Origin of the sequence: Vibrio sp. HDW18, assembly GCF_011306175.1 — a bacterium.
Taxonomy (GTDB): domain Bacteria; phylum Pseudomonadota; class Gammaproteobacteria; order Enterobacterales; family Vibrionaceae; genus Vibrio; species Vibrio chanodichtyis.
Genome location: NZ_CP049913.1, coordinates 807,402 through 865,072, shown reverse-complemented (window position 1 = coordinate 865,072; position 57,671 = coordinate 807,402). Strand labels below are relative to the sequence as shown.

The 57,671-nt window shown below is 44.5% G+C and carries 52 protein-coding genes, 1 tRNA gene and 1 pseudogene (2 of these 54 cut by a window edge); 32 read left to right on the top strand and 22 right to left on the bottom strand.

Going from position 1 to position 57,671, the window contains the following annotated elements; translation table 11 throughout:
* From fbaA to G7083_RS04020, 3 genes are all read left to right on the top strand, one after another.
* Window positions 1-580, top strand: partial view of a class II fructose-bisphosphate aldolase gene (gene fbaA / locus G7083_RS04030; RefSeq protein WP_166013694.1) — the 3' portion only. 497 nt of this gene lie to the left of the window's left edge; only the last 580 of its 1,077 coding nucleotides appear in the window; the start codon falls outside the window, past its left edge; the stop codon is at window positions 578-580.
* 291 nt (window positions 581-871) lie between these two features.
* On the top strand, window positions 872-1,735 hold the full coding sequence (gene mscS, locus G7083_RS04025; protein WP_166013693.1) for a small-conductance mechanosensitive channel MscS: 864 nt from the start codon (window positions 872-874) through the stop codon (window positions 1,733-1,735).
* Window positions 1,736-1,988: 253 nt separating this feature from the next.
* Complete coding sequence (locus G7083_RS04020; RefSeq protein WP_166013692.1) at window positions 1,989-2,684, top strand: oxidative stress defense protein; 696 nt, start codon at window positions 1,989-1,991, stop codon at window positions 2,682-2,684.
* A gap of 128 nt (window positions 2,685-2,812) precedes the next feature.
* On the opposite strand, the gene pykF is transcribed toward G7083_RS04020, so the two are convergent.
* The gene (pykF, locus tag G7083_RS04015) at window positions 2,813-4,225 is read right to left on the bottom strand and encodes a pyruvate kinase PykF (protein WP_166013691.1); all 1,413 of its coding nucleotides are present in this window, start codon (window positions 4,223-4,225) and stop codon (window positions 2,813-2,815) included.
* A 428-nt stretch (window positions 4,226-4,653) separates the two neighbouring features.
* Here pykF and G7083_RS04010 point away from each other — a divergent pair, with 428 nt between their 5' ends.
* On the top strand, window positions 4,654-5,424 hold the full coding sequence (locus G7083_RS04010; protein ID WP_166013690.1) for a DeoR/GlpR family DNA-binding transcription regulator: 771 nt from the start codon (window positions 4,654-4,656) through the stop codon (window positions 5,422-5,424).
* 62 nt (window positions 5,425-5,486) lie between these two features.
* Window positions 5,487-7,319, top strand: a complete 1,833-nt coding sequence (glmS, locus tag G7083_RS04005; RefSeq protein WP_166013689.1) for a glutamine--fructose-6-phosphate transaminase (isomerizing) — start codon at window positions 5,487-5,489, stop codon at window positions 7,317-7,319.
* Between the two features lie 84 nt (window positions 7,320-7,403).
* Here glmS and G7083_RS04000 read toward each other — a convergent pair whose 3' ends face one another.
* Window positions 7,404-9,164 (bottom strand): GNAT family N-acyltransferase, encoded by a 1,761-nt coding sequence (locus tag G7083_RS04000; protein WP_166013688.1) that lies wholly within the window; start codon window positions 9,162-9,164, stop codon window positions 7,404-7,406.
* A 677-nt stretch (window positions 9,165-9,841) separates the two neighbouring features.
* On the opposite strand from G7083_RS04000, the gene G7083_RS03995 reads away from it, so the two are divergent.
* Window positions 9,842-11,209 (top strand): site-specific integrase, encoded by a 1,368-nt coding sequence (locus G7083_RS03995; RefSeq protein ID WP_005480579.1) that lies wholly within the window; start codon window positions 9,842-9,844, stop codon window positions 11,207-11,209.
* 8 nt (window positions 11,210-11,217) lie between these two features.
* Here the strand turns inward: G7083_RS03995 and G7083_RS03990 are convergent.
* The 3 genes and pseudogenes from G7083_RS03990 to G7083_RS03980 all read right to left on the bottom strand — a co-directional run.
* Window positions 11,218-11,382: pseudogene (locus G7083_RS03990) on the bottom strand (AAA family ATPase); the annotation flags it as partial.
* Window positions 11,383-11,663: 281 nt separating this feature from the next.
* On the bottom strand, window positions 11,664-12,455 hold the full coding sequence (locus tag G7083_RS03985) for a metallophosphoesterase (protein ID WP_005480532.1): 792 nt from the start codon (window positions 12,453-12,455) through the stop codon (window positions 11,664-11,666).
* A gap of 295 nt (window positions 12,456-12,750) precedes the next feature.
* A complete protein-coding gene (locus G7083_RS03980) occupies window positions 12,751-13,290 on the bottom strand; it encodes a hypothetical protein (RefSeq protein ID WP_206212108.1) in 540 nt (179 codons plus the stop codon).
* Window positions 13,291-13,961: 671 nt separating this feature from the next.
* Between G7083_RS03980 and G7083_RS03975 the strand changes: the two genes are divergently transcribed.
* Window positions 13,962-14,249, top strand: coding sequence for a hypothetical protein (locus G7083_RS03975; protein ID WP_005480519.1), 288 nt, complete (start codon window positions 13,962-13,964; stop codon window positions 14,247-14,249).
* A gap of 897 nt (window positions 14,250-15,146) precedes the next feature.
* Here the strand turns inward: G7083_RS03975 and G7083_RS03970 are convergent.
* The 3 genes from G7083_RS03970 to G7083_RS03960 are packed head-to-tail and all read right to left on the bottom strand — an operon-like array spanning window position 15,147 to window position 19,404.
* Entirely contained in the window at window positions 15,147-16,142 is a 996-nt protein-coding gene (locus tag G7083_RS03970; RefSeq protein WP_166013686.1) for a hypothetical protein, read from the bottom strand.
* A 2-nt stretch (window positions 16,143-16,144) separates the two neighbouring features.
* Complete coding sequence (locus G7083_RS03965) at window positions 16,145-17,914, bottom strand: restriction endonuclease subunit S (RefSeq protein WP_166013685.1); 1,770 nt, start codon at window positions 17,912-17,914, stop codon at window positions 16,145-16,147.
* Window positions 17,914-19,404, bottom strand: coding sequence for an N-6 DNA methylase (locus G7083_RS03960; protein WP_166013684.1), 1,491 nt, complete (start codon window positions 19,402-19,404; stop codon window positions 17,914-17,916). The genes G7083_RS03965 and G7083_RS03960 overlap by 1 nt, the downstream gene beginning before the upstream one ends.
* A gap of 163 nt (window positions 19,405-19,567) precedes the next feature.
* On the opposite strand from G7083_RS03960, the gene G7083_RS03955 reads away from it, so the two are divergent.
* On the top strand, window positions 19,568-19,966 hold the full coding sequence (locus G7083_RS03955) for a hypothetical protein (RefSeq protein ID WP_011079925.1): 399 nt from the start codon (window positions 19,568-19,570) through the stop codon (window positions 19,964-19,966).
* Window positions 19,967-20,133: 167 nt separating this feature from the next.
* Here the strand turns inward: G7083_RS03955 and G7083_RS03950 are convergent, their stop codons facing one another.
* A complete protein-coding gene (locus G7083_RS03950) occupies window positions 20,134-20,283 on the bottom strand; it encodes a hypothetical protein (protein ID WP_017790133.1) in 150 nt (49 codons plus the stop codon).
* 75 nt (window positions 20,284-20,358) lie between these two features.
* Between G7083_RS03950 and G7083_RS03945 the strand changes: the two genes are divergently transcribed.
* Together G7083_RS03945 and G7083_RS03940 are read left to right on the top strand one after the other, a co-directional pair.
* Window positions 20,359-20,733, top strand: coding sequence for an elongation factor Ts (locus G7083_RS03945; RefSeq protein WP_166013683.1), 375 nt, complete (start codon window positions 20,359-20,361; stop codon window positions 20,731-20,733).
* A 658-nt stretch (window positions 20,734-21,391) separates the two neighbouring features.
* Window positions 21,392-22,048, top strand: a complete 657-nt coding sequence (locus tag G7083_RS03940; protein ID WP_166013682.1) for a site-specific DNA-methyltransferase — start codon at window positions 21,392-21,394, stop codon at window positions 22,046-22,048.
* 66 nt (window positions 22,049-22,114) lie between these two features.
* Here G7083_RS03940 and G7083_RS03935 read toward each other — a convergent pair whose 3' ends face one another.
* Both G7083_RS03935 and G7083_RS03930 read right to left on the bottom strand, forming a co-directional pair.
* Complete coding sequence (locus tag G7083_RS03935) at window positions 22,115-24,559, bottom strand: DEAD/DEAH box helicase family protein (RefSeq protein ID WP_166013681.1); 2,445 nt, start codon at window positions 24,557-24,559, stop codon at window positions 22,115-22,117.
* Between the two features lie 790 nt (window positions 24,560-25,349).
* Window positions 25,350-26,507: a MarR family transcriptional regulator gene (locus G7083_RS03930; protein ID WP_166013680.1), complete on the bottom strand. Its 1,158-nt coding sequence runs from the start codon at window positions 26,505-26,507 to the stop codon at window positions 25,350-25,352.
* 100 nt (window positions 26,508-26,607) lie between these two features.
* Here G7083_RS03930 and G7083_RS03925 point away from each other — a divergent pair, with 100 nt between their 5' ends.
* The 4 genes from G7083_RS03925 (at window position 26,608) to G7083_RS03910 (ending at window position 31,720) form a co-directional block, all read left to right on the top strand.
* Complete coding sequence (locus G7083_RS03925) at window positions 26,608-26,772, top strand: helix-turn-helix domain-containing protein (protein ID WP_005480576.1); 165 nt, start codon at window positions 26,608-26,610, stop codon at window positions 26,770-26,772.
* Between the two features lie 453 nt (window positions 26,773-27,225).
* Window positions 27,226-28,041, top strand: a complete 816-nt coding sequence (locus G7083_RS03920) for a restriction endonuclease (protein WP_166013679.1) — start codon at window positions 27,226-27,228, stop codon at window positions 28,039-28,041.
* Between the two features lie 399 nt (window positions 28,042-28,440).
* Window positions 28,441-29,250 carry a Hachiman antiphage defense system protein HamA gene (locus tag G7083_RS03915; protein ID WP_206212107.1) on the top strand — a complete coding sequence of 270 codons (810 nt, stop codon included), beginning with the start codon at window positions 28,441-28,443 and terminating at the stop codon, window positions 29,248-29,250.
* Entirely contained in the window at window positions 29,243-31,720 is a 2,478-nt protein-coding gene (locus G7083_RS03910) for a DEAD/DEAH box helicase (RefSeq protein ID WP_166013677.1), read from the top strand. The genes G7083_RS03915 and G7083_RS03910 overlap by 8 nt, the downstream gene beginning before the upstream one ends.
* A gap of 80 nt (window positions 31,721-31,800) precedes the next feature.
* Here G7083_RS03910 and G7083_RS03905 read toward each other — a convergent pair whose 3' ends face one another.
* The 8 genes from G7083_RS03905 to G7083_RS03870 form a co-directional block, all read right to left on the bottom strand.
* A complete protein-coding gene (locus G7083_RS03905; protein WP_166013676.1) occupies window positions 31,801-33,207 on the bottom strand; it encodes a HipA domain-containing protein in 1,407 nt (468 codons plus the stop codon).
* Window positions 33,200-33,535, bottom strand: a complete 336-nt coding sequence (locus G7083_RS03900; protein ID WP_166013675.1) for a helix-turn-helix domain-containing protein — start codon at window positions 33,533-33,535, stop codon at window positions 33,200-33,202. Before G7083_RS03900 ends, G7083_RS03905 begins: the two co-directional genes overlap by 8 nt.
* 335 nt (window positions 33,536-33,870) lie before the next feature.
* Window positions 33,871-33,946, bottom strand: a tRNA-Ile gene (locus G7083_RS03895).
* A 145-nt stretch (window positions 33,947-34,091) separates the two neighbouring features.
* Window positions 34,092-35,969 carry an RNA polymerase sigma factor RpoD gene (gene rpoD, locus G7083_RS03890; protein WP_166013674.1) on the bottom strand — a complete coding sequence of 626 codons (1,878 nt, stop codon included), beginning with the start codon at window positions 35,967-35,969 and terminating at the stop codon, window positions 34,092-34,094.
* Window positions 35,970-36,067: 98 nt separating this feature from the next.
* Complete coding sequence (dnaG, locus tag G7083_RS03885) at window positions 36,068-37,831, bottom strand: DNA primase (RefSeq protein ID WP_166013673.1); 1,764 nt, start codon at window positions 37,829-37,831, stop codon at window positions 36,068-36,070.
* Window positions 37,832-37,922: 91 nt separating this feature from the next.
* A complete protein-coding gene (locus G7083_RS03880) occupies window positions 37,923-38,366 on the bottom strand; it encodes a GatB/YqeY domain-containing protein (RefSeq protein WP_166013672.1) in 444 nt (147 codons plus the stop codon).
* 29 nt (window positions 38,367-38,395) lie between these two features.
* Window positions 38,396-38,611, bottom strand: coding sequence for a 30S ribosomal protein S21 (gene rpsU / locus G7083_RS03875; RefSeq protein ID WP_166013671.1), 216 nt, complete (start codon window positions 38,609-38,611; stop codon window positions 38,396-38,398).
* Window positions 38,602-38,808, bottom strand: a complete 207-nt coding sequence (locus G7083_RS03870; RefSeq protein ID WP_166013670.1) for a hypothetical protein — start codon at window positions 38,806-38,808, stop codon at window positions 38,602-38,604. The genes rpsU and G7083_RS03870 overlap by 10 nt, the downstream gene beginning before the upstream one ends.
* Before the next feature lie 42 nt (window positions 38,809-38,850).
* On the opposite strand from G7083_RS03870, the gene tsaD reads away from it, so the two are divergent.
* A complete protein-coding gene (gene tsaD / locus G7083_RS03865; protein WP_166013669.1) occupies window positions 38,851-39,870 on the top strand; it encodes a tRNA (adenosine(37)-N6)-threonylcarbamoyltransferase complex transferase subunit TsaD in 1,020 nt (339 codons plus the stop codon).
* Between the two features lie 153 nt (window positions 39,871-40,023).
* Entirely contained in the window at window positions 40,024-40,836 is an 813-nt protein-coding gene (locus tag G7083_RS03860; RefSeq protein WP_166013668.1) for an alpha/beta fold hydrolase, read from the top strand.
* 48 nt (window positions 40,837-40,884) lie between these two features.
* Here the strand turns inward: G7083_RS03860 and plsY are convergent, their stop codons facing one another.
* Entirely contained in the window at window positions 40,885-41,508 is a 624-nt protein-coding gene (gene plsY, locus G7083_RS03855) for a glycerol-3-phosphate 1-O-acyltransferase PlsY (RefSeq protein ID WP_166013667.1), read from the bottom strand.
* A gap of 186 nt (window positions 41,509-41,694) precedes the next feature.
* On the opposite strand from plsY, the gene folB reads away from it, so the two are divergent.
* From folB to rpoS, 11 genes are all read left to right on the top strand, one after another.
* Window positions 41,695-42,048, top strand: a complete 354-nt coding sequence (gene folB, locus G7083_RS03850) for a bifunctional dihydroneopterin aldolase/7,8-dihydroneopterin epimerase (RefSeq protein ID WP_166013666.1) — start codon at window positions 41,695-41,697, stop codon at window positions 42,046-42,048.
* The gene (gene folK, locus G7083_RS03845; protein WP_166013665.1) at window positions 42,045-42,551 is read left to right on the top strand and encodes a 2-amino-4-hydroxy-6-hydroxymethyldihydropteridine diphosphokinase; all 507 of its coding nucleotides are present in this window, start codon (window positions 42,045-42,047) and stop codon (window positions 42,549-42,551) included. Before folB ends, folK begins: the two co-directional genes overlap by 4 nt.
* Window positions 42,548-43,351 carry an undecaprenyl-diphosphate phosphatase gene (locus tag G7083_RS03840; protein WP_166013664.1) on the top strand — a complete coding sequence of 268 codons (804 nt, stop codon included), beginning with the start codon at window positions 42,548-42,550 and terminating at the stop codon, window positions 43,349-43,351. The genes folK and G7083_RS03840 overlap by 4 nt, the downstream gene beginning before the upstream one ends.
* Window positions 43,352-43,453: 102 nt before the next feature.
* On the top strand, window positions 43,454-43,738 hold the full coding sequence (gene ftsB, locus G7083_RS03835) for a cell division protein FtsB (RefSeq protein ID WP_166013663.1): 285 nt from the start codon (window positions 43,454-43,456) through the stop codon (window positions 43,736-43,738).
* Window positions 43,735-44,433, top strand: a complete 699-nt coding sequence (gene ispD / locus G7083_RS03830; protein WP_166013662.1) for a 2-C-methyl-D-erythritol 4-phosphate cytidylyltransferase — start codon at window positions 43,735-43,737, stop codon at window positions 44,431-44,433. Before ftsB ends, ispD begins: the two co-directional genes overlap by 4 nt.
* Entirely contained in the window at window positions 44,430-44,906 is a 477-nt protein-coding gene (gene ispF, locus G7083_RS03825; RefSeq protein ID WP_166013661.1) for a 2-C-methyl-D-erythritol 2,4-cyclodiphosphate synthase, read from the top strand. Before ispD ends, ispF begins: the two co-directional genes overlap by 4 nt.
* A 59-nt stretch (window positions 44,907-44,965) precedes the next feature.
* Window positions 44,966-46,051 carry a tRNA pseudouridine(13) synthase TruD gene (gene truD, locus G7083_RS03820; RefSeq protein WP_166013660.1) on the top strand — a complete coding sequence of 362 codons (1,086 nt, stop codon included), beginning with the start codon at window positions 44,966-44,968 and terminating at the stop codon, window positions 46,049-46,051.
* A gap of 1 nt (window position 46,052) precedes the next feature.
* On the top strand, window positions 46,053-46,805 hold the full coding sequence (surE, locus tag G7083_RS03815) for a 5'/3'-nucleotidase SurE (RefSeq protein WP_166013659.1): 753 nt from the start codon (window positions 46,053-46,055) through the stop codon (window positions 46,803-46,805).
* Complete coding sequence (locus G7083_RS03810) at window positions 46,798-47,424, top strand: protein-L-isoaspartate(D-aspartate) O-methyltransferase (protein ID WP_166013658.1); 627 nt, start codon at window positions 46,798-46,800, stop codon at window positions 47,422-47,424. Before surE ends, G7083_RS03810 begins: the two co-directional genes overlap by 8 nt.
* Complete coding sequence (nlpD, locus tag G7083_RS03805) at window positions 47,424-48,362, top strand: murein hydrolase activator NlpD (RefSeq protein ID WP_166013657.1); 939 nt, start codon at window positions 47,424-47,426, stop codon at window positions 48,360-48,362. Before G7083_RS03810 ends, nlpD begins: the two co-directional genes overlap by 1 nt.
* Before the next feature lie 72 nt (window positions 48,363-48,434).
* Window positions 48,435-49,442, top strand: coding sequence for an RNA polymerase sigma factor RpoS (gene rpoS, locus G7083_RS03800; protein WP_166013656.1), 1,008 nt, complete (start codon window positions 48,435-48,437; stop codon window positions 49,440-49,442).
* A gap of 92 nt (window positions 49,443-49,534) precedes the next feature.
* Here rpoS and mutS read toward each other — a convergent pair whose 3' ends face one another.
* Both mutS and cysM read right to left on the bottom strand, forming a co-directional pair.
* The gene (mutS, locus tag G7083_RS03795) at window positions 49,535-52,120 is read right to left on the bottom strand and encodes a DNA mismatch repair protein MutS (protein WP_166013655.1); all 2,586 of its coding nucleotides are present in this window, start codon (window positions 52,118-52,120) and stop codon (window positions 49,535-49,537) included.
* A 151-nt stretch (window positions 52,121-52,271) separates the two neighbouring features.
* Entirely contained in the window at window positions 52,272-53,162 is an 891-nt protein-coding gene (gene cysM, locus G7083_RS03790) for a cysteine synthase CysM (protein ID WP_166013654.1), read from the bottom strand.
* A 204-nt stretch (window positions 53,163-53,366) separates the two neighbouring features.
* On the opposite strand from cysM, the gene cysP reads away from it, so the two are divergent.
* From cysP to G7083_RS03765, 5 genes are all read left to right on the top strand, one after another.
* Complete coding sequence (gene cysP / locus G7083_RS03785) at window positions 53,367-54,368, top strand: thiosulfate ABC transporter substrate-binding protein CysP (protein WP_166013653.1); 1,002 nt, start codon at window positions 53,367-53,369, stop codon at window positions 54,366-54,368.
* A gap of 67 nt (window positions 54,369-54,435) precedes the next feature.
* Window positions 54,436-55,284 carry a sulfate/thiosulfate ABC transporter permease CysT gene (gene cysT, locus G7083_RS03780; protein WP_166013652.1) on the top strand — a complete coding sequence of 283 codons (849 nt, stop codon included), beginning with the start codon at window positions 54,436-54,438 and terminating at the stop codon, window positions 55,282-55,284.
* A gap of 11 nt (window positions 55,285-55,295) precedes the next feature.
* Window positions 55,296-56,159, top strand: a complete 864-nt coding sequence (gene cysW / locus G7083_RS03775) for a sulfate ABC transporter permease subunit CysW (protein WP_166013651.1) — start codon at window positions 55,296-55,298, stop codon at window positions 56,157-56,159.
* Window positions 56,156-57,286, top strand: coding sequence for a sulfate/molybdate ABC transporter ATP-binding protein (locus G7083_RS03770; RefSeq protein WP_166013650.1), 1,131 nt, complete (start codon window positions 56,156-56,158; stop codon window positions 57,284-57,286). The genes cysW and G7083_RS03770 overlap by 4 nt, the downstream gene beginning before the upstream one ends.
* A gap of 114 nt (window positions 57,287-57,400) precedes the next feature.
* Window positions 57,401-57,671, top strand: the 5' portion of a protein-coding gene (locus G7083_RS03765) for a nicotinamide-nucleotide amidohydrolase family protein (RefSeq protein ID WP_166013649.1). It continues 236 nt past the right edge of the window; the window shows 271 of its 507 coding nt (coding positions 1-271); the start codon lies at window positions 57,401-57,403; its stop codon lies off the right edge, out of view.

Here is a 57,671-nt window from a genome sequence, read left to right as displayed (position 1 = left end):
AATGGGTATGACTCTAGAGTTTGAACTCGGTTGTACTGGTGGTGAAGAAGACGGCGTAGACAACTCTCACATGGATCAGTCGGAGCTATACACTTCTCCAGAAGACGTTGCTTACGCTTACGAGAAACTGATCGCAATCAGCCATCGTTTCACTATCGCGGCTTCTTTCGGTAACGTGCACGGTGTTTACCAAGCGGGTAACGTTGTTCTAACTCCAACTATCCTACGTGATTCTCAAGTTTACTGCTCTGAGAAATTTGGTATCGCTCCAAACGCACTGAACTTCGTATTCCACGGTGGTTCTGGTTCTTCTGAAGCAGAAATCAAAGAGTCTATCAGCTACGGTGTGATCAAAATGAACATCGATACTGATACTCAGTGGGCAACTTGGGATGGTATTCGTAAATATGAAGCGAAGAACCACGATTACCTACAAGGTCAAATCGGTAACCCAACTGGCGAATCTGCACCGAACAAAAAGTTCTACGATCCACGCGTATGGCTGCGTGCCGGTCAAGCGGAAATGGTTGCACGCTTAGAAAAAGCGTTTGCTGACCTCAACGCGATTGACGTGCTGTAATTATTATTCAGCTCGTTAAGTAACATGAAGAAGCCCGCCTTGTGCGGGTTTCTTTTTTTATGCTCTGATGGTGATCAGTGGCAGAGTGATAAAATATTGTTTAACCTGTAACAGAAACACAGCAAGCTCGACATAAGCGATGGTTTGGTCATTTTTAGCCAATTTTGACTTTATCAGCATCCGCATTTGCTTTATCGTGCCGGCGATCTGACATTTAGTGGTGGTATACGAACTCACGTTGAGCTCTGAGCATTGCCACTAAATTTTCATTCATTATGAGAGGAAAACACTATGGCTGTTGAATCGATTGGTGTCGAAGCACCTATCGTTGAGAGTTTTAATCAGGTAAATACTTGGTTAACCAATAATTCAGACCTTTTAATTCAGTATGGCGTGAACATTATTTCTGCGATTCTGATCCTGTTTATCGGTAACCTAGTGGTTAAAGCGGTGGCAGGCAGTGTAGCTGGCGTATTGAAAAAGAAAGAAATGGACAAGGCGGTGGTCGATTTCATCCACGGCTTGGTGCGTTACACGCTGTTTGTGATTGTGTTAATTGCTGCTTTAAGTCGTATCGGCGTACAAACCGCGTCTGTGGTCGCTGTGATTGGTGCGGCAGGCTTAGCGATTGGTCTTGCCTTGCAAGGTTCGCTATCTAACTTTGCCGCTGGGGTGTTGATTGTGGCATTCCGTCCATTTAAATCGGGTGATTATGTCGAAATCGCTGGCGTGGCTGGCTCGGTCGAATCGATTTTAATTTTCCAAACTGTATTAAAAACCCCTGATAATAAAGTAGTTATTGTGCCAAATGCATCTGTAATTGGTGGTGCGATCACTAACTATTCACGCAATCCAACTCGCCGGGTGGATATGGTGATTGGCGTCTCTTACAAGTCTGATCTGCAAAAAACCAAGCGGGTTTTGCGTGAAACCTTGGAAAAAGATGCACGGATCCTTAAAGATCCCGACATCACTATTGGCGTGCTGACTTTAGCCGATTCGTCGATCAATTTTGTGGTGCGTCCATGGTGTAAAACCGAAGATTATTGGAAGGTTTACTACGATTCGATGCAAGCGATCAAAGAAGCGCTGGATGCCAATGGTATCGAAATTCCATTCCCACAAATGGATGTGCATCTTAATAAGATCAACTAATTGTTAGTTGAGTATCAAAGCGAGCGCTACTATTGGATTGTGGCGTGATCAGCAAAAGCGGAGTGAATACTCCGCTTTTTTATCGCTGATAGTTTGAGTTACTCAGCCCAATCGGTGAAATAACCATGATGCTAAGAGCCTATTACCGCAATCATTGAACGAGTCAAATTTGTGTGATTTTTACCCATCACAACAGACGTTGTCTGCTGCTTGGCTTATGATGTTGCTAGGTAATCACATAAGGATCGAGACAATGAAATTATTCGCACCAGTGGTTTTACTGCTTTCGCTACTCTCACACCCACTGTTGGCTCAAGAATGGGATTTTCCACATATCTCAACCACTGGATACGGTGAAGTGAGTGTGAGCCCGGATATGGCTGAATTTTCAGTCAAGGTAGTGGAATCAACCATGAATGCTGAGCAAGCTAAAGCGGCAGTTGATAAAGCGGTGAGTGAGTTTACGGCTAAACTGCTTAAATCTGGTGTTACGCAGCAGAATATTTCGAGCTCTAATTTGTATATTAATCCGCAATACCACTATCCAACCAATGGCAAACCAGAGTTGGTCGGCTATCAGGCTTCTCGCTCAATGACGGTAAGAGTAGAGGATTTGAGCAAGCTGAATCAATATCTCGATATCGCCTTAGAGTCAGGCATCAACCAAGTTAATCGGATTCAATTGAAGGTGCGTGATCAAGATAAGTATCAACAACAAGCACGTATGGCTGCGATTGAAGATGCAAAACAAAAAGCCCAATCTCTGGCTAAAGGTTTTGAACGGCGTTTAGAAGGCGTTTGGCGAGTTGAATATAATACGCCGAGCGTTGAACCGATCATGATGCGAGCGGCGAATGTGAGTGAAAAAGTCGATGTATCCGATACTTATCAGGATTCCAGTTTGCTGATCCGTGATCGAGTGGACGTGGTATATAAATTGGCCCATTAATGTTGGGTAAACATCAGCAATAAAAAATATCAGTAATAAAAAACATCAGTAATAAAAAAGGAGCCGAGAGGCTCCTTTTCAACGATATCATTCACCACTTCCGCGCCGAGTAGGCGTGGGGGAATGAATTACAGTACGTGTACTGAAGTGGTGTTAGTGGTGCCAGAGGCAACCAGTGCACCAGAAACCATTACCACGATGTCGCCTTTCTTACCTAGGCCAGATTGCAGTGCAATATCTTTACCTAAGTGGTAGAACGCGTCAGTGTTATCAATGGCATCCACAACCACTGGAGTCACACCTTTACACAGTACTAGCTGCGCTGCAGTTTTCTTGTTGGTGGTTACCGCGATGATATTCGCTGTTGGGAAGTATTTACGGATAGAACGCGCAGATTTACCTGCATCAGTCGCCACGATGATCAGTGGTGCCGCTAGTTTCTCAGCGGTGTCTACTGCACTTTTACATACTGCTTCAGTGATACGCAGACGTGGGCTATCCAGACGTGAACCCAGCTCAGCTTTCAGTACTGAATCAGTACGGTTAGCGATTTGCGCCATGATCTTCACCGCTTCCACTGGGTACTTACCTTTCGCGGTTTCGCCAGACAGCATTACTGCATCAGTACCGTCCATGATCGCGTTAGCGACGTCACCCGCTTCAGCACGAGTTGGACGTGGGTTCTTGATCATTGAATCGAGCATTTGAGTTGCAGTGATAACCATTTTACGTGCACGGTTACATTTTTCGATCATCATCTTCTGGGCGAAGATAACTTCTTCCGCAGGGATTTCAACACCTAGGTCACCACGAGCAACCATGATGCCGTCAGACAGCTCAAGGATCTCATCGAAGTTGTCCAAGCCTTCTTGGTTTTCGATTTTAGAGATGATTTGGATGTTTTGGCCGCCGTGTGCTGCCAGAACTTCACGGATTTCTTTAACGTCTGAACCTTTACGAATGAAAGAAGCAGCAACGAAATCAACGCCTTGCTCACAACCGAATTTCAGGTCATTTTTGTCTTTTTCAGACAGAGCTGGCAGATTTACAGAAACACCTGGTAGGTTAACGCCTTTGTTCTCACCCAACGCACCGTTGTTTAGAACTTTACATTTAACTTCAGTCTCTGTGGTCGCCAGAACTTCCATTTCGATTAGACCGTCGTCAACCAGGATATGGTTACCTACGTTCAGATCTTTAGCAAAGCCAGTGTAAGTCACAGCTACGCGATCTTTGTTACCAATAACGGCAGTGTCAGTGGTGAACGTGAACTCTTGGCCAGCCACTAAATCGACATCGTCACCGTTTTCCAGTTTGATAGTACGGATTTCTGGGCCTTTAGTATCCAGTAGGATTGCCAGTTGTTTACCGGTTACTTCCATTACTTTACGGAAGTTAGCGATACGAGCACCGTGCTCAACGTAGTCGCCGTGAGAGAAGTTCAGGCGCATTACGTTCATACCTGAGTTAACCAGTTCGGTTAGTTTCTCTACTGACTCAGTTTTTGGGCCAATCGTACATACGATTTTGGTCTTTTTCATGGAAGAGTTTCTCCGATAAACAAAATGATTTTGAAGTTGGTTGTGGATTCTGAAGTGTTCGCGGCGCGGGCAACTTTGCTTCATTCATTGCCAAGTCTAGCTCACCAGTTTACGGCACTCCAAAACTGAAAGTCTTTCAACAGATTTAGTCATTTTATGACTGACTGTTTGATCAAAAATGGCAGAAAAATCGCCACTTAACCCGAATATAGCGCGGATTGATGACGTATTTTTTACTCAATTCTGTAATTTTGTTTCTTTTCGAGCGCGAATTCTACCATTGAATGGCGTCAATATCACTGTTTAAGAATTGTCTTAGGACAAGGTTTTAGCGTGAAATATTAATTTTTTGGATCGAAATAAATAGACTTGTTTGTTTCGTTTTAATTATACTTTGTTTCGATTCGTAACTTTAATTGTGTTTTATAATGTCAAAACGAAATACACAGCTGAGAAGGCACACGATAGTCAAACTGGTTAACGAGCAAGGAGAGGTGAGTGTTGAGGCGCTCTCAGCTCAATTTGAAACCTCTGAGGTGACGATTCGTAAAGACCTAGCGTCACTAGAGAAAAATGGTCAACTATTGCGCCGCTATGGCGGGGCGATCGCATTACCGAAAGACGTGATGCACGATGCGCTAAATGAAAAAGTTTCAACTCGAAAGTTATCGTTGGCCAAAGCAGCGGCCAAATTGATCCGTGACCATAATCGAATTGTGATTGATAGCGGTAGTACCACGGCGGCGTTAATTCAGCAATTGAATGAGAAACGTGGCTTAGTAGTGATGACCAATTCGTTGTATGTTGCTAATGCACTCAATGAATTAGAAAGCGAGCCAACCCTGCTGATGACAGGGGGGACTTGGGATACCCATTCTGAGTCTTTCCAAGGCAAAGTGGCAGAATCGGTACTGCGCTCTTACGATTTTGATCAACTGTTTATTGGCGCAGACGGCATCGATCTTGAGCGTGGCACGACCACCTTTAATGAGTTGGTCGGGTTAAGCAATGTGATGGCAGAAGTTTCCCGTGAAGTGATTGTAATGATTGAATCGGACAAGGTTGGGCGCAAAATTCCCAACTTAGAACTCAGTTGGGACAATATTGACGTGCTAGTGACCGATCATGAATTGAGTGATGAATTCGCCAAACAGATTGAATCTCACCAAGTGCGAGTGATTCGTGCCAGTGTGAAATAAGGTATCCCTGAGCGCGATCCCTTGGGTAACCGCGCGATGACATAATAATATGGAGTAAAAACATGTGTGGAATTGTTGGTGCGGTTGCACAACGCGATGTTGCTGAAATTTTAGTACAAGGATTACGTCGTCTGGAATACCGTGGTTATGACTCAGCCGGTATTGCGGTGGTAGATAGTGATAACCAGCTCACTCGTTTGCGCCGTTTAGGTAAAGTGCAAGAGTTGGCCGATGCGGTAGAGGCGGCACCAGTGGCTGGTGGCACAGGTATTGCGCACACTCGTTGGGCAACGCATGGTGAGCCTTCAGAAATCAATGCTCATCCACACATCTCTGGCGATATTACTGTGGTGCATAATGGCATCATTGAAAATCATGAAATGCTGCGCTCGATGTTACAACAGCGTGGCTATATATTTGTTTCACAAACCGACACTGAAGTGATTGCCCACTTGGTTGAATGGGAATTGCGTAGTGCCAGCAGTTTATTAGCTGCAGTACAAGCAACAGTAAAGCAGCTGAGCGGCGCTTATGGCACAGTCGTGATGGATCGCAAAGAACCGTCTCGTTTAGTCGTGGCTCGTTCTGGTAGCCCAATAGTGATTGGTTTGGGGATTGGTGAAAACTTCCTTGCTTCCGATCAGTTGGCATTACTGAATGTGACGCGTCGCTTTATGTATCTTGAAGAGGGCGATATCGCTGAGCTAACCCGACGTGAGGTCCGAGTGTTTAATGCACAAGGTCAGCAAGTTGAGCGTGAAATCAGTGAATCGCATTTAGAGCATGATGCTGCTGACAAAGGCCGCTATCGACATTACATGCAAAAAGAGATTTTTGAGCAGCCTAACGCGCTGATCAATACTATGGAAGGGCGGATTACTCACGATAGCGTGGTAGTGGAAAGTATTGGCGTGCATGCCGCGGAGATCTTAGCCAAAGTTGAGCATGTGCAAATTGTGGCTTGTGGTACGTCCTATAATGCTGGGATGACGGCACGTTATTGGTTTGAATCCCTTGCTGGGGTGAGCTGCGATGTGGAAATTGCTTCTGAGTTTCGTTATCGCAAATTTGTCACCCGCCCAAACAGCTTACTGATCACCCTGTCTCAATCGGGGGAAACCGCCGATACACTGGCGGCGCTACGCTTAGCGAAAGAAAAAGGTTACATGGCGGCCATGACCATTTGTAACGTTGCGGGCTCTTCTTTGGTGCGTGAATCGGATTTCGCCTTTATGACTCGCGCCGGAACTGAAATTGGTGTGGCTTCGACCAAAGCGTTTACTACCCAGTTGGTGACCCTGCTGATGTTAGTCACGGCCTTAGGTAAGCAGCAACAGCATATTGGACGTGAGTTAGAAAGCGAGATTGTGCGCGCGCTACATCAATTGCCGAAGCAGATTGAAAGCGCCTTGTCGTTTGAAAAGCAAATTGAAACTTTAGCGCAAGATTTTGCGGATAAACACCATACGTTATTCTTAGGGCGTGGTGAATATTACCCCATCGCACTGGAAGCTTCGCTGAAACTCAAGGAGATCTCCTATATTCACGCGGAAGCCTATGCTGCAGGTGAGCTGAAACACGGCCCATTGGCTCTGATTGATGCTGATATGCCAGTGGTCGTGGTGGCACCAAGCAATGATTTGCTTGAAAAACTCAAATCGAATATTGAAGAAGTGCGCGCGCGTGGCGGATTACTGTATGTATTTGCTGATGAGGAAGCGGATTTTAGCGCCGATGAGACCATGAAAATTATCGCCATGCCACATGTCAGCGAAATCGTGGCACCGATTTATTACACCATTCCAATGCAGTTGCTCTCTTACCACGTTGCTTTAATCAAAGGTACTGACGTTGATCAGCCGCGCAATCTTGCCAAGGCAGTCACGGTAGAATAAAACATTAATTCTAAATTACAGGTATTGTGGTTCTGTATTGCAATCATACATGAGGCCAAGATCGGTTGATCTTGGCCTCATTGTTTAAATTTCACTGAAATATTGATGATTTATCAGGTAATCCTGTGCTTGCTGTTGCCCCATATAGCGCGCGAGTGTTTTGCTGGTGACGTTACGTAGGTCGACCACAATCAAGCCATCAAGTGCATTATTGAACGCCGGATCAACGTTAAAACTGACCAATTTACCGTTCAGGCCTAAATATTGGCGCAGTAAGACGGGAACGCCTTTACCTTCATCAATCCGCGCAATCACCCGTGACAGTAATTGTAAGTCGGCAAGTGAGGTTAATAAGCTGGCATTCCACTGTGTTGGCTCGCTGGGAGGCGGATTGCTGGCGATGACTAATTGTGCTTGTTCGCGGTCATAATAGTGCAGTGTCATGGTGTCAGCGAGTAAACGTCGCGCCTGCTCACTGTAGTCATTACTGATGCTGACCGGACCAAAGAGATGGGTATAGTGTGGATTTCGGCTAATATAGGTTCCAATCCCTTTCCAGAGCAGCAACAGTGCGGTCATACTCTTTTGGTATTGACTATCTATCACTGAGCGGCCCATCTCAATCGCATTACCCATATTATTGAGAAAACGCTGATCGTAGTGAAAAAGAGTACTGGAATAGAGGCCATTAATTCCATTATGTTGCAAAAGCTGATCAACCAAGCCTAATCGATAGGCTCCAACCAATTGCTGTTGCTCGCGATCCCAAATGAATAGATGCAGGTAATCGCGATCAAACCGATCAATATCTAATGCGTGACCGGTACCTTCTCCAACCGCTCGAAAATTCAACTCACGTACTCGGCCAATTTCATGCATCAGAGCCGGAATATTTTCGGCTTTGCTGCAATACACATCGAACTGATTATGCCGCAGCATATGGTCTGCATAAGGTAGCTGAGCAATATTTTCCAGCAAATCGCTAACGGGTAGACGCTCGGCGACCGGTAATAAGGAGTGATCACTGGCAGTTTTATTACGCTCGGGAGAGGGCTGGAGCAGATAGGTATTGAGGCGTAAGTAATTGACCAACTGTTGATCGCAAAGATGCTGTACCTCACGATGTGAAATTGCTTCACCAAGTGCGATTCCTATCGAAGTTTGTTGCTTATTGAGTAATTCACGGCCAAGCATGAGCGTACGCAGCATCGGGTGAATTTTCCCTGCTAAATAAAATCGGCTTGAGTTATGGCCATCAATATAAACCGGCACTGTCTGCGCTTGGTGTTTTTTCACTAACCGACTAACCGATTGACTCCACTCTTTATCCTCTAAGCGGCCTGGCTGGTTGTTTACCGATTGCGAAACTTCACCAGCCGGAAACATCAGCAGCACGCCACCTTGTGCAAGATGTTTGTGTGCTTGACGTAGTGCCGCTAAGTTGGCCTTCGCTGCATCATTACCTGCAAATACATCAACCCCAATAAATAATGAAGCCAGCTCAGGTACGAGTTTTAAATATTGGTTGGCTAAAATTTTCACATCAGAACGAACCGAGAGCAGCAATTTGGCTAAAATCACCCCCTCGACACAGCCTAGAGGATGGTTAGCCACCACGACGGTTGCCCCATGTTGTGGAATATTGGCGAGCTGACCGCGCACCAGTTGGTACTCAATGCCAAGCACGTCTAAAGTAAAGCGCAGAAATGCTTGCGTATCACCACCAACTGGGCGCTGGGCATAGAACTGATTAAGACGCTTTAATCCGGTAGCCCATTCTGTTAAGTGTTCACCTAAACCAAATGGCGTTTTGCGTGGTAAAACGAATGGTGAGGTAGCAAGCATAGCAATCCCTAATTTGCTGGTTTGCTAATAGGCTAGTGCTGAGATATTGCAAAATGGCGACATTCTGATGAGTTTTTTATTGCGCCGAATGGGGGACGCATAAGCTGTAATGGTTTAGATATTTTCAGAAATGAGTTTATGCGCTCACGGTTTGTACAAAAATGTGCTGAATAAAAACGTTTAATGCTATTTTATTTAAGCGGATAAAACGCAGACAATAACAACGACATTACACCTTTGTTTGGCTGTACTGGAATAAACGGGAGCGCAGGCTCCCGTTGCTTTTTGTCAGGCTTTTCGACGGCTTACCTGATCCATTGTCTGACCCAAAATCGTCAGGTACAAAAAAGGTTAGTAAACACTACGCTTACTAACCTTCTAGAATTTGGTGGCCCCTCCCAGGCTTGAACTGGGGACCAAGCGATTATGAGTCCTACCAGGTTCATTTTTATGAGTATGCAATGCTTGGTAATTTCTATTAAATTCAAATGTTTATCTGTTTGTCTTTGTTGCGTTAGTTTGCATTGATTTTCATGTCACTTTTCTCTTGTCTGACCCATTACCTGACCTAGCTTTGCTTAGGTAGGAAGTTTGTCAATATCATTTTTGGCTGCTTTTAGGTTATGCCTGTTGACCTAGAAAGTTAACTTCGCCAAAAAAGACAAGAGAAAATCAGAATGTTAACTGTTACTAAAATTCAATCCGCGACCAGTCGTAAAAATTCCTATTATCTCTGGGATCAGTCAGGTCAACGAGGTATAGGGCGTTTGGGTGTAAAAATTTTCACTAGTGGGAAAAAGCAGTTCGTGTTTCGCTACTACCAGCAACAGAAAGAAAAATTTATCTCAATCGGTTTATTCAGTACACGTGCTGGCAGTATGGCTCTTACAGAAGCTCGCGAGAAAGCCCAGGTCTTCTCACAACTGTTGCTCGGCGGAAAAGATCCTAAATTGCATCTTGAACAACAAGAGAGCGAGCAGAAAAAAATTGATGCAGAGAGTAAAAGCTTAGGAACCATTGATGAGCTATTTCATAGCTATACGGAGCGCATGAAAATAGATGGAAAGAGAACGTATGAAGACGTGCGAAATGCGCTGGTACGAGAATTCTATCCATATATAGACAGAAACACCAAAGCGTGTGATGTAACGACTGATGATATTAAATACGTTATTAGTAAGATGATCCAGCGCGGAGCTATCACCCAAAGTAACCGAGTACGTAGCTATGTGATGGCGGCGTTTAACCATGGGATGCGCTTTGATAACGATCCTCGCTATTTCTCTTTAGAGTCGAAATTTGGCATAAAATACAATCCAGTAGCACCAATTCCTAAGCAAAAAGACGGAGAGCGCATTGGTGAAAGGTTCTTAGAATGGCGAGAGTTACGGCGTCTGCTAAAAGATCTTCGTGAAAACTATGATCTTGTACCCATCGGACAAGATTTGAGGCACTTACTTCAACTGTGCATCTATCTAGGGGGGCAACGACCATATGAGGTGATTACACTTGAATGGTGGAATGTTGATTGGGAAGAGAAGTTTATCTGTATTACTAAAGAACGTTCCAAAAACAAAAAAGATCATATCGTACCGTTGAACGGATTGGCTTTTGAAATACTTCAGAAACAATATGAGCTTTCTGGTGGTGGACGATATGTTTTTCCAAATCCTAAAGATGCAGAAGAACCCATGAAAACTAGCTCAATTTGTCGTGCAGTGACTCGTTATCGCGATGCCGTGGGGTTCGATAAGTTTGTGCCTAAGGATTTGCGTCGAACGTGTAAAACTTTGATGGGGGCATGCCGAATCAGCAAAGAAGTCAGGGATCGTATTCAAAATCACGCCTTACAAGATGTAAGTACACGTCACTATGATCGCTATGACTATTTTGACGATAAGCTTGGTGGGCTTGAAACCTGGAGCAGTAAATTGAAAGAGTTGATTGGGTATGTTCCACCAGCGTTGTCAGTTGTACCCTCCGCTGAAACGTTACCTTTTCCAGACATTAAAAGTACTCAGTCGCTAAGAGCTAATCTTAAATAAAGATTGTTTTTGAAAGCCCCGTTGGGGCTTTCTAGGAAATCGATTCTTATGACATTTTCGAATGTACTTCCTAATAGTTCCTGCAATAGGAATGTTTTACCAGTTTGTCTAGCACCGTCAATCAGCAAAAGCTTCCTTGTAGGCTTGTCTTTCCAGGTGAGTAGGTTTTCAATCTAGCCACCTCAGTTAAAGTGCTTATCTGGTTGATTGTTACACAAAAATGCGCAATAAAATGCAAGTAAAAACATTTTTATGCGCTAGAAAATGAAAAAATAACACTTTTATGCGCGTAAAAGTGTTGTGGGTGTTTTTTGTGCAAATGATAGTGTTGGGATCGTGAAGGGAGGTGATGAGCCTATGCATCATTTCTGATTGGTTGCTTCACAAGGTCAATGATCGCAGTGAGAAAGCCCTAGCGGACTTTCAGATGCCGAAGTTTATTGCTGGCTAGCTCTCATAGGTAATAAGCTTTATTAGTAAGTAATCCACTGGCTAAGCGAGCTGAACCCTTGGGGTTACAAATAAATGTGGTTCTACCGTCCGCAATGACTTTCTCTACTGCATCATGTTGATGCCCTGCCACCCAATACCTAGCTCTAGAGATCAACTCATTACTCAACCCTGCATGGTAGTAAGGAGCATAAACACTGTTGGCATTTGCTTCTACGGCGAAAGCTTCTTTGGAAGGAAGATGATGTGAAACAACAAGATCAACTTTTTCTGGGAGGTTATTAACGAACGCTTTGTACTGCTCTTCAATCATTTGATGGCTGATGTACTTTGTATCATTCATCAGTTCTGAGTAGGCATCAATCAGTGCAGACGAGTATGTGTGGATAGGAAACCAAAGAGTCCCTCCATAAATGCGACATCCATCTAAATCTATTGACTCATTATCCAGAAAAAACAAGTTCGCAGTTGTATCACTATGAGACTTAAGCTTGGCTAGTACGGAACTCCTAGAATCTTGGAGAACGCCAGAGTTAGCAATAGATTTGCACTCAACGGACGTACTGTTATGGCGGTAGGATTTACTCTTATTGCTATACCATTCATGGTTTCCTGCAATCATTATTACAGCCTTAAAGTGGCGGCAAAGTACATTCTTCACATACGTCATGCATGAGAGGCCGTTCGCAGTGTCACCTGCAACGACTAAAGTGGCTTCTTTATCAAAGCTATGCCAGAAATCACGGCGTATTCCATGAATGTCGAGATGCAGGTCAGATACAACGTAAAACTTCAAACTATTATAACCTTAAGATTGATTGACCATCCGATGGTACATCGGTTATTTGGATTAGAGAAGTGAGCACACACGCTACGTATTTCTACTCAAGTTACTTGAAAGGTAACTTCTGTATAGGGAAATGACTGGATGTTTTGTTTGATTTTTCGGCACTAAGATTTAGACACTAACTTTTAGTGTCTAAATCTTAGTTACCTTTAAATATCTGAAATTATTTGTTTTTATTGTTAATGATTAAGATGTTTTGTTGAGAGAACTTCTAAGAGGCTGGCGATTACGAAATGCAAACTGCCTAATCGTGATCCGTCACAATTAAGTGTGTGTTTCTTCCAACTCTTTTTAGATCACGAAGTGCTGTCTCTTTCTTCGCAATCCGAAGGGGCCGATCTGAAGTTATGGTATTGTTGATAATGTCAATATCATCACGTTTGGTGTGCGTGAACTCGATAACGCCGTAGGGAGTTCTAAACTCCCCTTTACGCCCCGTTGTCATGATAGTAATTCTATCGGTCATTACTTGAGAAATGACACTGTATTCTGAGAGTGCCGATTCTAGAGAGATGTAATTGTACTCTCCCCGTCGCAAGCATTTAGCAATATATTCAATAGTATAACCACCTCTATGACGGCTGTATGAGAATACATAAACACCATTGCACACCCTCTCTAGTACTCCTGCTTTTACTAAACGCAGCAAGCTTTGCTGGAATGCTGTAAGTGAATCATCAAAAAATAATCTCCTGAGATCACTCTTTCGATAAACATGTATGCCTTTTCTATCAAACTTATGCAGTCGTTCTAATGCAGTCTCAATCTTCACGTCAATGCTCATAAGTAGTCACAAAAAGTAAGTATGACATATATTTTTGTCCACTTGTGATTGAAGTTAAAGCATCGGTAGTCGCTGATACCCTAGTGATTCCTGACTTATTTGTCAGAGTTAGGATCCTAACTCTGAATCTATGATGAATATGGTTCTTTGAGGAGGGGGAATAGCGTCACCAATAGTCAGAATCTGTTCTCTATTCTCGGTTAGGAACCTAACTCGGAACTTATGGGGATGAATATGGTTCTTTGAGGAGGGGGAATAGCGTCACCAATAGTCAGAAACTGTTCTTTATTCTCGGTTAGGATCCTAACTCGGAATTTATGGGGATGATTATGGTTGTTTTGAGGTAAGGAAATGGCAGCACCAATAGTCAGAAACTGTTCTTTATTCTCGGTTAGGATCCTAACTCGGAATCTATGATGATAAATATGATTCTTTGAGGAGGAGAATCGCAACACTAATAGCCCAGAGTCCGATCATTTTCATTTTTGGTAGAAGTTAAACTAATTATTGTTTCTCTAATTTAATAATTATTAAATCAAAAGGTTTTTATTTAATAATTAAATGTTAAAGTGATTTTTAAATAGTATTAAAAGGTCCTTTACAAAGAGAATATTACTTGATAAATATAATGGTCATTGAATTTATCCATATATATCAAGAGGGTTGTCGATATGTCTAAAGTTCTAGTTTATTCTAAACGTAATCGTGAAATGAGTTATCTATCCGTAAGAGAAGAACGTGAAACTAAGCTCAATAATTTTAAAGTGATCTACAATGAAATTTCAGATGAAGAAGCATTACGCAGAGCAAATTCTATTAATTTAGATGAAAAGAACAATGTTCCAAAAGTTCGTTTGAAAAGAAAAGATATTAAAGAAAAGAAAGAATGCCGAGTGCCAGGCTTATATGGCTGCAACCGCTATAAGTCAAGAAAAAATGAGGCATTAAACGTATTCTAACGCTGTTCTTTTTTTGCACAACTCTAAAGCCAGTGGACTTTTATCAGACAAATGATGAAAGCCTTAAAAATTCCGTCATCAAAGCTCGTGGCAAGAGAATTTGCCAAGACTGGCAATCAATGTGCCACTACTGGCGTTGAAAGTGCCAGTCGTGGCAGAAGAATTTCTGCAATAATTTAGACTTATTTGAGTTTAACCTTCATTTTTGTAAAAGCTAACCTTATATTAGAATTATAACTTTATAATAGTTATAACGGTTATAATAGTTATAACATGAAAAATTAAATAAATAAAGTTTAGTTTTTCATGTTGAATTTTAATGTCAAAGTGTTTTTATAATTAATTTGTTTTTAATTATATGGAAATAACTTTAGAGTCATGATTATTATCTATGGGGTTAAGTTTATTTTCTAGATTTTCTTTAGGCAAAGGTGGTTTGCCTAAATTCTTGACTTAAGTAGTCAAATTTAGCGAGATGTAAACATATTGGTAGTATCAAAAAACATCCATTTTCTGACACCAAATTGGTTAATGATATCAATTGTGACACCAAAAGGTGTGGTCAGTTGGGAGTGAGGGACGGACATTTGCTTATGGTCGTGTATCGATTAGCGAGCAAACAGTATCCAAAATAAAAGTAGATGAATGTAAGCGAGTAATAGTCAGTGACAACGCCAACTTAAAGTGAAGCCGATTCTCATCACAGAGAACAATGTTCTCTGAGTAACGAGTTGCGTAACAGGGGATTGTTAAAATGGTTATTGATACTGCGAGAACAGTGTTCTCGCTTAAACTATCAAAACCTAAAGATTGCGTATTTGATTAACAAATAAAAAATGCTTCGAGGAGAACTATGTTCTACTCAAAGCTTGTTACTTGCGATTTTGGGTAGCTGAATCAGTCTGCTTTTTCTACAACCATGCCACTTTGCTCTGCAAAGTGAATCAATCGAGTGATATTGCTGAGGCTCCACTGGTTGGTAATCGCTATCACCTCGTCGTTAGGCAACGTAATTAGCGCGTCTTCATCGCTGTGGAAACGGCGAATTCTACCTTGAGGGATTTCATGCGCTAGGATGGCAATGCGTCGTCTTACTGGTTCGTTAAATGCGTTGAGCACATCATTCAGGCTTTGCGGCTGATGCTTCTCGATCCAGTCAGTGACTAACGCTAGCGCGAGGTGACGCTTTTTATAGGTATGACCGTTATAGCGATACTCTGAGTAATCTTTTTCGCCTTTTTGAACGCTTGTGCGCTGCTCGGCACGCTTCTCGCGGAACTTCACCTGGTACTCTTCTACCTCGGGTACAGGGATGATCTGTTCGGCATTGATCAGTACATCTTCTTTGTAACGGTAGGGTGTGAGGCGCACACAACTGATATCGATGCCTTTATCACGCAGCCACAATACAGAAGTGGTGAGTTCTTTACCGAAATCTGCTGAGGCTAAAACGATTCGAACATCGTTACCAAAGTCATCCAAACTGTTTTCATCGAGATCGACAAACTCCAGAATGGCTTCGCGGGCCTCAACCTCTTGACCTTCTTTTTTTAAGTATTGGGCATAGTAGTCACACGCTTTGTCGAACGTCATGGTAGAGATCATTGCTGCATAGCGTAGCGCTTGAAGTTCCATATGCGCACCGATTTCATCCCGCTTAAGCTCGATAACGACTAAGTTGGCATTCTTGTCGATGGCTAACAGGTCAATACGACGACGGCTGTCTTCCCAGTCTGAAAACTCTTCTGATATCACCAAACAATCAGGTGCGATGGCATCAATACATCCTTTCAGCGCTTCTTGTAAATCGTGCCGTTCTTGCAGCCCTTCGGCTGCAAAGGTGGTCGGTGTCAGGGCGGTGAGGTTTTTATCGGCGATATTGTATAGGCTCATGGTTATACCACTTGATCAACAATTGAATCCGTTAGTTGTATTTGAGTTGTTTGAGAGGCCACTAGTTGGGCTTTAAGGTTTTCACAAATATTTAGTAGTTCAGTTACTTTTTCTACAATTAGTTTCTGTTCTTCTAGTGGTGGAACTGGAAATTCAAACTGTTCTAGTACTTTTTTACTCAGGCCTTCAATTGCCATCCCGACTTGCCTGCCCCAAACAAGATTTTGAATTAGAGGTGAAATAATACCAATATGAATGAACTCCTTCATTTTAGGCTCTATCAGTCTGATTATGGTTACATGCTGACTAACATTTGCTTCTGGGATTTCCTCTGGGAATATAGTAGACCTACCGAGTGATGCCCCTGTAATATTTAGTAATACATCACCAGGGTAAACTTTGGTATTTTCCATTTTGTCATGCGTTTCTTGGGGGATGTAAGCAATGTCATTTAATTTTAATTCACCATTCCAAACATTCTGTGACCGTAAAAATGGAATTCCTTCTGTTACATATGCAGACTGACCACCTCTTGGGGTGCTCCCAGAACCCATCTTCTCACATATATTTCCTAGTCGCTCATAGCTCCAACCACTCGGTAGTTCAAATGGCTTTTCATCTTCAGAAATCGGCAGTAGCGCTTTTTGCTTTTTGATTTTCTTCTCTCTGACTAACTGCGCCTTTTCTTCCGCAATTCTTTTCAGTAACTCAGCAGCAGGCTCATCGCTTGGATCTTGTGGAACTAGCTTACCCATCACTGCCAGTTGTAGGATGGTTTGTTTAAGCTGGTCGATACTCTCTTCGGTGGTGAATAAGGTATCGAAATGCTCGCTGATTCGCGCCCAGTTTTGCATCAACTCGTCTGCATCGGCAGAGTTGGTGAGTGTTTCCAACAGTGTTGTTACCAGCACTTGATGCGCTTCGATACTGGCTTCGGTTTGTTGCTCTAGCTGGTCGCAGAGCGCCATTAGCTCATCGACTTTGGCGACGATGCGGTGTTGCTCGTTTAGCGGAGGTAGAGGAATAACAAACTTAGCTAAGTCTGATGCTGACAAGTTCGGTTGAGCAGTACCATTGTCATATTTTCTGATATTTGATAGAGATAATGGCGACTCGAAAAACTTCAGGAGATACTCTGGAATAACGCTCTTTTCTGGTTTTACTATAACTAAAGAAGATGCAATAGCACCTATTCCAAAGTTCTCAACAATAGCGCATTTCCCTAGTGAACCTCTCAAGCAGAACAGAATGTCACCATCATTAAATTTACCAGCTCTAAGTAAGTCGAATCGCTCTTGAGTAATGTAAGTCATCTCAGCTTCGTTAATACGACTATTTACGAGATGCCCTGCATTTACAAATGGTATGCCTGATTCAACAAGTACTGATTTATTTGGATAGTTTTTGCTACGATCACCATTCTCCAAGGTTGACATGCACCCGATTCGAACAAGTTCCCACGATTTGGGTAATTCTTCGATTATTTCGCTTTCACTAATAGCAGGTAATTGCTTTGGCTTTTTGATCTTTTGCTCTTTCACCAACCGCGCTTTTTCAGCAGTAATACGCTCAAGCAACAATGAAGCTGGCTCGTCATTAGGATCTTGAGGAACAAGTTTGCCTCGCACAGCTAACTCTAAAATCAGCTCACGCAGCTTTTTAACGCCATAAAGCTCCAGTTTCTTGCTGCTACCACGGCCAGAGGCCGATTTGGTCTTAACTGCTGAAGTCCAAATATCAATATGCTCAGTAATCAGGTTTTCGACAGCCATTATTGCTCTCCACCTTGCTTTTTACCTTGAATGGTAGAGCTAAGCGCATCACCGAGAATGCCTTTTAGTTGGTCACGCAGTGCTTTTATGTCTTGTTGCTGCTGCTGATAGCTCGCCAGTAACTCTTCAGGATCATGGCTGACGACTTCGTCCTGATACGGATTTTTAATATCAAGGTTAAAATTGCGCTCGATAATATCTTCAATCGACACTTTCCAAGCTTGCTTGGTTTCGATGCGGCTAGCGAATCCATCGGCCTCGTTACCCCACCAATCGATCTCTTGCTGGAACTCTTCAAACTTCATCGGTTTGGTTTTGCTGTAGTTCTTCACGCCTTCTGGGTAAGGGTGCTCGTAGAACCACACTTCTTTGGTCGGTTGGCCTTTGGTAAAGAACAGAATGTTGGTCTTAATACCTGTGTATGGGTTGAACACGCCATTAGGTAAGCGAACAATCGTGTGCAGGTTACACTCTTCCGTCAGCATCTTTTTAATTTTGGTTTTTACACCTTCACCAAATAAGGTGCCATCAGGCAACACCACACCAGCGCGACCCTCTTTATCCAATACTTCGACAATCAGCTGCAAGAACAGATCGGCGGTTTCACGAGTTTGCATTTCGGCAGGAAAGTTCTTTTCAATCCCGTCCTCTTCTGTGCCGCCAAACGGTGGGTTAGTCGCAATCACATTGATATTGCTATCCCAACTTGAAAGCGGCTTATTGAGCGTGTTGCCATGCTTAATCTGCACAGGGACTTCGATGCCGTGGAGCATCATATTGGTGATACACAGCAAATGTGGCAGTTGTTTCTTCTCTACACCATGGATTTGCTTTTGCAGCGTTTGGTGGTCGGCTGCGCTTGTCACGTAGTTCTCTTTAACGTGATCGAACGAGCAAGCCAAGAAACCGCCTGTACCGCAGGCGGGATCCATAATCTGCTCACCTAGTTTAGGGTCAAGACGATTGACGATAAAACGAGTCACCGCGCGAGGGGTGTAGAACTCACCTGCATTACCTGCGCTTTGTAGGTCACGTAGGATTTGTTCGTAGATATCACCAAACAGGTGACGTTCTTTAGAGTCAGTAAAGTCGATTTCGTTGAGCTTGTTAATCACTTGGCGCAGCAGTGTGCCATTTTTCATGTAGTTGAAGGCATCACTAAAAGCTTCTTTCACCACAAAACCACGTGGGTTGGTGTCTTTCGGTGCGGTTAGGTTTTTTAACGTCGGGAATAGGTCATCATTGATAAATTCCAGCAGCTCGTCACCCGTAATGCCTTGGTTATCTGCCGCCCAGTTGCGCCATAGGTACTTGGCAGGGATTGGTTCGCGGTAATCATCTAACTCGAACTCTAGCTCTTCCTCTTGAGCATCAAACACTTTAAGGAACAAAAGCCACGACATTTGGCCTAGACGCTGCGCGTCACCATCAACACCCGCATCTTTACGCATGATGTCTTGAATAGACTTGATAACTGAACTGATTGACATGGAGTTCTACTGCTAATGGACTGAAAAAATTGGGGCTTATTATAGCAGAAATGGGTCGAAGAAAATGAACTTATCGCTATGAAACTATGTTTGTAATTGTGGTTTAATAATGAATCAGTGATATAAATTAAATAATAAAAAATATAATCAGGTTGTCTAGAAAATGAAGGTTGAGTGTCCCCATTGTCACACTGACAATGTTATTGAATATGCAGAGAATATCTCGTGTGAGAAGTGTGAAAAAAGCTTCAAAGGCTTTAAATTTAGTAAACGGAAATTGGTGTCTGCCAGTACGGCATTGGTCGTGGGCGTGGTTGGTGGTTATAAGGTGAATGGTGCTTTTGATGAAGAGCGTTACCCATTAGAAGTAGAGTATGCCATCGTTGATACCTGCATAAACTCGTCAAAAAATATGGTGTCGGTGAGTTGGTATGAGAGTAAGCGAGAAACGTGTTTATGCGCTCTTTCACAAACGGAAAAGTCTGTGCCGTATTCCGATTACAAATCTGATCAAAACTTGTTTTTGAGTAACTTCAAGCTGAATGCGAGAAGTTGTTCATAATAGAAAAATGAGGCAGCTAGACTGCCTCATTTATATCTAATGTACTTAGCGTTTAGGTGTGTTGCCACGACCTTTGCCTGAAGGCTTGCCAGTTGTGCTTGGGTAGTTTGGATTACCTTTCGGCGCAGTTTTTGGTGCAGAACTTGGTTTTGCCATGATGGTTACTCCTATTTACCTTGTTTTTGGTTGTTGGCAGCAGCGCGTTGAGCGCGAGCCGCGAATGAATCTTTAGAGACTTGTCCGCCATTTTGTTTTGCTTGATTCGCTTGAATACGAGCAGCGGCTTCAGGGGTCATTGGTGCTTTGTTTTTAGACATAGTATTTTCCTTTTCATTAATTGAATGCTTGTCTCCGCTGAGACCATTGCATAGTAACTAGTAGGGTAGGGACAAATGGGGACAACCCAAAAACAAAAGCAAATTCGAACTATGTTGGATGCGTTAGGCTGGAGCCATAAGCAACTGGCCGATGTATTATATGAAGAGCTTTATTGCTCTGAGTATGAGGAGCTTCATGATGTAGATCCCGAGGCTGTGAGCAAATTTCAACAGACGTTAAAAAAGCAACTTAAACGTCCTTCTACACCAGAAGATAGGCTAGAACAGTACGTAAAAATCGTATCAGAACACCCAGAGTTTATTGCTTTGGGATTGGGAGTTGTTGTGCCTAAATACGTAGGACACACGTGTTTAAATCAATGCCTTCTAGATGGGCTTTCCGAGATTTCCAACACACTAGATAATGAAAATGAATGCATAGATGCTTAGTATGTTAAATAATGTGCAAGTTATGAAATTGTTTTAGGTGGGGAATATTAGGGGGACGCTGTGTACAAGGGGCATTGGTATGATGTTATAGGGAAAGAGAGGACAGATCTCCGAGCAATGAGTCTCGACTTCGACTCATTAAAGTTGGCTATAGATGAAGCAATGAGCGTTTTGCCTGATACACGACTGATCGTAATGAATGAGAATTTAGATTGGGGTCTCATCTCTATCGAGGAAACCAAAAGAATGCTCATTTGTAAGGATTAGATGGTGACAAGCTAAGATGAACTTTGTTGCTTTCCTCACTGTTTGATTTATAAGCAGTTAGTATCATAAGTTGTCTATGATGCTAAAGAGGAGCTTTGCATGGCATGCCGTTGTTGTAACAAACGTTTGAACGTAGGGATGATACACAAACGAGATCCCCACACAGGCCAAAAATTTAAGTCCTGCCCTCATTGTTCCGATGCGAATGGAGGAGAGCACGTTTTTCATCCATATCCATCGTCCTTTGGTAAAACACCTGCTAGAGTGACCGCTCGAAACCCTGAAGGATATCAAAGCTACTGCATAGATTGTCGTCGCCTAGATAAAGGAGTGCAATCTCAAGCCTATATGAATGGGAAAGCATGCAGTAGTCTTGTTGAATAGAACTCTGATGAACTTATTTCAAGATGATGCTGTTACATGGTTGTCAACGCTCGATGCTGCGAGCGTTGATCTATTAATCACCGACCCTCCCTATGAGTCTTTAGAAAAACACCGAAAAATTGGGACAACGACTCGGCTTAAGGTTAGCAAGGCTTCAAGTAATCAATGGTTTGAGATTTTTCCTAACGATAGATTCGAAGCGTTACTCAGTGAGATCTATCGTGTGCTTAAGAACCACTCGCACTTTTACCTTTTCTGTGACCAAGAAACGATGTTTGTCATTAAGCCGATAGCGGAAAAAATCGGCTTCAAATTCTGGAAACCTATTGTATGGGACAAAGTGAGTATTGGTATGGGCTACCACTACCGTGCTCGACACGAATACATACTGTTTTTTGAAAAGGGTAAGAGGAAGCTCAATGATTTGAGCATACCTGACATACTGACCCATAAACGAGTCTATAGAGGGTATCCAACTGAAAAGCCAGTAAGTCTCTTGGAAGTTCTGGTCGCTCAAAGTAGCAGAGAAGGGGAGCTAGTTGTTGATCCGTTTTTTGGCTCTGGCTCGACTTTGGTTGCAGCTAAAAACTTGAATCGTCAGTTCAAAGGTAACGATATTTCCTCATCTGCCCATGAGCATATTCGTCAGCGTGCGGACTTTTGAACCTAAAGGCGAATACAGTTAACGGCTACCTGAAGGTAGCCGAGTAGCACTGTGGGGTTGTGGTGATTAGGCTGATTGATAAATCTCAGCTTCCAATTCAGAAATCGCTTCTAAGTATTGCTCTTTACCACCAAAGCACTTTTTGACGATTTCAGCAGGGCGTCCCATCTCGTCAAAAGGCTTAACTTTGAGTACATGAATATTTTCAATCTCTTGAACGCCTTCGTCTGCGTACTTGTCTAATAAGTTGTTCAACACCTGCTGAGCCGTTTCACCGTACTTAGTGAAGTAGTTGCGCTTTTTGACGTTATCAGCCCGTTCTTTTCTGGTGAGTGCTGGTTGGTCATACACGACATGACAAATCATGTCGAATGGGTCGAGATCTTTGCCGACTTCCAGCTCTAACGCTTCCCAGATGATGCCTTCCTCTGCCAGTTCATCAATGATTGCTTGCTTTTTATCGGCATTTTGCCAGCGCTTAACAAAGTCGTCCATCGAGGTGAACTGTTTTGCCATCGTCTTGCGGGTATAGTCTTTGAACGATTCGGTTACGAGTTTACCGTCGGCATCGTAGTATTGAACACGTTCGGCAATGGCTTTCACCGTTACACCGTTGATATGGAACTTTCTAACTCGATGTTCATCCTGCCAATCATCTTCGGCATTGCTAGCACCTGAAGGAGATGAACTAGAGTCGTATGAAGCTTCTGGTTCTTGGATGCTTTCAGGGTCGATATCTTCCCCTTCAAATGGATCATCTTGTTCAAGCTCATCCTCACCATCGATGATCTCATCGAGTCCTTCATCGGTTTCGAAGTCTTCTGATTTTGTCTCTTTAACTCGCTCGGGGACACCATCAAAGCGCTCATCAGCGAACAGTTCTGTCGCCTTTTTAAAGTCGAGAATGGTAAACCATAGCTTTCCGTAACGATCATCAATACGAGTACCGCGACCGATGATCTGCTTAAATTTGGTCATCGACTGAATGCCCTGGTCAAGAACAACCAGTTTACAAGTTTTTGCATCGACACCTGTTGTCATGAGTTCTGAGGTGGTCGCGATAACAGGGTAAGCCTTTTTGGGGTTGATGAAGTTATCAAGCTGAGCTTTGCCGATTTCATCATCACCTGTAATTTTCATTACGTACTTTTCATTCTTAGCAACTTGCTCAGGGTTGCAGTTGATTAGTGCTCGACGCATACGCTCTGCGTGGTCAATGTCATTACAGAACACAATGGTCTTCGCCATCGGGTCGGTGCGTTTGAGGTAGCTGGTGATGGTCTGTGCAACAAGTTCTGTTCGCTCATCAATGACCATAGTTCTGTCGAAGTCTTTCTGGTTATAGATCCTGTCTTCGATAACTTCACCATGTTTATCGACTTGTCCTTTGGTTGGTCTCCAACCTTGTAAATCTACATCGATATCCACACGCACAACTTTGTAAGGGGCTAAGAAACCGTCTTCAATACCTTGCTTTAGAGAGTAGGTGTAAAGAGCATCGCCAAAGTACTCGGTGTTAGACACGATGTCGGTTTCTTTTGGTGTCGCGGTTAGTCCTATTTGAGTCGCTGAACCGAAATACTCAAGAATCTCGCGCCATGCGCTGTCTTCAGCGGCACTGCCACGGTGACACTCGTCAACGACAATAAGATCAAAGAAATCAGGATCGACCTGTTTGTATGCTTTTTGTTGCTCTTCTGGGCCAGTCAGAGCTTGATACAGAGCTAGGTGGATTTCGTAAGCGGGATCGACGCTTCGCCCTGTGACTTTGGTCATAGCGGTGCCAAACGGCTGGAAGTCGTTGGTCTTGGTTTGATCGACCAGAATGTTTCTGTCCGCCAAAAAAAGGATGCGTTTTTTGGCTCGGGACTTCCATAGTCGCCAAATAATCTGGAAAGCAGTGTAAGTTTTTCCCGTACCCGTTGCCATAACCAAGAGTACACGGTTTTGTCCTGCTGCGACCGCTTCCACGGTTTTGTTTATCGCTTGTAGCTGATAGTAGCGCGGAGACTTTCCGCTACCGTCATCATGGTAATCTTGAGTAATGACTGGAAGGTGCTCGGTTTTGTAGCCTTTCCAAACGCAGTACTTGTCCCATAGTTGCTGAGGTGTCGGAAAATCTTCAAGTCGAATTTCAGTTTCGAGTTGAGCTGGGTTGGTTTTGTCGTGGAAGATAAAACCGTCGCCATTTGAGGCAAAGACAAAAGGGACTTCAAGTAGGCTGGCGTAATCTAGTCCTTGTTGCATACCTTTGCCGATTTCATGCTTATTCGCTTTTGCTTCGACAACTGCTAGAGGCATGCTCGGTTTATGGTAAAGGACGATGTCCGCAGACTTAATCTTTTTCCTCGCCGCTGCCTGACCACGAACAATGACCTTACCGTCACGCAGTTTAACTTCTTGACGGATTTGAGACATATCATCCCATCCCGCATCTTTGATAGCAGGAAGAATGAATTTCGTGATGATGTCGGTTTCAGATAGCTTTGATTTATTGATTGTCGATTCCATGCGATTAGCCAGCTCAGTACAAATGCATTTCATGACTATACCAAAGGATGCATAAAAGCAGAAAAGATACTGACTTATCAGTGAAGTGGGTAACGGTATGTATGAGCCTCTAAGGCTAAGACTCTGAACATGCTGCCATCAATAGGCTTATGTGTGCAGTGAGATTTTTGTGATGAGGCTAATCAGTAGAAGCTGTTGTCGAAAAGTGGCAGCCTTTGTTCGATTAGAAGAAAGAACTTTCTGAAAGTTTTCCCCAATACCACTGAGATATTATCAAAAATATACTCTTGATCTGGGATGTGGTTTAAATTAAATATTTTCTCTACCTTGAATGTAATCTATAGGAAATAAAAAACAAAAAGGTTATTTTTATTTATTAAAATAATGCACTGTATTTTTGCCTAAGTTTTTTAAGCCCAAATTGCTTGGCACATTGTTTTGCCAAGATTGGCAGCGAAACTGTCAAGGATGGCAGAGGAAATGCCACAGCGGGCAGCGAATCTGCCAATGGTGGCACTAAAATTTAGACCTAAAAATTAGAATATTCCGTTTAAGAGTCCAAAATTTAATAGATGAACGTTATATTAGAATTATAACTTTATAATAATTATAACAGTTATAATAGTTATAACATGAAAAAGTCAATAAGTAAAAACTATTTTATTGCCATAATTATCTTGGCTCTATTTAATAATTAAATTATTCGTAATTATATTTATGATTTTTATTTGATTTAATAATTAAAAATGCAAAATAAATTCGATTGTTTTTTGCACAGTTACTTTGCTGTTTAGGGGAGCAATTGATGTTTTTTAATGAGCTGGTGTATGCGTTGTCTGCTAAGCCCAAGCGTTCTGGCGATATCACTTAGGTTAGTTTTGTTATTCGTGTCTAGTTGTTTTGTTAGTAGGTCTTTGATCAACTGGTGTTGTTCTAGATTGGCTCCATATCCAACGTCTGGGCCTCGCTTAGTTTCAATGCTATTGATTCGTTCTACACATTCGAAGCGATGCAAGATCCCAATCAGTGTGGTCCAAGTATTCAACTCATTGAAAAGCGTTAGGCACTCTTTATCACTCCACGCGTTTGGTTCTTTAGTATCTAAACATCTCACTATCGCGATACACCATGATGACCATTGACCAAAATCATCTGACTTGATCTGATTTATTTTTTTATAGCTCGCTGGGTAGTTTACTTTACATGTTTGAACAATGTTCTTTGATAGCGAGAGCCAGTCTCCTGCCTTCGCGCTATCTTTACAGTGGCGCAGAAATACTCGTGGATGCGGCGCATAGCCGCTGACCAGATCATACAGTTGTCGTCCCAGATTTTTCTGTTTGTTAGGTTGTGCTAGATACTTTTCGTAAGCTGCACTGTTCTGGTTGGGCAGATATTTCAATGCAGTGATAGCTGCGTATTTTTGCTGTTTATAAAGTTTAGTGGACTTGATGGGATGGTGTTTTTCGCAGTAGTAGTGAGATCGGCTGCGTAGACGCCAGCATAAAGCGCAATACGGAAGAACACTGTTCCAGCGTATCGCTTCCTCTTGGTGCTGTGGCGTGAGTGAACGTAAATCTTTTAACCCCCACAGTACTTGATCCATATAATCGATACGTTGTTGAGTATGCAGCCCTACTCCCCGCAAGGCTAATACCGCTTCGATAAGTTTGATTGTTTTATTTAATCCACCATAAATTTCTACGATGTCCGCAAGCTTGATAGCGTTAGAGCTACGGTGCTTTTTGAGCACAGAACCATGCTGGCTGAGTAACTTGGTAAACCACGTTTCCAGAACAATGTTCCGAGCGGCATCAACAGCGTATAAATACCCAACTCGACGTCGCTGAGCAATTTTACAACCTTGAGATTCTGACTGGCTTTTTAAGTCATTAATTGCTGTTTCTAGCTGTACTCTCAATGCATTGCGCTTTTGATCTAAGTCCATTCGTTATCATGTCAATATGGTTTGTTGCTTATTCTATATTATGAGTTGGGCGATGAAAATCTAAGATGCAACTAAATAATAGAGAAATAAAGGTAATAAAATGTTTGTAAGACAAGAGCAGTTAGCGAAAGAGATCGGGGTAAGCGTAAGTACTTTGTGGCGCTGGCGTCGGGATGGAAAAATGCCACCTGTTGTTACGCTTAGTTCTAGAGTTGTTGGGTGGCAGAGAAAAGACATTGAGCGCTGGCTAGAAGAACAAAAATAGATGCAACTTGTTACTGCGAGAACAGTGTTCTCGTTTAACCTTCGTAAATATAAAGTAAGTCATTGTTTACATGATTAATAACACGAATAAAAAATGCTCTTGCAGGAACCTTGTTCCTGCTTTTGTCTATCTCATGGATCCAATTTCTTCTTAAATCTTCATCCGTTGAACGGAGAACGATGTTCTCCGAAATGACGAAAGGCAGAGTTAGGTATTATCCGAGTCGTGTTTGGGTATCTCAGGCAAGGGCTGATAGCTTTCAAACGCTACTGCGAGAACACTGTTCTCGCTCACATCATCAAAAACTAAAGTTTGGTCATTTAATTAATAAAAAATGCTCTTGCTAGAACTATGTTCTAGCTGTTTGTTCTCCCACTAAATACATGATTTAACTCTATGTATTAGGTCTGGCAATTGTGCTTTAATGCATTTTGATGCTTATTGGGAGGAGTTATGGCTCGGAAGAATGATGGAATTATTTGGCATTTGATGGATGCGCCGTGGTGGGTGAGTATCTTGTTCTCAGCAGGCATTTATGTTGGTTTATCCTTTTTACTGCCTGATTTGGCGGCTCGCAGTGATAACTTCATCTTCAATGCCATTGGGCCGAATCTCCCGAAAATGGCACCGTATTTTGCTTTTTTGTTTTTAATTCCTGCTCCCATTGCATTCTTTAAGCAGTATCAGCGAAAGCATAATTATCTTGCGACGACGTCTCAAATCAGAGCAAACAAAAACACGACTCCGCTTAATTCCCTCAGCTGGATTGAATTTGAAAGCTATATTGGCGAGTACTTTAAGCAGCAAGGCTACGACGTTAAACAATCTTTCTCAAAGCAGGCTGATGGAGGAGTAGATATTTGGTTAACTAAAGACGGTGAGTTGAGTCTTGTGCAATGTAAGCACTGGAAAGCTAGAAAAGTCGGAGTTCAAGTCCTAAGAGAAATGTATGGTGTGATGATCGACAATCGTGCTAGCAAAATGATCATCGTAACATCGGGAGATTTTACTTCTGAAGCTATCGCTTTTGCTCAAGAGAAGCGTCTGTGGTTGGTTAATGGTAGCGAGCTAGTCCACATGATTGAAGATGGACGCAGCTTTATGAATAAGCCAGTCATTGGTGAGCCTACACCCGAGCCTCATTCCAAGGTTTGCCCAAACTGCCAGTCTAGCCTTGTGATTCGTGTTGCTAGAAAAGGCCGTAATGCGGGTAAAAGTTTCTATGGTTGCTCTGCGTATCCTAAGTGTCGCTACACTTGCGACTGTTGAATATGAGTGAGGATTCAAGCAGTTTAACCTTATAGAAGGGTGTTCTCAGAACATAAAAGTTAACCTATTGAGTCTAGCTGTCAGAGAAGAATGCTACTGCGAGAACACTGTTCTCGCTCAAATCATCAAAAACTAAAGTTTGGTCATTTAATTAATAGATAAAAAATCGCTCCTGGTGCAGAAATCTTTGGTGAAAAATGTGCTACACATTATCTTCATAAGTGGGTTTGTCAGAACCAATGGGGTAATGAACGTAAGCTCTGAAACACTTTTTCCCTATCACGATTTTAAATGTGCCTAATACTTGACCACTGACTTTTATTGGTTCAGAGTAGAAGTTATAAAATGGTTAAGTTTATGATTTCAATGACTTACCCGAGGATAAGCGAGGAAGCTGGATTGAAAACTATTGAAGGACTAATAATTAATTCAGGAGCCGATTACCTGACTTGTCATGTCCAGTTATTAACCCATGAAATTAAAAATTGCATTAGGAATCATTTACAGAATATTTGCTACGGTACTGCTTTAGCTGAGAGAGGCCTTAGCGGTCAAACATATCAAAGAACATTGAAAGCGTTTCGGAGTCGATACACCTCAAAAACTGATAATATTAAGAAAGGAATGATTGGGGAGCTTCTTACTCATGTCATAATTTTTGAATTATTCGAAAACTTAGAAGTTGTCTCACCCTTTTTTAACATGGAAGAAAAAAGTCAAAGGAAAGGGTTTGACTTGATTCTAGCAGAAGCAAGTGGAAAAGATGTTTGGATAACAGAAGTAAAATCTGGTGCATTAAACCAAACAGGATGTCCAGATAATTCAACACGCGGCTTTTTAAATACAGCTAAAAGCGATTTAAACCGAAGGTTAAATGAAAGCGAAATGACCTTTTGGCAAAATGCAATTAACTCGACAAACAACTCAATTCTTGATTGCCGAGATTACAAAGATGTAATCATAAAAATTCTCGATGATGAGCTAGTTGCTGCGGCTGACGAGAAGGCGAATTCGGAAGACAATAATGTGATATTAGTTTCTATTTTGTATTCTGATATAAATAACCCTTTTAAATCAGATACTGTTATAGAAACATGCTCGAAAATAAAAGAAGAAGCCATTTTTAATAAGGTTTTCACCCTATCTATTCAGAAAAGTACATATGAGAAAGTAGCTCACTTTTTATTTGAGGAAGAGTTAGATGGCTGAAGGAAATAACCCAAAACAATTAACGTTATTAAGATTACTAAACACCTCTTTTAATGAGCTATATAATTCTTTATTATTGAATGAAAAAATAGAGCCAAGTGATTATTTGAAATTGCTTTCTATAGCTATTGTACTGACTAATCAAGATGAAGTTTCGCTAAAACGATTAGCCTATCGAATTGTTCTAAAGTATTCATTAAATACAGGGGACTATATCCCTTTGTATGACTTTTCGTTAAACAATGGACTAATTCCTGTAGCTAGAATGATTGGTCAACTTATTGACAATCCTACAGCTATCTCAAGATCTAGTTTTGTGAATGAGTTTAGTTTAAGTTTTATTGATTCATTTGAAACTAACGGTTTGTATAGAACGGAGCAACAGTATGCTTTAAGTGACTTTGTGAAAGTAAATAAGAATAAATCGTTGTATGTGGTTGCTCCTACATCCTATGGTAAGTCAGACTTGATTATAAATGAGATAAGTAGCGGAAACACAAAAACTTGTATACTTGTCCCCTCAAAGTCACTGCTTGCTCAAACTAAAAAGAGAATATTTGATGCAGGTATTAAAGGTGTCGATTTTATAATTACTCACCCTGAGATGTATGAAGAAAACCCAAATGCTAAGGTTTTTCTGTTAACACAAGAGCGATTATCTAGGCTACTTTCCCAATATAGAGATTTAGCTTTCGACACAGTTTTTGTTGATGAAGCCCATAACTTACTTAATAAAGATAGTCGAAGTCGTTTATTAGCATCAGTCATAACTATTTTGCAATTTCGAAATAGTAATACCGCTGTTAAGTATTTGACTCCATTTATAAATGAAGTTGAAAGTATAAAGCTAAAGTTTACACCTCCTTCAGATTTAAAGTTTTCAATAGATGAATATGTAAAATCAGAGTTCTATTTTATAGCTGACTTTAGATGCGAGAAAAAGGAACTTTCGTTTTACGATCAATTTACCAACAACTTTATAGAAAACAATGCTAATGTCCAAGACTATTTTGATTATCTGTTCCAGAATTCTGTAAATAAAAATATCATTTATTTCAATAAGCCCACTAGTATTGAATCTTTTGTTAAAGAAATGATTATTTCTTTACCCATTATTCAAAATGAGCAGATTAATTCAGCAATAGATGAATTATCAGAGGGATTTTCGCCTGAATATCTTATCGTGGAAAGTCTTAAAAGAGGGGTTGTATATCATCATGGCTCCATGACTGAGCCAGTTAGAAATTATGTTGAGCATCTCTTTAGGGAGTGTGCAGAGTTAAAGTATTTAGTTTCTAGTTCAACCTTGCTTGAAGGTATTAATATGCCTATAGAGCGACTATTTTTAATGTGCACAAAAAAGGGAATTGGAAATTTAACTGCTGCTCATTTTAAAAACTTAGTTGGTAGAGTAAATCGTTTTTCAGAAATATTTAATGAATCTAATTCTAACAATATCAAAAAGCTAACGCCTGAGATTCACTTAATTGGAACTGATAAATATTCGGCTGCAAAAGCTAATTTTCATAAATTTTTACAAAATAGAGTTAATGTAAGAAAAGAGCTTAAAGACAATCCAGAAAATGTGTTGTTAGAAGTTGTTGATATTGTAGATGGTAATAAAAAGGAATACAAAGATGCCATAACTAGGTTGGAAAACTTAGAGAACGGTGTTGTTAATGATTATCAATACAAATACACGAAAACAGAAGTAGGCAATTTGCTTATAGCAAATAGTGTTAGCGAAATTGAAGTTTTTGATAAAGAGCTAGAAATACATCAAACAATAGAAAGTATAGAAGATAAATCTATAACAAACACCAATCAATTAATGGATGTTATTTATAATTGTTTTGTGTGTTTTGTTGAAGAAACTGAAGGTGATGATTCGCCTTTACTTCGACTTGAAAATCAAGAAGCAAAAACCTTTTATGCAATGCTATTGGATTGGAAAATAGATAAAAAGCCATTCAAATTAATGATTCGCTTATTCATTAAATATTGGGATGATTTGATTCAACGAATGCCTAATTTTCAAATTTACGTTGGTAAGTGGGGGGATGAAGTTAAACGCTCTGGTGGACATAAAACTCACTACACTCAAATAGGTGGCAAAACTAGAGCTGAAAAAATTAATCTGGCGATTGTACGAATCAAGGAAGAAGAAGACTTTCTCGAACATGAGTTACTGAAATTTATTGAGATTCTTAATGATCTTAATAAGATTAATTTAAATTTCTATAAAAAAGTAAAATATGGCACGACCGATGATGAAACAATTAAGTTAATTAAAATCGGTTTATCGAGAGGCGTGGCTGAATTATTACTCGTTAAATACCCGCAGTTTGTTTTGGATATCCCTAATTCTCATTCAAAAAGAATTAGTTACTTAGTTATCGACGAAATGAAGAGACAAGAGGAAGGACTACTTCAACAGTTAGAAGTAAAAATGAACGTAACGAGGGGTTAATACTATTAACTACTACTTTATAGTCTGACCTTCTTCAAAAATAATTTATAAACTGCTTACTATAGCCCCTGCATTAGCCATTAAAGAAGCCCACTCATTTCTGGCACGCTGTCGGCTTGCGCTAGCAAGTATTCGCACTCTGTTTGGATGAGTGAGACACATAGTTCTATGTGTTCACGTTCTCCATCCTCGATTCCTTGAGCTTCGGTAAGGTCAATCGCTTCCTTCAGGGCATTTTTTATAGTACTGACGGTTTCTACCATTATGGAAGCCATTTTGGTGCCTGAATAACCCAGCAGAGCGCCGAATTCAGATAAATCATAGCTGGTGATAGGGCGTTTGAAGTTACCTTTCGGCGGATTTTGAAAGTCTTCACTTTCCCAATCTCCAATCGACATTGCAAAATATTGAGGGATACTGGCGGCACGACCCTCATCAGCGGACAATTTACCGCTTCGTGAGTTGCGTTTTGCTCCCTCTTGAGCGATAGCTTCTATGTTTACTAAGTCATAAAAAGGGGTTAGTTCCAGCCCTTTAGGGGTGACGAAGAAGCTAATATTTTTACCATGGGCATCGTAGTTTAGCGTTGCTAGATTAAAGAGCATCCATTGGGTGAGCTTTAGGTTGGTGATTACCGTGTCTATGGTTTTTACGCTCAGTAGGCGTGGGAAAGAAACGCCATCACGCATATATACGCCATCGCCTTCATCCCCATTCTGACGCTCGTATTTGTAACCTGGAGGTAAGTCAGTTGCCTGACAGCCATCAATCACATGTTTTCGTTGAACGACATCACGAGTCGCTATATAGGCACGATCGAACCGCTCTATTATCAGTGTCCTAGTCTTCCCAATGCGGGTTAACTCAACATTAGCGACGTCCAAACCTGCTAGCTTGGCTAAGGTCATGCAAAAGAACTCATTAACAGCAATACACGGTGCTTTACCGCTTTCAAATTTCAGAATGTAGTTCGAACTTAATTTGCCTTCACCAAACCCCCACTCATCACCGCGCTTAAGTAAGTTTAACTTGTTTTGAACACCAGCAACCGAAAGGCGAACCTTACCGTCCCAATACACTAATGGCGTTAGATTTCGCTCTAGTCGTTCTATTAGTTCATCATCAGGTACAGCTCTAAAGCTGGTTTCCCCAGGTTCTGAGTCTGGAACTCGAAAAGACAATGCGCCAGATGTTTCCGCACCAAGCTTACGAATCAGCCCGAACGTGTTGCTTTTGGATATAGTGGTGTTTTGTATCATCTCCTCAAAGGCTTCTCCTTCAGGAAGGAGATTTCTGAGGTAGTTCTCAATACTACGTGGCGAAGCCCGATCATCGAAAGGGATGTGTGGCGAAATCGGGAAACCAGTGTGTTTCCATTCATCTTCATAGATGAATGAGAACTCTGTTTCTGTTCCGACAGGAAGAATCAAACGACCAATTTTGGTATTCGTACCGATAAACACGTCTAACTGTTGTAACTTACTCATACCAACCGTCCTCATTGCTTCTCACGCTGTTTTCAGCTTGGGAGGTTATTTGGCTATGTGGACGAACAAATAGGTTTAAATCGATAAGGCGTAAAGATAGCCCTAAGATGTCCATGAGGACGAGTACATTGGCAAAGGTGACATTGGTATCGCCTTTTTCTACTTTCATGACTGTTCTACGAGATAAGTTGGCTTTTGAAGCGAGATCATCAATACGCCAGCCTCTATCGGTGCGCTTTGAGCGAATGGCGCTCCCCAGCGTTTCCATACTGAACTCGGTATTCAAATCAGGCATAGGTTGTGCTTTTACCATCTTACCTTTTTTCATAAGTGCCTTTTAATGTACTTTTGTCACTATTGGGTTCGTCTTAATATATAAGTTCACTATAACTCACTTTTGTTGTGACTGTATAAGAAATTATCTATAAGTGCAATTTAAGTTACTTATGGTTGGTTTGCGAGTTCAATCCCTCTCTTTGTTCTCTATGAGAGATATTTATCAGCCAGAAGGACACATTTGGCAACCGCGTAGTATTCGGATTAGTATTGGGAGAAGACAGAGAAGAGTGCGTGATCGGGGCTTACCTGACCCATTACCTGACCCAAAATCGTCAGGTACAAAAAAAGGTTAGTAAACACTACGCTTACTAACCTTCTAGAATATGGTGGCCCCTCCCAGGTTCGAACTGGGGACCAAGCGATTATGAGTCGCCTGCTCTAACCACTGAGCTAAGGGGCCGAATAGGTGTCAGATTATAGGGGATGGGGCTAGGTGTGTCTAGCCAAAACTCGGGCAATAATGCTTACAATTTATTCACTTAGCTGATGTGAAAAACAAAAGGTGAGCTAAAGCTCACCTTTTTAATCCATCACTTGAAATGCGCTTACTCATCTAAGAAGCTGCGCAGAACTTCTGAGCGGCTTGGATGGCGTAATTTACGTAGCGCTTTGGCTTCGATTTGACGGATCCGTTCACGGGTTACATCAAATTGTTTGCCCACTTCTTCTAGCGTGTGGTCGGTGTTCATATCGATACCAAAACGCATCCGTAGCACTTTTGCTTCACGTGGTGTTAAACCAGACAGTACATCACGGGTTGCAGCGCGAAGGCTGGTCGCTGTCGCAGAATCCAGCGGCAGTTCGAGCGTGGTATCTTCGATAAAATCACCCAAATGTGAATCTTCATCATCACCAATTGGCGTCTCCATTGAGATTGGCTCTTTGGCAATTTTCAGCACTTTGCGGATCTTATCTTCTGGCATTTGCATGCGCTCTGCCAACTCTTCTGGCAGTGGCTCACGGCCCATCTCTTGCAACATTTGACGTGAGATTCGATTCAGTTTGTTGATCGTTTCGATCATGTGTACTGGAATACGAATCGTACGTGCTTGGTCGGCAATTGAACGGGTGATCGCTTGACGGATCCACCAAGTCGCATAAGTTGAGAACTTATAACCACGGCGGTATTCAAATTTATCCACCGCTTTCATTAGACCGATGTTGCTTTCCTGGATCAGATCCAAGAATTGCAGACCACGGTTGGTGTATTTCTTGGCAATTGAAATAACCAAACGTAAGTTTGCTTCAACCATCTCTTTCTTAGCACGACGAGCTTTCGCTTCACCAATTGACATGCGACGACTGATATCTTTGATGCGTTCAACCGAGAGTGAAGTTTCTTGTTCGATCATCTTCAACTTCTGGATTGAACGACGGATATCTTCTTCTTGCTCACGGATTTTGGCGACATAAGGCTTATCCGAAGCGAGAACCGTATTCAGCCACTCTTCATTCGATTCATTGCCTGTAAATAGGGCAATAAACGATTTCTTGGGCATCTTGGCGATTTCAACTACGGCCTTCATTGCCAAACGTTCTTGAGTGCGAACGCGGTCCATTGAAGTACGCAGTGTGTTCACTAAATGATCAAACTGTTTTGGTGTCAGGCGAAATTCGCGGAAGATATCCAAAACTAGGCCTGATGCTTCTGCACTTTGCTGGCTATCGTGACCAAATTCGTTAACCGCTAATTGCAGGTTTTGGAATTTGTTGCGCAGTTCGTTAAATTTTTCACGAGCAAGTTCAGGGTCAATACCGACATCTTCTTCGCTATCGCTACTTTCACCGTCGCCGTTTTCATCTTCATCCTCTTCCTCATCTTCTACGATCGCATTGTCTTCATCGGCGAGATCGGCTTCAGTGAGTTCGGAACCGATGTGTGTTGCGGTCGGAGCTCCAGTTTCCATGTTATCTGGATCGACGAAGCCCGAGATGAGATCGGTCAGACGCAGTTCTTCGGCTTGAACGCGATCAAACTGCTCAAGAATATAAGGAATGGTGCCCGGATATTCAGCAATCGCACTTTGAACTTGGTTAATACCATCTTCAATGCGTTTGGCGATATCAATTTCACCTTCACGTGTCAAAAGCTCAACCGTACCCATTTCACGCATATACATACGGACTGGATCGGTGGTGCGGCCGATTTCACTCTCTACGCTAGAAAGTGCGGCAGCGGCTGCTTCGGCAGCGTCTTCATCAGTGATAGTTGTGTCATCACTGAGGGCAAGATCATCGGCATCAGGAGCGGTTTCCACCACCTTAATACCCATGTCATTGATCATCTGAATAATATCTTCCACTTGCTCTGAATCAACGATTTCAGCAGGTAAGTGGTCATTTACTTCGGCGTAGGTCAGATAGCCCTGTTCCTTGCCACGAAGGACAAGTTGTTTAAGCTGTGACTGCGGATTTTGATCCATAGACGGTATCCAACTTCGTATCTGGTGAAGGAATAAGTATGCGCAATGCAAACCACGTATACTAACAAATTTATTCTTTGCTGACTATCTCAACAGAGTTACGCTTTTAAGCCTTGTAAGATCAAGTCTTGTAGCTCTCTTTTCTCTTCGGTTGATAAACCGACACTTCGCCCTTTCGCCTGCAAATTTTCAATTTGTTTTTCTACGCACTGGGCAAGAATTTTGTCCAATGAGTCTAAAAAAAGTTCTTCTTGATTGTCCTCAACAAGAGGGATTTCCCAACTTGCTAGACGAGACAGAAGCTTCTCATTTTTTGTATCTCGCCAATGTTCGAGCAATTGACCTGTAGTGATATGGGGATATTGTTGACATTTTTCAAGTACTTCATTCAAGGTCTCCAGACCCGGAAGTTGTAAATGTCGCACACTGGTGAGATCCGGTACCAATTCAGCATAGCTCGGTTTTTGGATTAGCAGCGCAATAACATCACGCATCGGGGTGCGTTTTATGACTTTATGTGGCGCGGAACGCTGTTCTGGATAACGCACTTTTTTGCGCCGCAGTTGGTGATCAAACCCGGTTCGCTCATCGAGTAGTTTTTCAAGGATCTCTTGTAAAAAAGGATCCGGAATTTTATTGATGAGTGGGGTGGCGAGTGCCCGTAGTGCAGATTTGCCCTCATGGCTACCTAAGTTGATTTGGTGAAGCTCAATTAAGTTATCAAATAGGTATTGCGAAAGAGGCGTGGCATTGGCGACTTGCTGTTCAAACTGAGCTTTGCCGTATTGACGTACATAGCTATCTGGGTCTTCGCCATCGGGCAAAAAGAGGAATTTAAGAATATTGCCACTTTTAAGATAGTCTAATGCGTTTTCTAGGGCGCGCCATGCGGCATCACGTCCGGCGCGGTCACCATCGTAACAGCAGATCACTTGGTTAGTTTGACGAAATAGCAGTTGTAAATGATCGCCAGTGGTTGAGGTGCCGAGTGAGGCAACCGAATAATCCACGCCATATTGGGCCAGCGCGACGACATCCATATAGCCTTCGACGACTAAGATTTGTGGTGGTTCTCGATAGGCTTGCAGCACTTCATACAAACCGTACAACTCTTTGCCTTTATGGAAAATCGGCGTTTCTGGCGAGTTCAGATACTTTGGCGTGCCTTGTTCAGTAATCCGGCCACCAAAGCCGATCACGCGACCGCGTCGGTCACGGATTGGGAACATGACACGGCCACGAAAGCGGTCATAGCGTCGCCCATTATCATTCTCAATCAGCATGCCAGCTGTCACTAGCATCTCTTCGCTAGAGCGCTGTTGACCAAAATTGCGCCGTACCAAATCCCATTCATCGGCGACATAGCCAATGCCAAATTTTTGGACGATTTCACCCGATAAACCACGATTTTTCAGGTAATCAATCGCATGCTTATTGGTCGATACTTTGAGTTGCTGACGGTAAAATTGTGCGATGCTGGCCATCAGATCATATAGGCTGCGTTTCTCGTCACTTTTTATCGTTGCGGTTTGTTGAGCAAATGGGCTGGAAGGTGTCCGTTCTTCACGCTGAACTTCAAGACCTATGGTTGACGCGAGCTCTTCAATCGCTTCCGGAAATTCCATGCGCTCATATTCCATGACGAAATCGATGGCATTGCCATGCGCACCACAACCGAAGCAGTGGTAAAACTGTTTTTCCTGACTGACACTGAAAGAAGGGGTCTTTTCATTGTGAAAAGGGCAGCAAGCACCGTAGTTTTTGCCTTTTTTCTTGAGTTTTACGCGTACGTCAATCACGTCGACAATATCGAGTCGAGCAAGGAGATCATCAATAAAACTGCGTGGGATGTGTCCTGCCATAAATCTCTGCATGTGCCGAAAATGAGAGGGTCAAATACAAACAAGCCGTGCGTTCCAAAGGATTGCACGGCTTGTTGTAATTGGGTTGGGATTAAGCCAGTTTAGCGCGGACCAAACCGCTTACTTTACCCATATCTGCACGCCCTTGAATATGCGGTTTGAGTACAGCCATCACTTTGCCCATGTCTTGCATGCCTGAGGCGGCTGATTGGGCAATCGCACTGTTGATCAGTACGCTCACTTCATCGTCGCTCAAAGGTTGAGGCATAAAATCCTCAAGTACGGTGATCTCTGCTTTCTCCGCATCAGCCAAGTCTTGACGACCCGCTGCTTCGTATTGGCTTACAGAGTCGCGACGCTGTTTCACCATTTTGGTTAGCACGCCAACAATATCGTCATCGCTCAGAGTGATCTGCTCGTCGACTTCACGTTGTTTAATGGCGGCTAACGCTAAACGGATAGTGCCAAGGCGTAATTTATCCTTGGCTTTCATCGCTAGTTTTTGCTCTTCTTTGAGATTATCAATTAGAGCCATAACAGATTCCTTAGTTTAGGAAGTTGTTATTAGTACAGACGAACGCGACGTGCGTTTTCGCGAGCAAGCTTCTTAGCGTGACGCTTTTGAGCTGCTGCTTTAGCGCGTTTGCGAACGGTAGTTGGTTTTTCGTAGTGCTCACGACGACGCACTTCAGAAAGGATACCTGCTTTTTCGCAAGAGCGTTTGAAACGACGCAGTGCTACGTCGAACGGTTCGTTATCACGTACTTTAACTACTGGCATATGCCTTTCACCTCAGGGGTTAATTCGTTAATGCTGATATTTGATGACTTAAGCAGCAAGAATTCTTGCTCACCTAGTCGATAACCAGCTAGATCAAAATGGTGCGAAATTTTAATCTGATCACCTCCGCTTTGTAAAGCACTTTGTCGCTTACATTGTGGACAAGGTTTGTTTGTCGCGCCAAGGCAAGGTAACATGACGCCATCTTTGATTTTAGATGGCGGCGTGCTGAGAAAACTATGCGCATTATTGGTATTGAAACCTCGTGTGACGAAACGGGGATCGCGATTTACGATGACGAACAAGGACTGTTGGCGCATCAGCTTTACAGTCAGGTCAAGCTGCACGCCGATTACGGCGGAGTGGTGCCTGAATTGGCTTCGCGTGACCATGTTAAAAAGACCATTCCGCTGATTAAAGCAGCGATGGCGCAAGCCAATGTGACGCCGCAAGATATCGATGGGGTGGCATTTACGGCAGGTCCCGGTTTAGTGGGGGCACTGTTGGTCGGTGCAACGATTGGCCGCAGTTTAGCTTACGCATGGAATGTGCCTGCGGTACCGGTTCACCATATGGAAGGGCATCTGTTGGCTCCGATGTTGGAAGATAATCCACCGCCTTTTCCTTTTGTCGCGTTATTGGTTTCTGGCGGTCATACCATGCTAGTGGAAGTCAAAAATATCGGTGAATACCGAATTTTAGGCGAGTCAATTGATGATGCCGCCGGTGAAGCGTTTGATAAAACCGCTAAGCTGATGGGGCTAGATTATCCTGGCGGACCGTTATTGGCCAAGTTGGCTGAGCAAGGTACGCCTGGGCGTTTTAAATTCCCACGGCCAATGACCGATCGTCCAGGTCTGGAGATGAGTTTCTCTGGCTTAAAAACCTTTACTGCGAATACGATAGCCGCAAATGAGAATGATCCACAGACACGCGCTGACATTGCTTACGCCTTCCAAGAAGCCGTGTGTGACACTTTAGTCATTAAATGTAAACGCGCATTGGAAGAGACGGGACTTAAGCGTGTGGTGATTGCGGGGGGCGTGAGTGCCAACAAGCAGTTGCGTGCTGATTTGGAAAAACTCGCGAAAAAAATCGGTGGCGAAGTGTATTACCCACGTACTGAGTTTTGTACTGATAATGGAGCGATGATCGCTTATGCCGGCATGCAACGTTTGAAAAATGGTGATGTGTGTGAACTTGGCTTGCAAGCTCGCCCGCGTTGGCCGATTGATCAGTTAACGTCAATTCAGAAATAAGTACTACGAAATGGTATTGAAACGGTCGCACTAGCGGCCGTTTTTCTAAACAAAAGAATGAATTAGCGAAAGCTTGCTTTCTGTTCCGACTTGTCTAAGCCGCACTTCGTGTTAGAGTCAGTTTCTATTTTTAATGATGGAAGTATAACTAAAATGAATTCGTGGTTTATTGATGGCCAAAAAATGGCTTACCTTGATGTCGGGGAAGGTGAAGTGTTGCTCTTTGGGCACAGCTATTTGTGGGATCACCAAATGTGGGCTCCGCAAATTGCGAAGTTGAGCCAGCATTATCGTTGTATTGTGCCGGATTTTTGGGCGCATGGCGCTTCAGATGCCGCCCCTACTGCGATGAGCAATCTCAAAGATTACGCTCAGCATATGTTGGCGCTGATGGATCATCTGCAGATTGAGCATTTCTCTGTGATTGGCTTGTCGGTGGGGGGAATGTGGGGCGCAGAGCTGGCCTTACTTACGCCAAAGCGAGTTCAATCTCTGGTTATGATGGATACTTTCGTGGGTCTTGAACCGGAAGTGACCCACAAAAAATACTTCGCCATGCTAGATACCATTGCTCAGCTGCAGGCGGTGCCCGCTCCGATTGTAGAGGCGGTTGTTCCTATGTTTTTTGCATCTAACACATTGAAAAACGAGTTGCCTGTTGTGGCGCAATTTCGCTCGGCTCTGCAAGGTTTGAGTGGCGAGCGTGCTGTTGAAGTGGCGCGTTTAGGGCGCATGATTTTCGGGCGTCGTGATTTGATGGATGAGATCGAGCACTTAACTCTGCCTGTACTCATCATGGTTGGCAGTGAAGATACTCCTCGCCCAGCGTTAGAGTCTTACCTGATGCAAGATACGATTCGAGGCAGCCAACTTGAAGTGATTGAAGGGGCGGGACATATCAGTAGTTTGGAGCAGGCAGAGTCGGTGACACACCATCTTCAAACGTTTTTAGCAACCGTATATTGATTTTTCAGCCATTAATTAAATGGCTATCACCTATTGAGCCGCGTACGGTTACACGACGCGGCTCTCTTCATCGCTCTGCTTCTTATTCTTTTCACCGACCTTGGGCTCGGTACCCGCAAACAGGCGCTTCACGTTTTGATGATGGCGCAGCACAATCAAACAGCACAACATGGCAACCGAAAGCGTGTACTGTGGCTTAATTAGCCAAGTGTAAAGCGGCGCGAGCAACACAGTGACTAAGGCTGCAAGCGACGAGTAGCGAAACAGTACGACAACGACAAGCCACGTGACCATCACCATAGCGGTTAAATCGAGCCCAATTGGTGCGATTGCACCTAACGCGGTTGCCACGCCTTTACCACCTTTAAAGTGGAAAAAAATCGGGTACATATGCCCAAGACAAGCGGCGATGGCCACCAAACCCAACATCAGCGGATCAATATTCAGAAAGTAGCTACCCCATACGGGGATGGTGCCTTTGAGCATGTCACACAGGAGCACGGCGATCGCGGCTTTTTTTCCACCAATGCGTAGTACATTGGTGGCTCCGGGATTGTGGGACCCCACATGACGCGGATCGGCCAGCCCTAGCACACGGCAGATCAACACTGCACTGGAAATCGATCCCAGCAGATAGGCAAAAATGATCATGCACAGCGCCAATGGAGTCATAACAGCCTCAAAGTACGTATTTCGAAAACTTTGTTCGAATAACGGTTGCTATTGCCTGCTCAATAATAAAAACCTTTTAGGATTTAGCATCTTGAACAGGTTGGGTATATCATATCGTGATTAAGCGGATAGTACGATTTTTTCAGCGGTTTGGGTATCCGACCTGTGGATAGGAAATGATGAAGCATGGATAAAGTGTTTATTGAACAGTTGCAAGTGATCACCACCATTGGTGTTTACGACTGGGAACAGCAGATTAAGCAAAAGTTAGTGCTGGATCTGGAAATGGCGCACGATAATCGCCCCGCAGGTAACAGTGATGATGTTAAGGATGCGTTGGATTACGCACAAGTGAGCCAAGCGGTGATTGAACATGTTGAGCAAGGGCGTTTTTTGTTGGTTGAGCGAGTGGCAGAAGAAGTGGCACAACTGATCATGACCCGTTTCTCGGTACCTTGGATCCGGATCCGTTTGACCAAACCCGGCGCAGTACCGCAAGCTAAAGGGGTCGGCGTGGTCATTGAGCGATCGCGTGGATGATCACCGCCTATATTGGGGTTAGCTCTAATCAACAGCGTCATCAATCGATAGAAGCTGGAGTGCGTGAGCTCAGTGCGCTGGGTCATCAATTGCGCATTTCAACCATCTACCAGTCGCCATCGTTTGGGTTTGCTGGTCAGGATTTTTTTAACTTAGTGATTGAAATACAAACACCATTATCACTCTTAGAATTGCAGGCGCAATTGAAAGCGATTGAGCTGCGTCATGGCCGTTTACTCAATGCACAAAAGTATCAAGATCGAACATTGGATCTTGATATAGTGTTGTACGGTGATTGGGTGTCGGAGTGTAAGCCAATTCTACCGCGCCCCGACATCTATTGTTACCCGTTCGTGATCCAACCGTTATATGAGCTCTGTCCACAGCGAGTGATCGTTGGCGATGGCCGCACTGTCGAGCAGATCTGGCAGCAAGCGCAGGATTTAGCTTCCTTGACCCGAGTACCACTCTGGTTTTCTATTGATGAGAAGAAACAGTCATGAGTTATTTTGAGTCGTTCATTCTAGCTTTAATTCAAGGTTTTACTGAGTTTTTACCCATTTCTAGCTCCGCGCACTTGATCTTGCCCTCAGCGGTTTTCGGTTGGTCCGATCAAGGTTTGGCGTTTGATGTGGCGGTACATGTTGGCACTTTAGCCGCAGTGGTGATCTACTTTCGTAAAGAAGTGATCTGTTTATTAGCTGCCTTTTTGGCCTCGATTTTTAAAGGTGATCGCAGTAAAGAGGCTAAATTAGCTTGGTTGATTGTGCTCGCCACCATACCAGCTTGTGTGCTGGGTTTGCTAATGAAGGATATTGTTGAGCTCTATTTACGTAGTGCTTGGATTATTGCTATCACCACCATAGTGTTTGGCTTGCTGCTGTGGCATGCCGATAAACACGCCGCGTTAAGCGCCGATGAATATCAAACCAATTGGCAAAAGGCACTGTTGATTGGTTTGGCTCAAGCGGTGGCGTTGATCCCTGGTACTTCTCGTTCTGGGGCCACGATAACGGCGGCTTTATATCTTGGCTTTACTCGTGAGGCGGCGGCGCGTTTTTCATTCTTAATGTCGATTCCGATCATTGTGCTGGCCGGTAGCTATCTTGGCCTTAAGCTGTTTACCAGCGGTGAGCCGATCCACGTTGGCTTCTTACTGACCGGGATCATCACTTCATTTATTAGTGCTTACTTGTGTATTCATTTCTTTTTGAAGCTCATTTCACGCATGGGCATGACCCCGTTTGTGCTGTATCGTTTAGCGCTGGGGATTGGCTTATTGGCATTTTTATCAACCCAATAATTAGCCAGTAGGCTCATGTGCTGAGCTTTATGGTATAAATGAGCCAGAGATAACCGACGTCACGCTTGGGCGTCGGATTGAAATAATAAAGATGGATAGGTTATGCGAGTGTTTGCTTTGACCCTGAGCTTATTATTAGTTTGGCTGTGTTATACCCTGCTGTGGGGTAAAAACGGAGTGATGGATTTTCGAGCCGTCAAGGCAGAAATTGAGGTGCAACAGTTGGTCAATGCGAACCTTCATCTGCGTAATCAAGAGATGTTTGCTGAAATTGACGATCTACGCCAAGGGCTAGATGCGATTGAAGAACGTGCTCGTAACGAACTTGGCATGGTCAAACAAGGGGAAACCTTTTATCGCATTATCGGCGAGGAGTCACGTCGATGAATAAGCTGATTGCAGTTGTACCCGCAGCGGGTGTCGGCAGCCGTATGCAAGCAGATCGGCCGAAACAGTATTTGAGTCTACTAGGTAAAACGGTACTTGAGCATACGATTGACGGTTTATTAGCCCATCCACAGATCGATCAAGTCGTCGTCGCGCTCAGTGCAGACGACCCCTATTTTTCGCACTTAGCACTGGCGAGTGATCCGCGCGTGATCCGAGTTGATGGTGGTCAGCAACGCGCCGATTCAGTGTTAGCTGCGCTGGACTATGTGTGTCAGCACCAGCTCAGTCAATGGGTGTTAGTGCATGATGCGGCGCGCCCTTGTGTTACCCACGCAGATATTAGTCAACTGATCCGCTTGGCATTAACCCATCCGGTTGGTGCCATTCTTGCCGCTCCAGTGCGTGATACCATGAAGCGTAGCGATCATTTACAGCAGATTGAACATACCGTGGATCGAACCGCATTATGGCATGCACTGACGCCACAAATGTTTCGCGCCCAAGCACTGCGTGAGGCGTTACATGCCGCTTTGCAACAGCAGGTCACCATCACCGATGAAGCCTCGGCATTTGAATGGCGTGGCGAAAAGCCCGCGTTAGTGACTGGCCGAGCGGATAACCTCAAAATTACTCAACCTGAAGATCTTGCATTAGCCGAGTTCTATTTAAGGCGCAATAAGGAAACATTATGATCAGAATTGGCCACGGCTTTGATGTGCATCGTTTTGGTGGTGAAGGCCCGATTATTATTGGTGGGGTTAGTATCCCTTATGTGCAGGGTTTGATCGCCCATTCTGATGGTGATGTCGCGCTGCATGCATTATGCGACGCCTTATTAGGTGCGATTGCTGCCGGTGATATTGGTCGTCATTTCCCAGATACCGACGATAAATGGCAAGGGGCGGATAGCCGTGAGCTACTCAAAGATGTTTACCGCCGTGTACGACAACAAGGCTATGTATTGGGCAATGCCGATGTGACGATTATTGCCCAAGCGCCGAAAATGGCCCCTTATATTCAAGCGATGTGTGCGGCGATTGCCGAAGATCTGCAAACCGATGTGAGCCGCATTAATGTTAAGGCGACCACCACAGAAAAATTGGGTTTTACCGGACGTAAAGAAGGTATTGCCTGTGAAGCGGTAGTGCTGTTACAGCAAGCTTAATTTGCCGCTAATCTTATTTATTCATCGATCAGCATGCGTCGATTTATTGTGGAATTAAAATGACCGATATTCTCGCTCCTCTGGCTTATTTATGCGGCAAGCCAACCGCAAGCGCTAAACTCAAAGTATTACCTGAACATTTTCAAGTTAGCGAAGTGTTGGGTTATCCGTTAACCGGAAGTGGTGAACACTTGATGGTGCGTATTCGTAAGACGGGTGAGAACACCAGTTTTGTGGTTAACGAGCTAGCCAAAGCGTGTGGTGTACCTTCACGAGCGGTAAGTTGGGCTGGGTTAAAAGATCGCCATGCGGTGACTGAGCAGTGGCTGAGCGTGCATCTGCCCAAAGGGGAGACGCCCGATTTTTCGGCTTTTCTAGCTCAATATCCATCGATTGAAATCCTGCAAGTGACTCGCCATGATAAAAAGCTGCGCCCGGGCGATTTGCAGGGCAATGATTTTGTGATCACCTTGTCAGAGGTGAGTGATGTGGCTGCGGTGGTGAGCCGTTTGGAGAGCGTTGCCAAGTTCGGGGTGCCTAATTATTTTGGCAGTCAACGTTTTGGCCGTCATGGCAATAACCTGAGCGAAGCGCGCCGTTGGGGGCGTGATAATGTCCGTTCGCGCAATCAGAATCAGCGCAGCTTATATCTGTCTGCGGCTCGTTCGTGGATTTTCAACCAGATTGTCTCTAAGCGGATTGAGCAAGACCTATTTTCCCACTTTATGGTCGGTGATATTGCACTGGAACAGCAGCAACTGTGCCTGGTGCAAGGTGATTTAGCGCAGTGGGATCAGCGCTTACAAGCCGAGCAAGTGGCGATTTCTGCCGCGTTAGCGGGCGATAATGCGCTACCGACGACAGATCAAGCTTTACAGCTGGAGCAAGCACAACTGGATGCCGAGCCTGATTTAATGGCATTGATCCGTGCTAATCGGATGCGCCATGATCGCCGTGCCATCGCTTTGCAGGCGCAAAATTTAAGCTGGCAGGTAGAGCAAGATCAGATCACCTTGCGCTTTACGCTCGATGCTGGCAGTTTTGCCACCTCACTCGTTCGTGAATTGATCGAAGAGATCCCGGTTGAGCGTCACTATGCTCAAGCGGATCAGCCAGCTAACCACGATGCTGACAGCGAGGAATAGCGTGAAAATTCTGCTCAGTAATGATGATGGTGTGTACGCTCAAGGCTTACACACATTAGCTGATGCTCTGCGTGATTTAGCCGAAATCGTGATCGTGGCGCCGGATCGTAACCGCAGTGGCGCTTCAAATTCATTGACATTAGAGCAGCCATTACGTGTTTCACTCATCGCACCCAACACCTATTCAGTGCAGGGCACGCCGACCGATTGTGTGCATTTTGCATTGAATGAGCTAATGAAAGATGAGTTACCGGATTTGGTGCTTAGCGGCATCAATCATGGGGCGAATCTCGGTGATGATGTGCTCTATTCGGGGACGGTCGCGGCGGCGATGGAAGGTCACTTACTTGGCGTGCAAGCTATCGCTTTTTCGCTGGTCGGCAATACCCATTTTGCCACGGCGGCTCATGTTGTGCGCCAGTTGGTTGAGCAGCATTTAGCGCATCCGATCCCGACTCATCGCTTACTTAACGTCAATATTCCAGATCTGCCAGTGTCACAAATTCAAGGCGTGCAAGTCACGCGTTTAGGTGCGCGTCATCACGCAGAAAGTATGATAAAGCAGCAAGATCCGCGTGGGCATGATATTTATTGGCTTGGCCCTCCGGGTAAAGAGCAAGATGCGGGAGTGGGCACCGATTTTTATGCGATTGAACGGGGTTGGGTGTCATTGACACCGCTGCAAGTTGATTTAACCGCACACGAATCATTACTCAGTATGGATCATTGGTTACAGGAAAAGGTGAATGGCTAACCCAAAAGCCGACAGACTGATTCAATTTTTAACTGAGCAGGGGATCACTTCGCGCCCGGTTTTGGAGGCTATCCATACCCTGCCACGCGAGTGTTTCGTTGCGCCAGCTATGATGCATCAAGCTTATGACAATAACGCACTACCGATTGGCCAAGGCCAGACGATTTCTCAGCCTTATATCGTCGCAAAAATGACCGAACTGCTGGCCTTAACTCCAGAGACTAGAGTGTTGGAAATTGGTACCGGTTCCGGTTATCAGACTGCGGTGCTCGCCAAATTGGTTAACCATGTTTTTACAGTTGAGCGGATCAAAACGTTGCAGTGGGAGGCCAAACGGCGTCTCAAACAGCTCGACATCTATAACATATCCACCAAACATAGTGATGGTTGGCAGGGCTGGTCTGCACGCGCCCCGTTTGATGCCATTTTAGTGACGGCAGCGGCGGCAAAAGTACCACAGGGTTTATTAGAACAGCTTGCCGAGGGTGGGCGTATGGTGATCCCGATTGGTGAGCATGAGCAGCATTTGTACAAAATTGTCCGTCGTGGTCAGCAGTTTATCGGTGAGCGGCTAGAAGAGGTACGCTTTGTCCCTTTAGTGGCAGGAGATCTTACCTGATGCCGATTTACCCTTTGCGAACTATGGTGTTGGTAGCACTGTGCAGCTTATTATTTGGCTGCGCAGCGCATACACCAGCCCCAGTTGCTGGATTGGGTAAAAATTACAATAGTATTGAACGAGGTAGCTATCGCGGAAGTTACTATGAGGTGAAAAAAGGCGATACGCTCTATTTCATTGCTTACGTGACCGATAAAGATGTTAATGAGCTGATCCGTTTCAATAACCTCGCAGCACCTTATACGATTCATCCTGGCCAAAAGCTCAAATTGTGGCTGCCCAGTTATACCGCACCAGCTTATGGCGGAACCGGCGGTGTCGCTGTGGTAGCGGCCGCTGCCACTCGTAGCGCGCCACCCGCTCAAGCAACAGCGGTTAACCGACCTACCCAATCTGTGACCTCAAACGCAAATTCCCCAAGCACGACCAAGAAAGCAACAAATAATCAACATTTAACCGCTAAGGAGCCGGTTAAAGCGGTTGATAAAAAACAAGTAAAGGAGTATGTTAAACCAGCTGGTAAACAAGATGTTAACATTGTCGCAGCAAGTTCTAAACCTTCGAGTGATAAAATAGCCAAGTGGTTATGGCCGACGAAAGGCAGAGTGATTAGCAATTTCTCTGCTGGTGATCAAGGCAATAAAGGCATCGACATCGCAGGTCAACGTGGTCAAGCAATTATTGCCACTGCGAATGGAACGGTAGTTTATTCAGGTAATGCACTCCGTGGTTACGGTAACCTGATTATTATCAAGCACAATGAGCAGTACTTAAGTGCCTATGCGCACAATGAACAGTTGCTAGCAAAAGAAGGACAAACTGTGCAAGCCGGGCAGAAAATTGCCACTATGGGTAGCTCAGGCGCTGCCGATGTACGTTTGCATTTTGAGATCCGTTATCAAGGCAAGTCAGTGAATCCTAAACGTTACTTACCTTAACTCTATTTGCTAAGGTCATGCTGCAAAGTTTGTATCTCGCAATGACCCATTAAGTTGCCAGGGGAGGCTGCTATGAGTGTCAGTAATACTGTAACCAAAATAGAAGAGTTTGATTTTGAAGATGAAGCTCTGGAAGAGCTCACAACCGATGATGAACTCACCAATGATGAAGCATCTACCACTGCGGAAAGCTCCAGTGAGGATGTTCGTGAAGAATTTGATGCATCAACCAAAAACCTTGATGCAACACAAATGTACCTCAGCGAGATTGGTTTTTCACCACTGCTGACTGCCGAAGAAGAAGTACTGTATGCTCGTCGTGCATTACGTGGCGATGAAGCAGCACGTAACCGCATGATTGAAAGTAACTTGCGCTTAGTGGTGAAAATTTCCCGTCGTTACAGTAACCGCGGACTCGCGCTGCTCGATCTGATTGAAGAGGGAAATCTTGGCTTGATTCGTGCGGTTGAAAAATTTGACCCTGAACGTGGTTTTCGCTTTTCAACCTATGCGACTTGGTGGATCCGTCAGACTATCGAACGAGCGTTAATGAACCAGACTCGCACCATTCGTCTGCCGATCCATGTGGTTAAAGAGTTGAACATTTACCTACGTACGGCTCGTGAGTTATCGCAGCGCCTTGACCACGAACCTACGCCAGAAGATATTGCTCTCGAACTTAATAAGCCGGTCGATGATGTGACGAAAATGTTGCGTCTTAATGAGCGTATCAGCTCGGTGGATATCCCGATTGGTGGCGATGGTGACAAAGCTTTACTGGATATTTTGCCTGATTCGCATACCGCAGATCCGGAATTTTCCACACAAGATGATGATATTCGTGAATCATTGCTCAATTGGCTTGATGAGTTAAATCCAAAGCAAAAAGAGGTGTTAGCACGCCGCTTTGGTCTGCTTGGCTATGAGCCATCGACCTTGGAAGAGGTGGGACGTGAGATCAACCTAACCCGTGAGCGGGTGCGTCAAATCCAAGTGGAAGGTTTACGTCGTCTGCGGGAGATTTTGGTCAAACAAGGTCTGAATATGGAAGCGCTGTTTAATGCCGAATATGACAACTAGTCGAATAAAATAGCGTCTTTATTCGTGATGGTTTATATGCAAGGCACTCTTACGAGTGCCTTGTTACCTATTATTCTACCGCTCATCGCGGGTTAGATCAGTTTTTTCAGTTGATAGAGCAGATCGAGCGCTTGGCGTGGTGTTAATTGATCGGGATCGATGCTGGCTAATGCTTGCTCAACCGCGCTTGGTTCAGGGATTAAACTGAGTTGATTGGCAATATCAACCCGATTCGATGGGGTGCTGAGTGGCTGGTGGCTTAATTGTTCCAGTTGCTGCAGTTTGTTGCGAGCATTGCGGATCACTGCTTTGGGAACACCAGCGAGTCCGGCAACTGCCAAACCGTACGATTTACTCGCGGCACCCTCTTGCACGGCATGCATAAATGCAATGCTGTCACCATGTTCGACCGCATCTAAATGCACGTTGGCCAGATGAGGTAATACATTCGGTAGCTCGGTCAACTCAAAATAGTGAGTGGCAAACAGCGTCATGGCACCGATTTGTTTGGCTAACCACTCTGCGCTGGCCCATGCCAGTGATAAGCCATCATAGGTACTGGTACCTCGCCCGATTTCATCCATCAACACTAAGCTGTGTGGCGTGGCGTTGTGCAGAATATTGGCGGTTTCGGTCATCTCAACCATAAAGGTCGAACGGCCAGAGGCCAGGTCATCCGATGCGCCAATCCGAGTAAAAATACGATCCAGTGGGCCAATCACCGCATGTTCTGCTGGTACATAACTACCAATGTGTGCCAGTAGGGCAATTAACGCGGTTTGGCGCATATAGGTCGATTTACCACCCATATTAGGACCGGTAATGATCAGCATACGGCGTTCGGCATGCAGCTCAATCGGGTTCGCGATAAAAGGCTGATCCATCACTTGCTCAACCACGGGATGGCGACCGGCTTGAATCGAAATCCCCGCTGTCTGCACTAGGGTTGGGCGTTGATAATCTAAACTATCGGCTCGTTCTGCTAAGTTTTGCAGTACATCCAATTGAGCAATGGCGGCGGCGAGATCTTGAAACTGCTCAAGATGTGGCAGAAGTAGATCAAACAGTTGTTCCCAAAGCTGTTTTTCGACCGCTAAGGCACGTGATTTTGAGTTGAGCACTTTATCTTCATGCAATTTCAACTCTTCAATGATGTAACGCTCGGCATTTTTTAACGTTTGGCGCCGCACATAATGGGGTGGCACTAAATGGCTTTGGCCACGGCTAACCTGAATGTAGAAACCGTGGACATTGTTGTAGCCGACTTTGAGGCTATCAATGCCGTGGCGATCGCGCTCTTCGGCTTCTAAACGTTGCAAAAACTCGGTAGCACCATTGGCCAAATCACGCCATTCATCCAGCTCGGCACTATAACCATCGGCGATCACACCACCATCACGGATCACCACCGGTGGATTGGGTTTAATCGCTTTTTCTAACAGTTCACATACCTCATGCATCGGTTGAGCTTGTTTGGCTAAGCCGATCAGATGCGGTTCGGTCAGTTCCGTTAGCAGGCTGCTGAGCTGTGGCAATTGCTGCATGGCATGACGTAGTCGAGCTAAATCACGTGGCCGTGCAGAGCGTAGGGCTAAGCGGGCTAAAATGCGTTCAATATCGCCAATTTGCTGTAATACAGGGCTAACTTCAGCGAATAACAGACTCTGTTTTAACTCGCCGATCGCATCCAGTCTTTGATTCAAAATGGCAAAATCGCGCATCGGCTGGTGGATCCAGCGCTTAAGCATCCGACTGCCCATTGGCGTTGCACAATGATCCAGCACATCGGCTAAGGTGTTATCGGTGCTACCCGATAAGTTATGGGTTAATTCGAGGTTGCGGCGAGTTGCCGCATCTAAAATCACCGATTGATCTTGGCGATCCCACGTTAGGGAGCGAATATGCGGCAGCGCAGTACGTTGGGTATCTTTCACATATTGGATCAAGCAGCCAGCGGCACATAATCCGAGCTGGGCTTGTTCAACACCAAAACCAACTAAATCACGGGTACCAAATTGCTGGTTAAGCTGCTGCTTGGCGGTTTGTAATTCAAATTCCCAAATCGGACGGCGGCGATTGCCTTGGCGATTCGCCATCAAGTGTACGGGAGCAAAATCTTCTGCAAATAAGAGTTCGCGCGGTGCGGTGCGTTGCAATTCCGCCGCCATCTCTTCTTCGCTTTGTGGCTCACTGAGCTGAAAACGACCGGAGGTAATGTCCATGGTCGCGTAACCAAATCGACCATTGTGATGGTAAATTGCGGCGATCAGGTTATCAACTCGCTCACTGAGCAGCGCCTCATCGGTTACCGTACCGGGTGTAACAATGCGCACGACTTGGCGCTCGACCGGCCCTTTACTGGTCGCTGGATCGCCGATCTGTTCGCAAATCGCGACCGATTCACCCATCTGGACCAATTTGGCTAAATAGCCTTCCACCGCATGAAAGGGGACGCCCGCCATCGGGATAGGTTCACCGGCAGAAGCGCCGCGTTTGGTTAACGAGATATCCAAAAGTTCAGAGGCGCGTTTGGCATCATCGTAAAACAGCTCATAAAAGTCACCCATACGATAAAACAGTAAAATATCGGGGTTTTCCGCCTTGAGTCTTAAATATTGCTGCATCATCGGGGTGTGGTGCGAAAGAGACTCGCTCGGTGAGGCGTTTGATTTCATCATAATCTTATATCGCTGCTTATCATCATTGGCGGATACCGAGTGCGGTGTTATCACTCGCTGCATCATGGATCACTTAAAGGCTACAGAGCATAGCAAACCTTATCAGGGCGGAGCAATTAAGCTGTGGTGAGCTTGATACCAAGTCAACCCGTTATGCAGTGAAGAGTCCTGATGAGAGGTAACGATCACCGCGATCGCAGACGATAGCCACGACCACAGAGCCGGGATGTTGCTTAGCGATTTGCAACGCGACATACACCGCGCCGCCAGAGCTTACGCCTGCGCAAATCCCCTCTTCTTTGGCGAGCGATCGCGCAGTTTGTTCGGCATCGTGTTGAGTAATATCAACAATGCTATCGACCCGTGCCGCTTCAAAAATACGTGGCAAATAGGCGGCTGGCCAGCGGCGAATACCGGCAATCGCACTGCCTTCTGCCGGTTGTAAGCCGATGATCTGGATATTGGGATTTTGCTGTTTCAGATAGCGTGACACGCCCATAATGGTACCCGTGGTACCCATGCTTGAGACAAAATGGGTGATTTTACCTTGGCTTTGCTGCCAAATTTCTGGGCCGGTTGAGCGAAAATGAGCATCAGGATTATCGAAATTATTGAATTGATCGAGCACTTTACCACGGCCGGCATGTTGCATTTGCTGTGCTAAATCCCGCGCTCCTTCCATTCCCTGCTCTTTACTGACCAAAATCAACTGCGCGCCATAAGCTTGCATCGCATCTTTGCGCTCTTGGGTAGCGTTATCCGGCATGATCAAAATAATTGAATAACCTTTAATGGCGGAGGCCATCGCTAAGGCAATGCCAGTATTGCCGCTGGTGGCTTCAATAATGGTGTCACCGGGCTGCAAATATCCGCACGCTTCCGCTTGTACTATCATATTTAAAGCTGGCCGGTCTTTGACTGAACCGGCGGGATTATTGCCTTCTAATTTGACCAGCACGGTTGAACTGCCGGTGGTTAAACGTTGCAAACGTACCAGCGGAGTGTGGCCTACATAATCTTCAAGAGTGGGAAATTCAGACACCGAGCGATCCTTCTGGGTTATCTCGTAATTGTCGCAGTATAAGAATTGATGTTGAGCAGGCATACAATTTATCGCTAGCAATTATTCCAAAACGTTCTATCAACACTCTTTTTTATAAAAGAAATTCCCACTAATCTAGGTGGAACAAGGAAGCCATTTCGGCACCGTGAGTTTCGAGTCGATCACATTTTGGAGGCGATCACTATGCAGCGAATCAAATTAAGCGTTAGTGCATTATTATTGGTTAGCTCACTGCAAGCTTTAGCGGCAGAGCAAACCCTACTCAATTCCTCTTACGATATTTCACGTGAATTGTTTGCTGCCTATAACCCAGTGTTTGCCGAGCATTGGCAGCAAACTACCGGTAACACGGTCGAAATCAAGCAGTCTCACGCCGGCTCATCGGCGCAAGCGCGCTCTATTTTGCAAGGGCTAGCGGCGGATGTAGTGACGTTTAACCAAGTGACCGATGTTCAAATTTTGCATGATAAGGGGCAGTTGTTGCCTGATAACTGGCAAAGCTTATTGCCGAATGGCAGTTCACCTTACTACTCGACGACCGCTTTTTTGGTACGTAAAGGCAATCCTAAGAATATTCATGATTGGGATGATTTGGTGCGTGATGAGGTAAAAAGTGTGTTTCCGAATCCGAAAACCTCAGGTAATGCGCGTTATACCTATCTAGCCGCGCTCGGCTATGCGCAAAAAGCATTTGGTAAAGAGAACCAAATCCAGCAAGACCAGTTTTTAAAAAAATTTCTGGCCAATGTTGCGGTGTTTGATACCGGTGGCCGTGGTGCCACTACCTCTTTTGTTGAGCGTGGGATTGGCGATGTGCTGATCACCTTTGAATCGGAAGTGAATAATATCCGTCAGCAATATGGTGTGGATGATTACCAAGTGGTGGTGCCGAAAACCTCGATTTTGGCAGAGTTTCCCGTCGCTGTGGTGGAAAAAGTGGCCAAGCGTAATGGCACTTATCAGGTAGCGACCGAATACGTTACCTATCTGTACAGTGAGCCTGCACAGCGTTTATTGGCACAGTTCAACTACCGAGTGCACGATGCCAAGGTACAAGCTGAATTTGCGCAACGTTTTCCTGCGGTTGAACTACTGAGCGTTGAGCAGATCATCGGTAGTTGGGATCACGCGATGCAAAGTCAATTTGCTAATGGTGCTAAATTGGATCAATTACAACGTCGCTAATCAATATTGCCGGTGGCTCAATCAATGAGCAGCCATTATGGCTGCTTGATGGATATAAAGAGGTTTTATGGGGCATACGCTTGTATATCGTCCGCGTCAGCAACGAGTTTTACCCGGTTTTGCACTAAGTTTGGGTGTCTCTCTGTTGTTTGTCAGCTTGATCCTGCTGCTGCCCGCCACTGGGCTTATCATGCAAACCAGCAATATGACCTTGAGTGAGTATTGGCAAGTGATTGCGGATCCTCGTGTGGTGGCCAGTTATAAAGTGACGGTGATCTGCGCCTTACTCGCATCATTGTTTAACGGTGGGTTTGGTTTACTACTCGCTTGGGTGTTGGTGCGCTATCAATTCCCCGGTAAACGAATTTTAGATGCTCTGGTCGACTTGCCTTTTGCTCTGCCGACCGCGGTGGCAGGGATCACGCTAGCTACCTTGTATTCCACTAATGGTTGGCTGGGTAGTTGGCTGGCTCCGCTAGGAGTCAAGGTGGCCTATACCCCGCTTGGCATTATAGTTGCGATGGTCTTTACCAGCATTCCCTTTGTGGTGCGTACCTTACAGCCGGTGCTGGAAGAAATTTCCCATGAAGAAGAAGAGGCGGGCATGACCTTAGGTGCGTCCGATAGGGCCGTTTTCGGCCAAGTGATTTTTCCCGCGTTAAAACCGGCCTTGTTGGTTGGCATCGCGTTGTCATTTACTCGTAGCCTTGGTGAATTCGGCGCGGTGATTTTTATTGCTGGCAACATGCCTTATGTCAGTGAAATCACCTCACTGATGATTTTTGTGCGCTTACAGGAGTTTGATTTTCCTGCTGCGAGCGCGATTGCATCGGTGGTATTACTGACCTCGCTGTTACTACTACTGATGATTAATCTTTGGCAAGGCGCTTATCTGCGCCGTATTCATGGACGATAAGGAAGCAGGCAATGGCAGACTATCAGCCTTTACGTGTCGGTGATAAGCCGTGGGTCAAATGGAGTTTGATTACTCTGGCGCTGTTATTGGTGACCTTATTGTTGCTGATCCCACTACTGAGTATTTTTCAACAAGCGTTGGCAAATGGGGTGGGGGCTTATTTCGGTTATTTTAATGATCCCGATACCCGTCATGCGATGGGCTTAACACTGCTGGTAGCGCTACTCACAGTACCGATCAATTTGGTGTTTGGGGTGTTGCTCTCTTGGTTGGTGACCCGTTTTGAATTTGTTGGCCGTAAATTTTTCATCACTTTGATTGATATCCCGTTTGCCGTTTCTCCAGTAGTAGCTGGATTACTCTACCTGTTGCTTTATGGCAGTAGCGGCTGGTTAGGCGCATGGCTATATGAGCATGATTGGCAAATTATGTTTGCTTGGCCGGGGATTGTCTTGGTCACCGTTTTTGTCACTTGCCCATTTGTGGCGCGTGAATTAATTCCTTTGATGCAGCAGCAAGGACGCAGCGATGAAGAGGCCGCAGTCATTTTAGGCGCATCATGGTGGCAACTGTTTCGCCGCGTCACCTTGCCTAATATCAAATGGGCGCTGATTTATGGGGTGATCCTAACTAACGCGCGCGCGGTAGGCGAGTTCGGTGCCGTGGCGGTGGTTTCTGGCAATATTCGCGGTGAAACCAACACCTTACCTTTGCATGTGCAACTGCTGTATGAGGATTATCAGTCACAAGCGGCGTTTGCCAGCGCTTCGCTATTGGCGTTTATCGCCCTATTAACCCTATTACTGAAAGCGTTGGTCGAGTGGCGTCAAGAACGGCTGCAGATGGCCGAGCAACATCAGCAAGGAGCCCTATGAGCATTCGTCTCGATAATATTGCTAAACATTTTGGTCAGTTTCAGGCGCTAGCCCCACTTTCACTGCAGATTGAAGAGGGGGAGATGATTGGCTTATTAGGGCCATCTGGCTCAGGCAAAACCACGTTACTGCGCATTATCGCGGGTTTGGAAGGGGCTGACAGCGGCACGATCCATTTTCGAGATCGTGATGTGACCCATCTGCACGTTCGCGATCGCAGAGTCGGTTTTGTGTTTCAAAACTACGCGTTATTTCGGCATATGACGGTGGCAGATAACGTGGCGTTTGGTTTGCAAGTCATGGATCGTGCGGTGCGGCCTAATTCGAGTGAAATTCAACGACGGGTCAAACAACTGCTGGAAATCGTACAGCTTGGCCATTTGGCACAGCGTTATCCTGAGCAGTTGTCTGGTGGCCAAAAGCAGCGCATTGCACTGGCTAGAGCCTTAGCAACTAAGCCAGAAGTACTGTTGCTGGATGAGCCGTTTGGCGCATTGGATGCTAAAGTGCGTAAAGATCTGCGCCGCTGGCTGCGTAGCCTACACGATGAGTTAGGCTTTACCAGTGTATTTGTGACTCACGATCAGGATGAGGCTTTGGAGCTTTCCGATCGCGTGGTGGTGATGAGTCATGGACGGATTGAGCAGATAGACTCACCGATTGCGCTGTATGCGCAGCCCAATAGCCGTTTTGTGTTTGATTTTTTAGGTAATGTTAATCAGTTTGCCGCTGAGTGGCAGCATGGTCGCTGGGTTAACGGAGCCGCCTTTATTCAGCCGCACGCCAGTGAAGCAACATGCCAAAATGGCTTACTGTATGTGCGCAGCCATGAGTTGGCCCTTGCGGATAAACCCAATAGCCAAGCTTTGTTACCATTTGAGGTGGTTTCGATTAATCCGGTTGGAGCAGAAGTGCGAGTTGAATTGGCACCTATCGGTTGGCACAGCGCTGAGTTGTGGGAAGCCAAACTATCACATCGTGAATTAACCGAAAAAGGTTTGCATCGCGGTCAGCCAGTGTTTGCCACTCCACAAGTGGGTTACTTTTTTGCTAGTGAAGGGCAAGCTAGCCCGAGCGTGTTGCGCTGGCCGTTTTTGGCGGCGGGTAGCTTGATGTTTGAAATTTGACCGACCAAGCCAGAGTGCTCAAGGGCGCTCCTTTTGTTATCGGCGATTGCAATTCATCGGCAAGTCGGTAGGTTAGCCTTGGTTTTTACATTGGCAATCACAGATGAGGGTATCATGCAGACACTTTATGCCAGCAGTCAGCAATTGGGGCGGTTACTGGAGCAGCATCAGCACATTTTAGCGACCGCAGAGTCCTGCACGGGTGGCGGCGTCGCTTACTTAATCACGGAGGTGGCGGGTAGTTCCGCATGGTTTGATCGTAGTTTTGTCACTTACAGTAATCAGGCCAAGCAAGAGATGCTCGGCGTGCAGCCCGCGACGTTAGCTTTGCATGGCGCGGTCTCTGAGCCGACAGTGCAAGAGATGGTGCTCGGTGCGCTGCAAC

Bases quoted from the DNA above. Each gene is read 5' to 3' on its own strand.
- tsaD (WP_166013669.1), top strand. From the start codon at position 38,851: ATGCGCATTATTGGTATTGAAACCTCGTGTGACGAAACGGGGATCGCG.
- G7083_RS03955 (WP_011079925.1), top strand. From the start codon at position 19,568: ATGAAGGTTGAGTGTCCCCATTGTCACACTGACAATGTTATTGAATAT.
- G7083_RS03870 (WP_166013670.1), bottom strand. From the start codon at position 38,808: ATGTTACCTTGCCTTGGCGCGACAAACAAACCTTGTCCACAATGTAAG.
- G7083_RS03965 (WP_166013685.1), bottom strand. From the start codon at position 17,914: ATGGCTGTCGAAAACCTGATTACTGAGCATATTGATATTTGGACTTCA.
- dnaG (WP_166013673.1), bottom strand. From the start codon at position 37,831: ATGGCAGGACACATCCCACGCAGTTTTATTGATGATCTCCTTGCTCGA.
- G7083_RS03840 (WP_166013664.1), top strand. From the start codon at position 42,548: ATGAGTTATTTTGAGTCGTTCATTCTAGCTTTAATTCAAGGTTTTACT.
- G7083_RS03935 (WP_166013681.1), bottom strand. From the start codon at position 24,559: ATGGAATCGACAATCAATAAATCAAAGCTATCTGAAACCGACATCATC.
- G7083_RS03960 (WP_166013684.1), bottom strand. From the start codon at position 19,404: ATGTCAATCAGTTCAGTTATCAAGTCTATTCAAGACATCATGCGTAAA.
- G7083_RS03975 (WP_005480519.1), top strand. From the start codon at position 13,962: ATGTCTAAAGTTCTAGTTTATTCTAAACGTAATCGTGAAATGAGTTAT.
- ftsB (WP_166013663.1), top strand. From the start codon at position 43,454: ATGCGAGTGTTTGCTTTGACCCTGAGCTTATTATTAGTTTGGCTGTGT.
- cysT (WP_166013652.1), top strand. From the start codon at position 54,436: ATGGGGCATACGCTTGTATATCGTCCGCGTCAGCAACGAGTTTTACCC.
- truD (WP_166013660.1), top strand. From the start codon at position 44,966: ATGACCGATATTCTCGCTCCTCTGGCTTATTTATGCGGCAAGCCAACC.
- mutS (WP_166013655.1), bottom strand. From the start codon at position 52,120: ATGATGAAATCAAACGCCTCACCGAGCGAGTCTCTTTCGCACCACACC.
- G7083_RS03810 (WP_166013658.1), top strand. From the start codon at position 46,798: ATGGCTAACCCAAAAGCCGACAGACTGATTCAATTTTTAACTGAGCAG.
- G7083_RS03900 (WP_166013675.1), bottom strand. From the start codon at position 33,535: ATGAAAAAAGGTAAGATGGTAAAAGCACAACCTATGCCTGATTTGAAT.
- nlpD (WP_166013657.1), top strand. From the start codon at position 47,424: ATGCCGATTTACCCTTTGCGAACTATGGTGTTGGTAGCACTGTGCAGC.
- G7083_RS03980 (WP_206212108.1), bottom strand. From the start codon at position 13,290: ATGAGCATTGACGTGAAGATTGAGACTGCATTAGAACGACTGCATAAG.
- plsY (WP_166013667.1), bottom strand. From the start codon at position 41,508: ATGACTCCATTGGCGCTGTGCATGATCATTTTTGCCTATCTGCTGGGA.
- ispD (WP_166013662.1), top strand. From the start codon at position 43,735: ATGAATAAGCTGATTGCAGTTGTACCCGCAGCGGGTGTCGGCAGCCGT.
- G7083_RS03945 (WP_166013683.1), top strand. From the start codon at position 20,359: ATGGGGACAACCCAAAAACAAAAGCAAATTCGAACTATGTTGGATGCG.
- rpsU (WP_166013671.1), bottom strand. From the start codon at position 38,611: ATGCCAGTAGTTAAAGTACGTGATAACGAACCGTTCGACGTAGCACTG.
- G7083_RS03950 (WP_017790133.1), bottom strand. From the start codon at position 20,283: ATGTCTAAAAACAAAGCACCAATGACCCCTGAAGCCGCTGCTCGTATT.
- G7083_RS04010 (WP_166013690.1), top strand. From the start codon at position 4,654: ATGTCAAAACGAAATACACAGCTGAGAAGGCACACGATAGTCAAACTG.
- G7083_RS03920 (WP_166013679.1), top strand. From the start codon at position 27,226: ATGGCTCGGAAGAATGATGGAATTATTTGGCATTTGATGGATGCGCCG.
- G7083_RS03770 (WP_166013650.1), top strand. From the start codon at position 56,156: ATGAGCATTCGTCTCGATAATATTGCTAAACATTTTGGTCAGTTTCAG.
- G7083_RS03995 (WP_005480579.1), top strand. From the start codon at position 9,842: ATGTTAACTGTTACTAAAATTCAATCCGCGACCAGTCGTAAAAATTCC.
- G7083_RS03925 (WP_005480576.1), top strand. From the start codon at position 26,608: ATGTTTGTAAGACAAGAGCAGTTAGCGAAAGAGATCGGGGTAAGCGTA.
- pykF (WP_166013691.1), bottom strand. From the start codon at position 4,225: ATGAAAAAGACCAAAATCGTATGTACGATTGGCCCAAAAACTGAGTCA.
- mscS (WP_166013693.1), top strand. From the start codon at position 872: ATGGCTGTTGAATCGATTGGTGTCGAAGCACCTATCGTTGAGAGTTTT.
- cysW (WP_166013651.1), top strand. From the start codon at position 55,296: ATGGCAGACTATCAGCCTTTACGTGTCGGTGATAAGCCGTGGGTCAAA.
- G7083_RS04020 (WP_166013692.1), top strand. From the start codon at position 1,989: ATGAAATTATTCGCACCAGTGGTTTTACTGCTTTCGCTACTCTCACAC.
- ispF (WP_166013661.1), top strand. From the start codon at position 44,430: ATGATCAGAATTGGCCACGGCTTTGATGTGCATCGTTTTGGTGGTGAA.
- G7083_RS03860 (WP_166013668.1), top strand. From the start codon at position 40,024: ATGAATTCGTGGTTTATTGATGGCCAAAAAATGGCTTACCTTGATGTC.
- cysP (WP_166013653.1), top strand. From the start codon at position 53,367: ATGCAGCGAATCAAATTAAGCGTTAGTGCATTATTATTGGTTAGCTCA.
- G7083_RS03940 (WP_166013682.1), top strand. From the start codon at position 21,392: ATGAACTTATTTCAAGATGATGCTGTTACATGGTTGTCAACGCTCGAT.
- G7083_RS04000 (WP_166013688.1), bottom strand. From the start codon at position 9,164: ATGCTTGCTACCTCACCATTCGTTTTACCACGCAAAACGCCATTTGGT.
- G7083_RS03910 (WP_166013677.1), top strand. From the start codon at position 29,243: ATGGCTGAAGGAAATAACCCAAAACAATTAACGTTATTAAGATTACTA.
- rpoD (WP_166013674.1), bottom strand. From the start codon at position 35,969: ATGGATCAAAATCCGCAGTCACAGCTTAAACAACTTGTCCTTCGTGGC.
- rpoS (WP_166013656.1), top strand. From the start codon at position 48,435: ATGAGTGTCAGTAATACTGTAACCAAAATAGAAGAGTTTGATTTTGAA.
- G7083_RS03880 (WP_166013672.1), bottom strand. From the start codon at position 38,366: ATGGCTCTAATTGATAATCTCAAAGAAGAGCAAAAACTAGCGATGAAA.
- folB (WP_166013666.1), top strand. From the start codon at position 41,695: ATGGATAAAGTGTTTATTGAACAGTTGCAAGTGATCACCACCATTGGT.
- G7083_RS03970 (WP_166013686.1), bottom strand. From the start codon at position 16,142: ATGAGCCTATACAATATCGCCGATAAAAACCTCACCGCCCTGACACCG.
- G7083_RS03905 (WP_166013676.1), bottom strand. From the start codon at position 33,207: ATGAGTAAGTTACAACAGTTAGACGTGTTTATCGGTACGAATACCAAA.
- folK (WP_166013665.1), top strand. From the start codon at position 42,045: ATGATCACCGCCTATATTGGGGTTAGCTCTAATCAACAGCGTCATCAA.
- G7083_RS03930 (WP_166013680.1), bottom strand. From the start codon at position 26,507: ATGGACTTAGATCAAAAGCGCAATGCATTGAGAGTACAGCTAGAAACA.
- glmS (WP_166013689.1), top strand. From the start codon at position 5,487: ATGTGTGGAATTGTTGGTGCGGTTGCACAACGCGATGTTGCTGAAATT.